This window comes from Mesorhizobium sp. M0862, assembly GCF_040319795.1.
Lineage (GTDB): Bacteria > Pseudomonadota > Alphaproteobacteria > Rhizobiales > Rhizobiaceae > Mesorhizobium.
This window is the reverse complement of sequence record NZ_JAMYOJ010000005.1, coordinates 219,477-273,426: the sequence shown is the minus strand read 5'-3', so window position 1 is coordinate 273,426 and position 53,950 is coordinate 219,477. Positions and strand designations below refer to the sequence as shown.

Here is a 53,950-nt window from a genome sequence, read left to right as displayed (position 1 = left end):
CTGCGACAACGCAGTGCCGAGCGCATCGAGCGCCGCCTGCCTGTCCTTGGCGTGGACGACCAGCTTGGCAATCATCGGATCGTAGAAGGGCGAGATCGCATCGCCGGCCCGCACGCCGGTCTCGATGCGCATGCTGGCGCCTTCGGGCGCGTTGTCGGGAAACGCCAGGTGATGCAGCGTGCCGGTCGCCGGCAGAAACCCTTTCGCCGCGTCCTCGGCATAGATGCGCGCCTCGAAGGCGTGGCCGGAAAGCGTGATTTCGCTCTGCGTCTTCGGCAGCTTTTCGCCGGCGGCTACCCGCAACTGCCACTCGACCAGGTCGGTGCCGGTGACCATTTCGGTGACGGGATGCTCGACCTGCAGGCGGGTGTTCATTTCCATGAACCAGAAGCGGTCGGCCTTCAGCCCTTGCGAGGCATCGACGATGAATTCGATGGTGCCGGCGCCGGAATAGCTGATCGCCTTGGCGGCCTTGACCGCCGCTTCCGTCATCGCCTCGCGCAGCGCCAGCGTCATGCCGGGCGCCGGCGCTTCCTCGATCACCTTTTGGTGGCGGCGCTGCGCCGAGCAGTCGCGCTCGTAGAGATGCACGGCATTGCCAAAATTGTCGCCGAATACCTGGACCTCGATGTGGCGCGGCTTGTCGACATATTTTTCGACCAGCACGCGGTCGTCGCCGAACGCGGCCTTGGCCTCGCGCCGTGCGCCCGACAGCGCCTCGGAGAAATCGTCGGGATGTTCGACCCGGCGCATGCCCTTGCCGCCACCGCCGGCGCGCGCCTTGATCAGAACGGGATAGCCGATCTCACGCGCCTTGGACGCCAGCAGCACGATCTCCTGCGCCTCGCCATGATAGCCCGGCACCACCGGCACGCCGGCCTTTTCCATCAGCCGCTTGGCCGCGTCCTTCAGCCCCATGGCGCGGATCGAGGCGGCCGACGGGCCGATGAAGGTGAGCCCTGCCGCCACCACCTGGTCGACGAAATCGGGGTTTTCCGAGAGGAAGCCATAGCCGGGGTGAATTGCTTCGGCGCCGGTCGCCAGCGCCGCCGCAACAATCCTGTCGCCGCGCAGATAGCTTTCACCGACGGGCGAAGCGCCGATATGCACCGCCTCGTCGGCCATTTCGACATGCAGAGCCTTGGCGTCCGCGTCGGAATAGACGGCAACGGTGCGCACCCCCATCTTCCTGGCCGTGCGTATCACCCGGCAGGCGATCTCGCCGCGATTGGCGATCAGGATCTTGGCGAACATGGAGCCTCCCGGGTTTGTCTCGGGCGGCGCCGGTCTGGCAGGAATGAGCCTATTTCGAAGCCGCGATTTTGCAGCCGCCGCTCGCGGTCTGAACCTTCCACTTTTTCAGGCCAACCTGACAGCTTCGCAACGCCAACTCTTCCGCGGCCTTCTGAGATGGCGCGTTCAGCCGCGCACCGCAGATGATGTAAAGATCGTCGACGCGCGAGTAGAATGTGGTCGCGTAGGCCGAGTGGCCACTCGCCGCGACATAGGCGTTGTACGACTTCGTGCAGGGCTCCTTTGGATTCAGTGACAACGGAGGCCAGAATCGGGTGTCTCCCTTGCTGCCCGCCAGCGATCCAGCCGCCCCGATACCGGGTGCCGTAAATACGAGCAGGCCGGCAAGCATCGATACAGTAATTCGTTTGATGCGTGTCGATTTCATCTTGCGCCGCCCATTTGAAAAATGCCCAAGCCGATGCTTGTCGGCCTACTTCGATGCCGCAACTTCGCAGCCAGCCCCTGTAATGACCTTGTAATGGCTGCGGGCGGACTCGCAGGATTTCATCGCCCGTTCTTCGGCAGCCTTCTGTGACGGTGCATTCAAGCCCGAGCCGCAGATGATGTACAACGAACGGATCCGGGCATAGGGCGTGGTCGCATAGGCCGAATGGCCGCCGGCGGCCACATAGGCGTTGTAAGCCATGGTGCACTGGTCTTTCGGGCTTTTCGGCAAATACGGATAGAAATGGATGTCGCCTTTGCTTCCCGCCAGCGATGCCGCGGCGCCAACGCCGGGTACCGAAAATATAAGCAAGACTGCAAGTACCGACGCAGTCGTTTTTCCCGAATATTTCGGCCTCATCTTTACCCCATCCCCGTTGCCCAATGTGGGATGAACAATAGCGTCTATTCTCCAGTGCCGCCAGCCTGCTCACCGAAAATTGCTTTTGCGTAGGTGGAGGAACCATCTTATCCATGCAGACTAGCATCCTCCAATGGCAGCAACGGCTTGTCGGTATAGTTGAGCTATTGGCTCGTCGAAGCAGCAGAAAATAACTGTTTCGGGCGTTGAGTTCTGTCCGACGAAGGTACCTGCGATGCCAACGGCAATCTGCGTCGCCTCATTTTTCGGATAACGGTAGATGCCGGTGGAGATCGCCGGAAATGCCACAGTCCGGCAATCCCTGGCGGCGGCGATTTCGAGCGACCTGATATAGCAGGAGGCGAGCAGCCCGGCTTCGCCTTTGCCGCCGCCTTGCCAGACAGGTCCGACCGTGTGGATGATGTAACGTGCCGGCAGGTGATAGCCCTTGGTAAGCTTTGCTTCGCCGACATTGCAGCCGTTCAGCATCCGGCATTCGAATTCGAGCTCCGGGCCGGCGGCGCGGTGAATGGCGCCGTCGACGCCGCCGCCGCCCAGCAGCGAGGAATTGGCGGCGTTGACGATGGCATCGACCGCAAGCCTGGTGATGTCGCCGGTGTGGACATGTATCCGTTCGCCGAACTTGCTCATCCTACATCCTGAACACGCCGAACTTCGTTTCCTCGATGTCGGCGTTGAGCGCGGCCGACAGGCTGAGCGCCAGCACCTCGCGCGTTTTCGCCGGGTCGATGATGCCGTCGTCCCACAGCCGCGCCGAGGAGTAGAGCGGGTGGCCCTCATGCTCGTATTTCATCAGGATCGGCTTCTTGAATTTCGCTTCCTCGTCCGCGCTCCACTCACCGCCCTTGCGCTCGATGCCCTCGCGCTTGACCACCGCCAGCACGGTCGCCGCCTGTTCGCCGCCCATCACCGAAATGCGCGCGTTCGGCCACATCCACAGGAACCGCGGCGAGTAGGCGCGTCCGCACATGCCGTAATTGCCGGCGCCGAACGACCCGCCGATGATCATCGTCACCTTCGGCACCTTGGCGGTGGCGACCGCCATCACCAGCTTGGCGCCGTCCTTGGCGATGCCGCCGGCCTCGTATTTTCGCCCGACCATGAAGCCGGTGATGTTCTGCAGGAACATCAGCGGGATCTTGCGCTGGCAGCACAGTTCGATGAAATGCGCGCCCTTCACAGCACTTTCGGAAAACAGCACGCCATTGTTGGCGATGATGCCGACCGGCATGCCCTGAAGATGGGCAAAGCCGGTGACCAGCGTGGTGCCGTAATTCTGCTTGAACTCGTCGAACTCGGAGCCGTCGACGACGCGCGCGATCACCTCGCGCACATCATAGGGCTGGCGCAGATCCGTCGGCACGATGCCGTAGAGTTCCTGCGCGTCATGAAGCGGCGGCATGGGTTTCTGTAAGGTCAGGCTTACAGTCTTGCGCCGGTTGAGATTTTTGACGATGCGCCGGCAGATGGCCAGCGCATGTTCGTCGTCCAGCGCATAGTGGTCGGCGACACCGGACAGCCTGGTGTGCACGTCGGCGCCGCCAAGCTCCTCGGCGCTGACATCTTCACCCGTAGCCGCCTTCACCAGAGGCGGGCCGCCGAGAAAAATGGTCGCCTGGTTGCGCACCATGATCGTCTCGTCCGACATTGCCGGCACATAGGCGCCGCCCGCAGTACATGAGCCCATGACGCAGGCGATCTGCGGAATGCCGGCCGCCGACATGTTGGCCTGGTTGTAGAAGATGCGGCCGAAATGCTCGCGATCGGGAAACACCTCGTCCTGATTAGGCAGGTTGGCGCCGCCGCTGTCGACCAGATAGACGCAAGGCAGATTGTTTTGCAGCGCGATCTCCTGTGCGCGCAAATGCTTCTTCACCGTGAGCGGATAATAGGTGCCGCCCTTCACCGTGGCGTCGTTGACCACGACCATCACCTCGGTGCCTTCGACACGGCCGACGCCGGCGATGAGGCCGGCCGAGGAAATCTCCTCGCCATACATGGACCATGCCGCGAACTGGCCGATCTCGAGGAAAGGCGAGCCGGTGTCGAGCAACTGCGCCAGCCGCTCGCGCGGCAACAGCTTGCCGCGCGAAACATGACGCTCGCGCGCCTCCTCCGAGCCACCGCGCTCGACGCTTGCCGCCTTGTCCGCAATGTCGGCAACCAGCGCCCGCATGCGCTCGGCATTGGCGCGGAAGGTCTCGGAGGAGGGCGAGATCTGGGTCTGGAGTACGGCCATTTCGAGCTCTACATCTGGGCTAGGAGTTTGCCGTTGCGGCGTTCGAAAATTTTATCGGATAGCAGATTGAAGTCATCCTCGAACGTGACGTCGATCATCTGTCTGGCCGCGCTTTGGGCCTGCGGATTGCTCGCGTCGAAGATGAACAATTGATCCCGGCGCGGCAGCGCAAATAAAACATCGCCGGGAAACTGTGCTTTGATCGACAGCCAGAACTCGTCGAGCAGCACAAGGCTCGTGGAGAGCATCGTATTGCCGTCGACGTAATAGAGATAAAATGTGCCAATCTGGCCGTCGGAGACAATTTTCGGCAGCCATTTCTTCACATTGCCTAGTGCGACATCGCGCAAATCCGAAAGCGCCCGGCCGGGGAAGTCCTTCGGAGCAACAGGTGAGACTGTATCGGGAAGGTCGGCCATGTATACGACCGCAATTTCACCAACCAGCGGTTCGCACAATAAATCCAAACCCATCGATTTGAGGTGCTCGACATACTGCTGGGTCCGTATCACCGCGATCAGACTTTCTTCACTCGCCCTAGGTCGTATTTCGGCGAGGCCTCGGACAAGCCTGCGTATGGCCGCATCGGCGTCTTCGTCGGGGTATGAGTTCAAGTGCCCGAACACGTTTGTGACGTCTGCCGTCACGTCTGCGCCATCGAGTTTTGCACCGATTTTTGCAGGATCCGATGGGTCTGCGACAGCGCTATCGACACCCGGCTGCCGTTTGAGTTCGGCAATTACGAGCTCTCTGAATTCCGCCATATTAGAAAAGCGACGCTTCTGAGCCTTCGCGCGCCCGAGAAAGCCAGCGATTGTGGAAAACAAAGCCATCGCAAATATCCCCCGCCTTGTGACTGGATGCCCCGATGACGTAACCATCTATCGCCCTACTTGTCTCTCGATACCCGCAAAACAACAGCCTGCCATCTTGGCAGGCACTAAACCCCTTCCGCCATGATCTCGCGCCCGATCAGCCAGCGGCGGATCTCGCTGGTGCCGGCGCCGATCTCGTAGAGCTTGGCGTCGCGCAACAGCCGGCCGGTCGGATACTCGTTGGTATAGCCGTTGCCGCCAAGCAGCTGGATGGCGTCGAGCGCCATCAGCGTCGCTTTTTCGGCGGCAAACAGCACGCAGCCAGCGGCATCCTTGCGTGTCGTCTGGCCGCGATCGCAGGCAGCCGCGACAGCATAAACGTAAGCGCGCGCGGCGTTCATCGTCGAATACATGTCGGCAAGTTTGCCCTGCACGAGCTGGAACTCGCCGATCGGCTGGCCGAACTGCTTGCGCTCATGCACATAGGGGATCGCCACGTCGAGACAGGCCGCCATGAGCCCGAGCGGTCCGCCGGCGAGCACGGTGCGTTCGTAGTCGAGGCCCGACATCAGGACCTCGACGCCGCGGCCCTCCTCATGCAGCACATTGTCATAGGGCACCTCGACATTGTCGAACACCAGTTCGCCGGTGTTGGAGCCGCGCATGCCGAGCTTGTCAAGCTTTGGCGATGCCGAGAAGCCGGCCATCGTCTTTTCGACGATGAAGGCGGTGATGCCGCGCGATTTCCGCTCGGGATCGGTCTTGGCGTAGACCACCAGCGTTTCGGCATCGGGGCCGTTGGTGATCCACATTTTCGAGCCGTTGAGCACATAGCGGTCGTTGCGCTTTTCGGCGCGCAGCTTGAGCGAGACGACGTCGGAGCCGGCGCCTGATTCCGACATGGCCAGCGCACCTGCCCTTTCGCCCGAGCACAATGCCGGCAGGAATTTCTCCTTCTGAGCCGGCGTCGCCCAGCGGTTGATCTGGTTGACGCAGAGGTTCGAATGGGCGCCGTAGGAGAGACCAACCGAGCCCGAGGCGCGCGAAATCTCTTCCACCGCAATGACGTGGGCAAGATAGCCCATGCCGCTGCCGCCGAAATCGGGATCGGCGGTGATGCCGAGAAGGCCGAGCGCGCCGAGCTCTTTCCACAGATGCGTGGGGAATTGATTGCTGCGGTCGATCTCGGCAGCGATCGGCGCTATTTTCTCCTGGGCAAAGCGGCGCACCAGATCGCGCAGCGCCTCGATGTCTTCGTCATGCCCGAAGCTGAGTGTGTTCGTGTACATGCCGTTCCTCCTGCCGCATGACCCCGAAAATCAACTTTGATTTCCGGAAAGGATCATGCGCGAAATCAAAATGCTACAGCGTCCTTTGCGCGTCCGAAGGGACGCGCGGCGCTGTAAGTCTTGCCGTCGATCTTCGCGCCAACCAGGCGCATTGTCATTGAAAGATATGTCGCCGTGACTTCAGCCATCGACAGCCGCTCGCCCGGCCGGAACCAGACGATGACGCCGGTCATCATCTGGACCAGGGCCATGGCAGTGAGCCCGGTGTCATCGACACTGAAGGCGCCGGCCTCCGCGCCGTCGCGCAGGATGGCGCGCAACTCCTTCTCATAGGCGGTGCGCATGCGAAGGATCTGCGTCAGCCGGTCATGCGACAGGCTGCGCAATTCCATGTTCGAGACATGGGTGGAGTGGCGGCGCTCGATGTGGAAAGCGATGTGGTTTTCGACATAGGCGGCAAGCCGCGTTGCCGGATCGGCTGCGTCGGGGCGTGCGGCGTCCCACGCTTCGATCAGCCCTTCCATATGTTCGCGCATCAGCGTGAACAGCAGGTCTTCCTTGGTCGGAAAATAGCGGTAGAGCGCGGCCGCCTGGACGCCGACCTCGGCGGCAAGCTGCCGCATCGACGTCGCCTCATAGCCGAAGCGGGCGATCAGGCTGACCGCTGCCTCGCGGACGGCCGCTTCAGTTTTTTCGCCATCGGATCCCGTTGTGCGTGCCATGATCGCCTTCCGGTATTCAGTAATAAAACGAACGTTCAATTAATTCAAGCGGCAATAAAGTGGTTCCGTCTAGACAATGATCCGAAAATCGATGGGCGCGTCGAGGAGTTCGAATTCCTCGGTCTCGACCTTCGAAACCGAAGCTCCCCGTGGCCCTTGCCGGAGCCGTTCGATCATTGTCGAAACCGCAGCATCGGCACCGGCAATCGAGGCCGTCACCGTGCCATCTCGTTCATTGCGTACCCAACCTACGAGGCCAAGCCCTATCGCTTCGCGTCGCGCCCACATCCGATAGCCGACGCCTTGCACCTTACCATGCACGCGCGCCTGCACCGCCTTTTGCCGGTCGTTATCTCCCATGCTCAAGAACTGGCGCGGGATCGGACGAAAGCAACAGCCTTGAACGGTTGGATTGTTGTTGGATCGACGGAAGCCGGGGACCCGGCTGATTCTGTCTTGGCCTTTGGCGGCATTGGCAGGCCGTGTCGCGACGGCAATCGGCCGGGCTAATTTCCCCGCGCAGCGGCGAGCGCGCCGGGCAGTTCCTCGGCAAAGATGTCGAGCTCATGATCGAGGCCGACGCTGACCCTTATGCAACGGTCGAGCCCTGGCGCCATCGGCTTGCGGATGAAAACGTCGCGCGACAAAAGATTTTGCAGCACTTTCAGCGCGAAGGCGCCGTCCTTGCCGCAATCGATGGTGACGAAATTGGTCGCCGATGGCAGCGGCTTCAGCCCGTTCGTCTCGGCAATCCCGGCTATACGTGCGCGTCCGGCAGCGACTCGCGCCACCACGCTGTGCAGCCAGTCCTGGTCGGCCAGCGCCTCGACGCCGGCGATCTGCGCCATGCGGCTGACGCCGTAATGGTTGCGGATCTTCTCGAAATCGCGGATCACCTCAGCCTCGGCCACCGCATAGCCGCAGCGAATGCCGGCCAGCCCGTATGCCTTGGAGAAGGTGCGCATGCGGATGACGTTGGGCCGCGCGACGTCGATCGGCGGCAGCGCCGAGGCCGGTCCCAATTCGCCATAGGCCTCGTCGAACACCAGCATGGTGGTTTCCGGCAGGGCTTCAATGAAGGCGATGATCTCGCTTGCATCCCACCAACTGCCCATGGGGTTGTCCGGGTTGGAGAGATAGACCAGCGGCGCCTTTTCCCGGACGACGGCCTTGAGCAGGCCGTCCAGACTTTCCTTGTCGTTCTCGTAAGGCACCGTGACCAGCCGGCCGCCGACGCCGGCAATGTGGAAATTGAACGTCGGATAGGCACCGAGCGAGGTGACCACCGCGTCGCCAGGCGCGACATACATGCGCGCCACCAGGCTAAGCAGCCCGTCTATGCCTTCGCCGACCACGACGTTTTCGGCGCCGACGCCGAGATGGCGGGCCGCAGCCTGCTTCAGATCGTAATTGTCGGGATCGCAATACATCCACTGGTCACGCGCGACGCGCTCCATACGGGCGATAACGCGCGGCGAAGGCCCGAAGCTGCTTTCATTGGCGCCGATGCGGGCGCGAAAAGCACGTCCGCGCTCGCGCTCCTGCGCTTCCGGTCCGACAAACGGCACCGTCGAGGGAAGCGCGCCGACAAGCGGCGTGAGGGCAGGGCGCTGGCGCATGGCAAAGGCTCACGAGAAGATGGGCCTTCTTGCTAGCGTGCCCAATAGGACGGCGCAAGTTCTGGCGCGGCTGGAAATAGTGGCCATCACGCCCGTGATGAAATCGGCGCGGGTGGCCACGCTCTACGACCTGACCGCCGGTAGGCGGCAACCCTTTTGAAGGCCAGCACTGCAGCCAATGGCGACGGGCGCTTCAAAAAGAAAACCCGGCGGTTGCCCGCCGGGTTCGATTTTCAGCCAGGCTGAGCGTCTTAGAACGAGCGCTGGAAGCGGAGGAGACCGCCGATGCTGCTCTTCTTGTCGGCGTTGGTGAAGTTGGAGAAATTGGCGTCGTCGAACTTGCCTGCATTGAGGTAGTCGACTTCGGCCGTGACCGTGAAGCCGGGAACAACGTCGTAGGCGATGTTGGCGGCAACACCGAGATTCTTCCATTCGTCATACGAGACCTGGGCATTGAACGAGGTCTTCTCGTTGATGGTGTAGGTGCCACCACCCCAGAAAGCCCAGTTGCCGCCCCACTGCTTGTAGAAGCCGCGGCCGCCGGCGTCGATCGCATAGCTCGAGTCCGTCAAATTGTCGTCGGTGCCGTAGCCGCCCATGATGAAGAGCGACAGGTTCTGCATCGGGGTGATGTCCAAACGAACTTTGCCGGCGACTTCTTCATAGTTGCTGTCATAAGCGACGACGCCGGTGATGGCGCCCCAGCCCTGCGTGTACTTCACGCCGCCAACGACATGCGGAACGTAGCTGTCGATGGTGCCAACGGTTCCGGAGCCTTCTTCGAGAGAGACCACGGCTGAGAAGCCGTTGCCCGCATCGAAGTAGTACTGGACGACGTTGGTATCGAAATCGCCGTAGGGAACGAGCGTATCCTGGAGGACGTTGCCGGCGTAGCCGATGAACGTGTCGAAGGCCGATTCGTCCTTACCGACGCGCAGGCCACCGAGCTGGATCCAGGCGAAGTTCAGCGAAACGTTCTTGTTGCCGGCAGGGTTGGAGTTGAACTCGTCTGCTTCGGTCGTCGGATCGTCTGCCGAGGGGTAGCCGTTGCGGTTGCCAAAGTTGAAGCGGGTCTCGGTGTAGGTCTTCAAGGTGCCGAGTTCGGTTTCCTGGCCGGTCCAGGTCTTCAGCGTGAAACGGGCGTTCTTGTAGAAGGTATCCTGCTCGTCGCCATCCTTATGGTCGAAGGACCTCGCACCATCGAACGAACCCACGTCGCCGGCACCGATGTCGTAACGGACATAGCCGCCGATGCGCAGGCAGGTTTCGGTGCCGGGAATGTAGAAGTAGCCGGCGCCGTAGACGTCGCAAATCTTGACGTATTCAGCCGGTTCCGGCTCGGCGACGACGACGGCGTCGGCGGCGCGCGCACCGGAAACTGCGATCAAGGCCGCAGCGGAGCCGAGAAGAAGGCTCTTAATGTTCATTTTCTGACCTCCAGTCAGAATCGAACAAGATAGTGAAGCCGGCGACAAGCGTTTTCGCTGTAATCAATTGTTATTGTTGAAGTTTATTGAAAAGATGGACCTTTGCGGCAGGTGATGCGGCCATCACCACAGGCGCTTGTTGGCGAAAGCATGCCCTGAACCGGATTTGAGATAGCGCTCGAATGAAGCTGCCTTGGCCTGGTTCGAAAAGGCCATATAGGTGACGATCCGCCACGGCAGAAACTTGGATGTATGGCTGGATTTCCCCGCATTGTGCTCGACAAGCCGCCGTTTCAGGTCCGTCGTTATGCCGATATAGCGTTCGCCTTCCGCAGCCGTACTTTCCAGAAGATACACATACCACATGAGCTGCTCTCCTTTGCCGGGGCTTCGGAGGGCATCCTCCTGCTTCGCGCTGAGGTGGGCTTGTCCTGCGAAGCTCGAAGAGCGAAGCAGGACTGCCAATCGAATTTTGCAAGGGTTTCTCTGGGCTTACGCTGTGCGGCACGTAGCACACCACACGGTCCGGCCCTCCTACGCCAAGGCTTCGGAGGGCATCCTCTCCGCCATCCTGCTTCGCGCTGAGGGTTGGGTTTGTCCTGCGAAGCTCGAAGAGCGAAGCAGGATGGCGGAGAGGATGGGATTCGAACCCACGAGAAGCTTTTGACCTCTACTCCCTTAGCAGGGGAGCGCCTTCGACCACTCGGCCACCTCTCCGTTGCGCCGCTGGATAGAGAAAAGCGCCGGCACAATCAACAAGCCGGCGCGATAATCGTTGAAAAATCCGCATTCCGCCGCAGCGGCGCGTTTTGCATGCGGCGATTCTACGGCAGTTCCCTGGCTGGCGAGTCGGCGACATGGCCGCAATTCCGGCCGGCCATCGCCGGATTCGGCCACATTGCGCGGCGCTGGATAAGGCTTGCAGGCCCTTCGATAGTTAATGAGAGCTTTCTGACTGAGGCCAAATCGTGTCATTTGTGCAACAACGCATGGGGATAGCGTCCGCACAGCCCTTTCGCCCGTACGATCGTGGTTGAACGCCGCCGCCTCATGGGTAATGTCGATTTCGAAGGAGCGGCGCGGTGCGCATCTTTTTCGGTAGTGGGGATGGGGCAGGGAACGCTGTCCTTCAGCAAAGAATACCCAGACCCGTTTTTTAACTTTTGACTGGAGGTCAGAAAATGAACATTAAGAGCCTTCTTCTCGGCTCCGCTGCGGCCCTGATCGCAGTTTCCGGTGCGCGCGCCGCCGACGCCGTCGTCGTCGCCGAGCCGGAACCGGCTGAATACGTCAAGATTTGCGACGTTTACGGCTCGGGCTACTTCTACATCCCCGGCACCGAAACCTGCCTGCGCATCGGCGGCTATATCCGCTACGATATCGGCGCCGGCGACGTCGGCTCGTTCGACGGTGCGACGTCTGCCGACGTTGAGGACGGTGGCAGCAACGACACCTGGTTCAAGCACGCCCGTTTCTCGCTGAAGACCTGGACCGGCCAGGAAACCGAGCTCGGCACCTTGAAGACCTACACCGAGACCCGCTTCAACTTCCAGAACAACAACCGTGATTCGGGCTTCGATCCGGACGGAGCCGGCCCCCTCTTTGGCTCGCCCAATGCTGCTGGCAACGGCGACACTGTCTCGCTGAACTTCGCCTGGATCCAGCTCGGTGGCCTGCGCGTCGGTAAGGACGAATCGGCCTTCAACACGTTCATCGGCTACGCCGGCAACGTCATTCAGGATACGCTGGTTCCCTACGGCGATTTCGACACCAACGTCATCCAGTACTATTTCGATGCGGGCAACGGCTTCTCGGCCGTGATCTCGCTCGAAGAAGGCGCGGGCGGCGGTACTCCCGGTTCCTACGGCGTGGGCACGATCGACAGCTACGTTCCGCATGTCGTCGGCGGCTTGAAGTACACGCAGGGCTGGGGCGCCATCACCGGCGTCATCGCTTACGACAGCAACTATGAAGAAGTCTCCGGCAAGGTTCGTTTGGACATCACCCCGATGCAGAACCTGTCGCTCTTCATCATGGGCGGCTACGGCACCGACGACAACCTGACGGATACGGGCTACGCGTTCCCGGCCGGCGGCCGCGGCTTCTACAAGCCGTGGGATGGCAACTGGGCAGTCTGGGGTGGTGGCACCTACACCATCAACGAGAAGACCTCGTTCAACGCTCAGGTTTCGTATGACGAAGGTGAAAACCTCGGCATCGCAGCCAACATCGCCTACGACGTCGTTCCCGGGTTCACGATCACTGCCGAAGTTGACTACGTCAATGCAGGCAAGATCGATGAGGTCGATACCCTTGGCACGAACCACAACTGGACCGGTATTACTGATGGCGACGACGCCATCGGCGGCATGCTCCGCTTCCAGCGCTCGTTCTAAGGTCTGGCTTTAGGCAAGTGAATACCAGCCCGGGCGCATAAACGCCCGGGCTGTTTTTGTTTCGTGACTGGGTCAAGACAAGCAGAAGGAACAGGGGGAATCGGCAGCTGAACAGTCCGTAGGGTGAGTTCGTGGGATCCGCTGATGGTGGATGAATTCACAACTGCGTGATTAAATCTCTTGAAAGGACGCTTCCAAGCGGGTAGGTCTGACTCTATCCACTCGGGGGTGTGGCAATTTATGACCATCGAAGCGATACAAGAGGGCGACCCCTCCGAACATTTCTCAATGTTCTCTTCTCAAAATGCGAAGATAAAATACAGCTACAACAAGATCAGAGAAGTAAAGTCGCACCGGGTCGGAGAGCTTTTTTCAGCGTACCGAGACATACTCTGGGATGATGGGCGACATAAGTACAATGTCAGCTCCTTCATCGGCGAAATAGACGAGATTCTCCTCGGAGAACGGTTCAGCGCCTTCGACCAGAGCACCCTTGACAACCTTATCGGCACCTTGCGCCAGCGCGGCAACAGCAACGCAACCATCAATCGAAAGATGGCTGCCCTCAGCAAACTGCTGCGCAAGGCTTACAAGATGGGGGATATCCACAGCCTACCCGAGTTCCGCCGCCAGAAGGAGCGGGCGGGACGGATACGTTTCCTCGAAAGGGACGAAGAAGCAAGGCTGTTCGCCGCCATCAGGACCCGCAGCGAGGATGCCTACCGTCTTTCATGCTTTCTCGTGGACACCGGATGCCGTCTCGGCGAGGCGCTCGGACTGATCTGGAACGACATCCAGGAACACCGCGTCTCGTTTTGGATCACCAAATCCGGACGCAGCCGCACCATCCCGATGACCGAGCGGGTCAAAGAGGTGATCAAACTGCCGCCCTCAGAGGGCCGCCGGCCCAAAGGTCCGTTCACCAAACTCAGCCAGGCGCAGTTTCGCGCCATCTGGAACGATGCCAAGGCCGAGGTCGGCCTCGGCGCCGACGACCAGGTGGTGCCGCACATCTTGCGTCACACCTGCGCCTCACGTCTGGTCCAGGGCGGCATCGACATCCGCCGCGTGCAGATGTGGCTCGGCCACCAGACGCTTTCGATGACCATGCGCTATGCGCATCTGGCCACCAACGATCTCGACGGCTGCGTTGTCGTGCTGGAAACGCCCCGCGGCGAGGGGTTATCCGGCGATGGAAAAAACTCCGCCTTCGCATCGCCGCTGACCACGGCCTCAGTGCCGGCACCTGCCCAAAAGAGCAAAGCGGCAGCTGCGAAGGCACCCAAGACGCCCCGGAAAAGCTCGAAAGCCAAATAGTTACCCAAGGCTTTCATATACTGCCATGGCAACCCCAGGATCATATGATCTTGGGGTTTACTTATCCTGGGCCGTATTTAGTACTCCATCCAGGAAGGCCGCGATAGCGCCCGGCAGGTTGCCTGTCTCCAGGAAGGGGGCATGGCCTTGGCCCTCGACGGTGGTCGCTTCCATGCCGGGATGACGCTTTTGCATCTCGTCGAGTGTGTCGGCCGACAAGAGTTTCGAGTTGGCGCCGCGAATGGCAAGCAAAGGTATCGCCGCCAGCGCCTCGAACTGTGGCCACAGATCCGGCAACGGCTTGCTGAGGTCGAGGCCCGCCACCGTCTCGACCAGTTGGGGGTCGAAATCCGGCAACAGGAGGCCTTCGTCCGTCTCGCGGTAGAGGGCCGACACCATCCGCTCCCAATCCGCCGCGGTCAGAGCGGGAAAATCCGCTCCGTGCGCGACGCGTTGCGCATCGATCGCCTCATGGCGGCTCTTCGGTTTCGGTGCCGGGTCGAGATAGGTTTGGATATGGGCCAGCCCCGCGGCCTCGATCACGGGTCCGATGTCGTTCAGCACTATGGCTTTCAGTATGGCTGGCCGCAGCGCGCCGAGCACGTGGATGATCAGTCCGCCACGCGATGTGCCGATGAAGGCCGCTTCCTCGACGTCCAGGGCAGCCAGCCCGGCGAGGACATCGCCGGCCTCGATGGCGATAGTGTAGTGGCCGATATCAGGGTCGTAAGCGGACTGGCCGCGGCCACGGTAGTCGAAGGCGATGACCTTGCGCGGATTGTCGGCCCGCTGTGACAAATAAAGCGCCAACTCATGAAAGTCGCGCGCGTTGCGGGTCAGGCCGGGCAGGCAGACCACCGGCCAGTTTCCCGAGTTTGTCTCACCGTAGATGCGAGCGTGAAGTCTGAGGCCGTCCGGCGCTGTGTAGAAGAAATCGGAAAAGCCGTCGGTGCTCGACATATTGAAAGGACTCCCTGGCCGGATTGTCTCCGTCTGCTACAGGCGAGGGTGGGAGCGGTTAAATCGAGGGTTGTCGGCAAGCTGACACTCTTGGAAATGTCGGAGGGACAGCGCCCCCCTCTGTCCTGCCGGACATCTCCCCCACGAGGGGGGAGATTGGCGGTTCAGGCGCTACGCCCTTCCTTCGACGTTGGAGATTGGCGAAATCGGCAACGACAGCTGATCTCCCCACTCGTGGGGGAGATGGCCGGCAGGCCAGAGGGGGGCGCGAAGGATCGCCAACGTCTGCCATGGCGACAGCTCTGCCGCCTCAACCCCGCCCGTTCACCAAATCCCCAACGATGTCGTACTTCCCCGAAATACGCATCTTGTAGACCTCGTAATTCTCCATCACGCGCTGCACGTAACTTCTTGTTTCGGTGTAGGGAATCCGCTCGATCCAGTCGACGACGGCGTCGATGCCCTTGCCGCGCGGGTCGCCGTACTTGGCTACCCATTGGCTGGCGCGGTTGGGGCCGGCATTGTAGCCGGCGAAGGTCAGCACATAGGAGCCGCCGAAGCGGTCGAGCTGCTCGCCGAGGAAGGCAGCCCCCAACGTCGCATTGTAGCCGGCATCGCTGGTCAGCCGATCCTGGGAAAAGCTCAGTCCTGCCTTCTTCGCCAATTGCTTGGCGGTGCCCGGCATCAGCTGCAGCAGGCCGCGCGCGCCGGCGCTGGAGACGGCGCCGACATTGAATTCGCTTTCCTGGCGGGCGATCGCGTAGGCCAGCGCCTTGCCCGAGCCGGAAATGTCGGCGGTGTCGGGAATGACGCCCAGCGGATGCGACAGCGCGCCGACATCGATGCCGCGCGCGCCGGCGATCTTGCCGATCTTCAGCGCCATGAAATGATTGCCCTGCTTTTCCGCCAGCAAGGCAAGCAGCGCCAGCTCGCCGGGGCTGGTCAACTGCCCGGCGAGGTCGCGGTAAAGCGTCTCGGCATAGCGGTCGTAGCCCGCCTCCTGCAGCCGCTTGATGGCGCTGACGGCTTCGCGGCCGTCAAAGCTTTGGCGGTCGACAGTGCTTGGCTCGGGATAGGCGATGTTCAGCGTGCGCAAGCCAACCCGTTCCGCCGCCAACTGCCCGTAGAAAGTGGTGCCATAGGCTGCCGCCTTGGTGAAATAATCCTTCGCATTGCCGGGACCGCCGACTTCCGCCGCGCGGCCAAGCCAGTAATAGGCGCGTGACAGCGACATCGGTCCCTGCGCGAGATCGGCGATGCGGGCAAAATGGGTCGAGGCCGTCGCAGGATCGTTGAGGCCGCGCAGCGCATACCAGCCGGCGTGGAATTCAGCCTCGGCGGCGCTGGCGGGACTTTCGGCGGCGTGCGCGGCAACGATCTTGTAGGCGGTCTTCCAGTCGCTCTGATCGACCAGCGCGCGCGACAGCACGCGGCGTTCTACCCACCAGGCATCGGGATCGACCAACGCGTCGCGGTTCGTTGGCGCTTTCATCATCACCGCGGCGGCGTCCGCAAACTTCCGCTGCTTGCGCAGATATTCGGCTTGCGCGAAGAAATAGCCGGCCGATTGCTGTGCGGCAGGCACTGCTTTCAACAGCTTGGCCGCGTTCTTGTCGCCACGCGAGGCGGCGGCCCAGGCATCGGCCAGCGGTTGCGCGCCGGCAAGTGCTGCGACCCGCAGTGCCGAATTCTCCCGGTCGGCATAAAACATCCGTTCCATGCGGAAACGATGGTCGGCAGCCGGAATGATGGCGCCAAACTCCTTGCTGACGGCCGCCTCGTCCCTGGCTTCCAGCTTCTCGGTGCGCCAGAATGGCGACAGCACGGAAAGCGCAGCCTTGGTGTTGCCAAGAGCTACATAAGAACGGGCAAGGATGACCACGCCTTGAAAGGTCAGCGGCTGGCTGCCGTCAAAGGCTTTCACCACGGTCTGCGGCGAGGGGTTTTCGCGATAAAGCGCGCGCTCGCTGTTCTTGCGCAGAGCGATGGTGCCCGGCCAATTCGGCAACATCTTTGCGGTATCGGCAATCTCGCTGCTCGGCACACGGTCGCCGCCATAGAGCGCGATCGCCCAGGCCAGGATATGGCGGTCCAGCGAACTGGCCGGCAATGTTTCGCGCACCGCTCGTGCCGCGGCGATATCGCCGGTCGCCAACGCGTCGAGACCGCTTTTCAGCACGGCGATATTGGCGGAGGGCGCATCGGTCTGCGCTCCATCTTGCATGTCAGGCATCGGGATCGATGAGGTCGTCTGCTCGTCGACGCTCTCGTTTGCCGCCGTCCCCACTATCAGCAGGGCAACGGCGCCAAGCAATATGAAGCGGAGTGGCCGACTGGCCGGCATGATCCTGATCTTTCCCTGTTGCGGCACTTTAGGTGGCAAGCCCAGGTGCCCGAGAGCCTAGACTTAGGTCGTGAAGAGCTCGTAAACAAAGGGTTATCGAGGCCGTTCGAATTGCGCTTGCTGGCACCATCGGCATGCTTGCCGCGCAACAGTGTCGAGACTATGGTGCGCGGCTTCGCTTTCGGCTAGAAGGCGCCCGATGCATGTCGCCCAAAAGCGGGAACCGGTTTTGGGACGATGATACGCATAAACAAACAAGTTCCAAGGAGTTGGACGACATGCTGAGAGGCTCGCTTACTGCGCTCGTGACACCGTTCGAAAAGAGCGGGCGTTTCGACGAGAAAGCCTTTCGCGCCTTCGTCGAATGGCAACTTGGCGAGGGCACGACGGGCCTCGTCCCGGTCGGCACCACCGGCGAGTCGCCGACGCTGTCGCATGACGAGCATCGCCATGTCGTCAAGGTCTGCATCGAGGTGGCCAAGGGGCGCGCTCCGGTCGTCGCCGGCGCCGGCTCCAACAACACCGCGGAAGCGGTCGGTCTGGTGCAATATGCCGAGCAGGCGGGCGCCGACGCCGCTCTGGTGGTCACGCCTTATTACAACAAGCCAACACAGCGCGGCTTGTACGAGCATTTCGCCGCTGTCGCCAGGGCGACCAAGCTGCCGATCATCATCTACAACATCCCGCCGCGCTCGGTGATCGACATGATGCCGGAGACGATGGGCAGGCTGGCGCACGACTTCCAGAACATCGTCGGCGTCAAGGATGCCACCGGCAAGGTCGAGCGCGTGTCCGAACAGCGCGCCACCTGCGGCAAGGATTTCATCCAGCTTTCAGGGGAGGATGCCTCGGCGCTCGGCTTCAACGCCCATGGCGGCGTCGGCTGCATCTCGGTGACGTCGAATGTCGCGCCGCGGCTGTGCGCCGAATTCCAGGAAGCCACACTGTCCGGTGACAGCGCCAAGGCGCTGGAATTGCAGGACCGTCTGTTGCCGCTGCACAAGGCGATCTTCCTTGAGCCCGGCCTGTGCGGCGTCAAATACGCGCTGTCGAAGATTGGCAAGGTCGAGAACGTGGTGCGCTCGCCGCTGGTGACCATCGAGGCGTCGACCGCCGAGAAGATCGATGCGGCGATGAAGCACGCCGGCTTGATAAACTAGGGATGAGGCGCCACCTCTCCACATCATGAACCAGGTCAGAAAAGCCGATCCAAACAACAAAACCGTTGCGGAAAACCGCAAGGCGCGGTTTTCCTATGAGGTGCTCGACACGGTCGAGGCCGGCCTGGTGCTGACCGGCACCGAGGTCAAGTCGCTGCGCCAGGGCCAGGCCAACATCCAGGACAGCTACGCCTCGGTCGAGGGTGGCGAGATCTGGCTGATCAATTCCTATCTGCCGGAATACCTGCAGGCCAACCGCTTCAACCACGAGCCCAGGCGGCGTCGCAAGCTTCTGCTCAACAAGCGCGAGATGGCAAAACTGGCGCAGAGCATCGACCGCGAAGGCATGACGCTGGTGCCGCTGAAAATCTACTTCAACGACCAGGGCCGTGCCAAGCTGCTGCTCGCCGTCGGCCGCGGCAAGAAACTGCACGACAAGCGCGAGAGCGAAAAGCAGCGCGACTGGTCGCGCGAAAAGGGCCGGCTCATGAAGGAACGCGGCTAGAACCTCGGGCAGTCCCAGAAAAGCCAGACGTCGGCTTTCAGGTTTCGAACAGCTGCAGCAGCAAAACACGATGGGGGAAGGCTTGAAGAACCGGATCATCCTCTGGGGTGCGGCCAGTCTGGTCTTTGCGGGTCTTGTCGGGGCAGGCGGCTTCTTCTATTTCCGGGCCTTCTCGCCGGATCGTGACAGCTATCCGGTCAGGGGTATCGACGTTTCCCATCATCAGGGTGAGATCGACTGGCGGCGCGTTGCCGCCGACGATGTCGCCTTCGCGGTCATCAAGGCGACCGAGGGCGGCGACCATGTCGACGATGCCTTCGCCAAGAATCTGCGCGAGGCGCGCGCGGCGGGCCTCGCCGTCGGCGCCTATCACTTCTTCACCTTCTGCCGGCCGGGCGCCGACCAGGCGAAAAATTTCATCGCGGTGGTGCCGCACGACCAGCCGCTGCTGCCACCGGTCGTCGACATCGAATTCGGCGGCAACTGCCCGCAACGCCCGTCGCCGGAGCAGCTGAGCGCGGAACTCCAGGCCTTCCTCGGACCGGTTGAAGCTGCGTTCGGCAAGCCGGCGATCATCTACCTGACCGACGAGGCCGAGGACGCCTATGCCGGGAAAATCGACGTTCGCCCGCTCTGGCGTCGCTCGTTGCTCCTGGAGCCAGGTCGCAACGACTGGATCTACTGGCAGTACCACAATATGGGCCGCGTCGACGGCATCACCGGCGATGTCGATCTGAATGTGCTGAGGGGCGGGCAGGAGAAGCTGGCTGAGTTGTTTGCCGCGCCTTGACCTGGCGTGCTCGACCGGCGCGAGATTGGAACCAAACATCGCGGCGCTGATCGGCCCTACCCAGCGTTCCGGCCAGTCTGCGCGCTAACGAAGGTCGGTTTCAGACCGAGCGCTTCCAGGACTTTCATGATTGTCGCAATTCCGGGTTCCCGTCGCCGCTCAAGGCTTTGGAGAGCGCCTGTCTCGTCATGCCCGCCTTTCGGCAAGCTTCGTCATCCGCGCCCGGGCAAGCCAAGGGCAAGATCGTGCTGGATGGTTTTGAAGGACGCTACTTCCGCAAGAAGGCGGCGATGTCGCTGAATACCTTGACGAACATCGCTTCGGTCAGCACCCCAGTGTTGGTGTTGTAGCGCGAGCAGTGATAGCTGGAAAACAGCGTGACGCCGCCGGCCGGCAACTGACCGCCGTGCTTGAACGGATAGGCAGCGACGCGCTGACCGAGCGCCCTGACGGTCGACTGGTGGGCGATCGAGCCCAGCGCCAGCACGGCGCGCAATTTCGGAAAGCGCGCGATCGTCGGCACCAGAAAGCTGCGGCAAGTGGCGATCTCGGCGCCGACCGGCTTGTTCTCCGGCGGCACGCAGCGCACCGCATTGGTGATCGCGGTGCCGATCAGTTCGAGCCCGTCATCCGGCCGCGCCTTGAACTCGCCGCGGGCAAGACCGTGAGCGATCATCGTTGAGTAGAGCAGGTCGCCGGCATAGTCGCCGGTGAACGGTCGCCCGGTGCGGTTGGCGCCGCGCAGGCCGGGCGCCAGCCCGACGATCAGCAGCTCGACGGCGTCCTCGCCATCAGGCGGCAGGAAAGTCGGCACCGGCGCATTAAACCACGACGGCTCGCGCTGCCGCCAGTCTGCGATGAAATCATGCAGGCGCGGGCAGAGGGGGCAGTCGCGGTCGGGTTCGGGAGCGGCGTCCAAGGCCGCCGCCGTCAATAGTCTTCCTCTTCGACTTCGGCCGGCTCGGGCCTGCGCACCGGCCGTTCGGAGGGATCGCGGCCGACCTCGTTCTTCAGCGAGGTCAAATCGATGAAATGGTCGGCCTGGCGGCGCAGATCGTCCGAGATCATCGGTGGTTGCGAGGCCATGGTGGAGACGATCGAGACCTTGCGGCCGCGCCGCTGCAGCGCTTCGACCAGTGTGCGGAAGTCGCCGTCGCCGGAGAAGATGACATAGTGGTCGACAACATCGGCAAGTTCGAGCGCATCGACGGTCAGTTCGATGTCCATATTGCCCTTGATCTTGCGGCGGCCGGTCGAGTCGGTGAACTCCTTGGCCGGCTTGGTCACCACCTTGAAGCCATTATAGTCGAGCCAGTCGATCAGGGGACGGATCGAAGAGTATTCCTGATCCTCGACCAGAGCGGTGTAGTAATAGGCCCGCAGCAAATAGCCGCGCTTCTGGAAGCTGGATAGCAGTTTGCGGTAGTCTATGTCGAAGCCGAGTGCGCGCGAGGTGGCGTAGAGATTGGCGCCGTCTATGAAAAGAGCGATTTTTTCACGGGGGTCGAACATGGCAATATTCCTTTTTCGAAATAGGTGGCGGACTAATCGAAATGGGTCGTTTATATCGCTCGGCTCGCAAATAAACCGGCTGACCTTTCGTCAACCGAGATAGCGCCAGTTTTACGGCAATCCAAGGGTGCCGGGGCGCACTGCAAGCAATTGTGATCGGAGCCGTGTCGTCGCCCGGTAGGCGGGCTTCGCCGGCAAGGCATTCAGCGGCGCCAGAAGCTGGCATTCGCCAGCCCATGGGGCCACAGAGCCATAATGCTTGTATTTTGGCGGCGTTCGGGTTATGGACCGCGCCTGTTTTCCATCAAATCCAGGCATGAAAGGGGCAATCAATGGCCCGCGTAACCGTTGAAGACTGCATCGACAAGGTCGACAACCGCTTCGAGCTCGTGCTGCTTGCCGGCCATCGCGCCCGCCAGATCAGCCAGGGCGCGCCGATCACCGTGCCGCGCGACAACGACAAGAACCCGGTCGTGGCGCTGCGCGAGATCGCCGACGAGACGCTGTCGCCCGACGACCTCAAGGAAGATCTGATCCACTCGCTGCAGAAGCATGTCGAAGTTGACGAGCCCGAGGCCGACGGCGAGGCGATCGCCGACCAGACCGGCAACGCAGTTGCAGCTACCGACGCCGACGACGCGGAAGAAAACGTCACCTTCGATCGCATGACCGAGGAAGACCTTTTGGCCGGCATCGAGGGCCTGGTTCCCCCGGAAAAGAGCGACGACTACTAATCGCTGCCCTGGACCTGCCGGGAATATCGTTCCGGCACTTCCGTCCCGTGTGTTTCGTGGCTATCTATGAGATGCGCCGTACATCAGTGCGGCGCATCAATCATTTCAGCACCGTGAGAACCCGCCCATGATGCGTCAGTATGAGCTTGTCGAGCGCGTTGCGCGCTACAAGCCTGACGTCAATGAGGCGCTGCTCAACAAGGCCTATGTCTACGCCATGCAGAAGCATGGCCACCAGAAGCGCGCTTCCGGCGATCCCTATTTCTCGCATCCGCTCGAAGTCGCCGCCATCCTCACCGAAATGCACATGGATGAGGCGACGATCGCTGTCGCCTTGCTGCACGACACGATCGAGGACACCACCGCGACGAGGGCCGAGATTGACGATCTGTTCGGCCCCGAAATGGGCAAGCTGGTCGAAGGCCTAACCAAGCTGAAGAAGCTCGATCTCGTCTCCAAGAAGGCCGAGCAGGCAGAAAACCTGCGCAAGCTGTTGCTGGCCATCTCGGAGGATGTCCGCGTTCTGCTGGTCAAGCTCGCCGACCGTTTGCACAACATGCGCACCCTCGACCACATGCCCGAGGCCAAGCGCCTGCGCATCGCCGAGGAGACGATGGACATCTACGCGCCGCTGGCCGGGCGCATGGGCATGCAAGGCATGCGTGAGGAGCTGGAAGAGATCGCCTTCCGCTTCATCAATCCGGAAGCCTACCGCGCCGTCACCGCGCGGCTTGCCGAGATATTCGAGCGCAACAAGGGTGTGCTGACCGACATCGAAAAGGCGCTGTCGGCGCTGTTCGAGAAGCATGCCATCAATGCCGGGGTGAAGAGCCGGCAGAAGAAGCCGTGGTCGGTGTTCCGCAAGATGGAGGCCAAGGCGCTGTCCTTCGAGCAGCTCTCGGACATCTTCGGCTTCCGCGTCGTCGTCGACAGCGTCGAAGACTGTTACCGCGCGCTCGGCGCCATTCACACCACATGGTCGATGGTACCTGGCCGCTTCAAGGATTACATTTCTACGCCCAAGCAGAACGACTACCGTTCGATCCACACCACCATTGTCGGCCCATCGCGCCAGCGCGTCGAACTGCAGATCCGCACCCGCGAGATGAACAAGATCGCCGAATATGGCGTCGCCGCCCATTCGATCTACAAGGACACCGGCGGCAAGACGAACGGTGCCGCCCATGCGATCTCGAAGGAGACCAACGCCTATGCCTGGCTGCGGCGCACCATCGAGCAACTGGCAGAAGGCGACAACCCGGAAGACTTCCTCGAAAATACCAAGCTGGAGCTGTTCCAGGACCAGGTATTCTGCTTCACGCCGAAAGGCATGCTGATTGCGCTGCCGCGCGGCGCCACGCCCATCGACTTCGCCTATGCCGTGCACACCGATGTCGGCGACACCTGCGTCGGTGCCAAGGTCAACGGCCGCATCATGCCGCTAATGACGGAACTGAAGAACGGCGACGAGGTCGAGATCATCCGCTCCAAGGCGCAAGTGCCGCCGGCGGCCTGGGAGTCGGTGGTGGTCACCGGCAAGGCGCGTTCAGCCATCCGCCGCGCCACCAAGAACGCCATTCGCAAGCAATATTCAGGTCTTGGTGCCCGCATTCTCGAGCGCGCCTTCGAACGCGCCGGCAAGACCTTCACCAAGGAAAGCCTGAAGCCGGTGCTGCACCGGCTGGCGCGCAAGGACATCGAGGATGTGCTGGCCTCGGTCGGGCGCGGCGAACTCGCCTCGACCGACGTCATGAAGGCCGTCTTCCCAGACTACAAGGACGAGCGCGTCACCGTCAGTGCCCCCAAGCAGCGCGAGGAGGGCTGGTCGAAGATCCGCAACGCCGCCGGCATGCTGTTCCAGATGCCCGGCACCCGAGCCGCGCGCAAGGACAAGGACCAGCCGCGCGATGGCGCGGTACCGATCCGCGGCGTGCGCGGCGACCTGCCGGTGCGTTTCGCGCCGGAAGGGGCCGTGCCCGGCGACCGCATCGTCGGCATCGTCCAGCCGGGCACCGGCATCACCATCTATCCCATCCAGTCGCCGGCGCTGCAGGCCTTCGACGACCAGCCGGAGCGCTGGATCGACGTGCGCTGGGACATTGACGAGCAGACCAAGGAGCGCTTTCCGGCGCGCGTCTCGGTCACCGCCATCAACGCGCCGGGCTCGCTCGCCGATATCGCCCAGGTCGTTGCCTCCAACGACGCCAACATTCATACGCTGTCTATGGTGCGCACCGCGCCCGACTTCACCGAAATGCTGATCGATCTCGAAGTCTGGGATCTGAAGCACCTCAACCGGCTGCTGTCGCAGCTCAAGGATAATTCGAGCGTCAGCGATGCGCGGCGTGTGAATGGGTGAATAGTGAATAGTGAATAGTGAATGGTGTAGTGAATAGTGAATAGTGAAAGAAGGCGCTCTCACCACCATTCACCATTCACCATTCACCATTAACCATTCACCATGGACATGGGGCGAGTTATGAATACCGACGAAGTTCTGGGCATTTTCCGCGAGGCGGGCGCTGTTCTGGAGGGGCATTTCATCCTGACGTCCGGCCTGCGCAGCCCGGTCTTCTTGCAGAAGGCGCGCGTCTTCATGCATGCCGACAAGACCGAGCGGCTTTGCAAGGCGCTGGCCGAGAAGATTCAAAAGGCGGTGCCGGGCAAGATCGACTACGTCGTCGGCCCGGCGATCGGCGGCCTGATCCCGGCCTATGAGACGTCGCGCCATCTCGGTGTGCCAGCAATCTGGGTGGAGCGCGAAGGCGGCGAGTTCAGGCTGCGCCGTTTCGAGATCGCGCCGGGATCGCGCGTCGTCATCGTCGAGGACATCGTCACCACCGGCCTGTCGATTCGCGAAACCATCGACTGCCTGCGCGCGATTGGCGCCGAGGTCGTGGCGGCGGCCTGCATCATCGACCGCTCGGCCGGCAAGACCAATGTCGGCGTGCCGCTGATCGCGCTTGCCGAATATGAGGTGCCGGCCTATCCCGCCGACCGCCTGCCGCCCGAACTTGCCGGCATCCCGGCGATCAAGCCGGGTAGCCGCAACATTTAGGGGACATCACGATGATCGCCGGCATCGATCATTTCGTGCTGACGGTCCGCTCGGTGGAGGACAGCTGCGCCTTCTACCAGCGGGTGCTTGGCCTGAAGCGTCACGACGAGCCGAACCGGCCGACGGCGTTGCTGTTCGGATCGCAGAAGATCAACCTGCATCAGGCAACGCACACTTTTGAACCGAAAGCCAAGACGCCGATGCCTGGGTCCGGCGATTTCTGCCTGGTCGCCGCAAGGCCGCTTGCCGAGATTTGCGCCAGTCTCGAAGCCAATGGCGTTGCCATCGAAGTCGGTCCGGTCGAGCGCACCGGCGCCCGCGGCACGATGATGTCGGTCTATTTCCGCGATCCGGACAGCAATTTGGTCGAAGTCAGCGAATATCGGGAATAGTCTATCCGCCTCGGCGTCGTCTTCGCGCGGACCTTGCCGTCGTCGGGGAGCTTTCATCGATATTGTCCTCAGTTTCGCCCCAATGGCGCTCTTGTTACCCGCCTGCGGCAGACCATCGCGGCGGCGTTTCATTGTTCCGCCGCAAGGCAGTCGCTATATCAAAGTCGTTGTTGCCTTTCTGCGCCCTCGAAGCGCAAGATGGAGCGACCGCGCCCGGCCAGGGTGGTTGCAATTTGGGCGTGATGAACCGGGAACTGGAACAGAGTGCTTTTTCGACGCCGAAAGCCTGATGGCATTCTGGAGCGGGTGCGTACCTATCTGTGGCCGCGCCGCTCGTTTTCGCGCTCGTTGCAATATTTCTCCAAGCGCATCCTGCGGCTGAAGGCGACACCGCATGCAGTCGCGGCCGGCGTCGCGGCCGGCGTTTTCGCCTCCTTCTTTCCGCTCGGCTTCCATTTCGCCGTCGCCGCCGTGCTCTGCTGGGTGGTCGCCGGCAATCTGGTGGCCGCCGCCCTCGGCGCGGTATTCTTCGGCAATCCGCTGACTTTCCCGCTGCTGTGGGGAGCGTCCTGGGAAGTCGGCAAGCTGATCCTGCATGAGCGCCTGCCCAAGAACGGACCGCCTGCGCATCTTGGTGAGATGCTGCACACGCTGTCGTTTGCAAAACTGTGGCATCCGGTGCTGGAGCCGATGCTGATCGGCGCTGTGCCGCTCGGCCTGATCTTCGGGCTGATCTTCTACGGCATCACCCGCTGGGGGATGACAGCCTTTCGCGAGCAGCGCAGGAAGCGCATGGCAGAGCGGGCGCATAAGGCCGGGCACCGCGGACGGGAAGTTCCGGCGGAATGATCATCGGCATCGGCAGCGACCTGATCGACATCAGACGCATCGAAAAGTCGCTGGAACGGCATGGTCAGCGCTTCATCCAGCGCATCTACACCGAGGTCGAACAGGTCCGCTCGGAAGGCCGCAAGGGCCGCGCAGCCTCCTATGCCAAGCGCTTCGCCGCCAAGGAGGCCTGCGCCAAGGCGCTTGGCACCGGCCTGGCGCATGGCGTGTTCTGGCGCGACATGGGGGTCGCCAACCTGCCCAGCGGCGCGCCGACGATGGCGCTGACCGGGGGAGCGGCGGCACGGCTGGCCAAAATCCTGCCACAGGGGCACAGAGCGGCGATCCACCTCACAATCACCGATGATTTCCCGCTTGCTCAAGCCTTTGTGATCATCGAGGCGTTGCCCGCCGAACAAGCGCCACATTGATTGCATCAGACGACCGCTATCTAACGCCGACTTGACGTTGCCCAGCGCGCGCCGAGACTCTATACCATCCAACGCACAATCGAGGACGACATGAGCGTGGCTGAAAAATCCGAGAAGAAATCCGGCGGGCTTGGCGAAATCGTCAGCGTCATCATCCAGGCTTTGCTGCTGGCCATGGTCATCCGCACCTTGCTGTTCCAGCCCTTCTCGATTCCGTCCGGCTCTATGCGGCCGACCTTGCTCGAAGGCGACTATCTGTTCGTCACCAAATGGTCCTATGGCTTCTCGCGTTATTCGCTGCCATTCGGCCCCGACATCTTTTCCGGCCGCATCTGGGGTTCCGATCCGAAGCGCGGCGACGTGGTGGTCTTCAAGTTCCCGCCGGATCCGTCGCTCGACTACATTAAGCGCGTCGTCGGCCTGCCCGGCGACAAGATCCAGATGAAGGACGGCCAATTGTTCATCAACGGCCAGGGCGTGCCTCGTGTGAAAACCGGCCAGATCCAAAATCCTGATATCACGGAAGTGCCTGAGCCGGTCGACGTCTATCGCGAGACCCTGCCCAACGGCGTCAGCTACGACACGCTCGACCTGACACCGAATTCGATCACCGACAACACCCGCGAGTTCGTCGTGCCCCCCGGCAACTATTTCATGATGGGCGACAACCGCGACAATTCCTCCGACAGCCGCCTCAGCGTCGGCTACGTGCCGGCGGAGAACCTTGTCGGCCGCGCCAACATCGTCTTCTTCTCGATCGCCGGGAAGGCGAGCCCGCTCGAGATCTGGAAATGGCCGTCGCTGGTGCGCCTGTCGCGCCTGTTCCATTTCGTGAATTGATGGCTTTGAAGCGCCCGACGGGTGAAACTCTGGCCGATTTGGTGACAGCCAAAACCGGCCATTCCTTCCGGGATGTCCGTTTGCTCGAGACCGCGCTGACCCATTCCAGTGCGGTCAAGGCAAGCAGCAACAACCAGCGCCTCGAATTCCTTGGCGACCGCGTGCTCGGCCTGATCGTTGCCGACCTGCTTTTCGAAAAGTTTCCTGAGGCGCCGGAAGGTGAAATCGCCCCGCGCTTCAATGCCCTGGTCGATGCGCGGACATGCTCCGAGATCGGCATTGAAATGCAGCTCGAAGATCTTGTTCGGGCCGACGCTGCCTTGAAGGCGCGCTCGCGCGGCTCGGGCGGAAACTATCTGGCGGATGCGGTCGAGGCGCTGATCGCGGCGGTCTATATCGATGGCGGCCTCGATGCCGCAAGGCAATTCGTCCTGCGTTACTGGGAGCCGCGCTCGCAAAAGGTGGTGGCCAAGCCGCCCAATCCGAAATCCGACCTGCAGGAATGGATCGCCAAGACCAGCGATGTCAGGCCCGAATACGCGATCGAGAAACGCGAGGGACCTGAACATCAACCGGTTTTCACGGTGTCCGTGAAGGTCGGCGGTTTTGCGCCGGCAAGCGGCACGGGCGGCTCTCGCCGCGCAGCCGAAGAAGCGGCGGCATCGGCGTTTCTTATGCGCGAAGGCATCTGGGCCAACCAAGGGAGTGCGGCATGACCGGCAGCGAAGATCTCCCTCCGGCAGCGGAGGCCACGCATTCCGGTTTCGTTGCCCTGATCGGGGCGCCCAATGCCGGCAAGTCGACGCTGGTCAACCAGCTGGTCGGCGCCAAGGTGTCGATCGTCACCCACAAGGTGCAGACCACCCGCGCCATCGTGCGCGGCATCGCCACGCATGACAACGCGCAGATCGTCTTTGTCGACACGCCCGGCATATTCAAGCCGAAGCGCCGGCTCGACACCGCGATGGTGACCACCGCCTGGGGTGGCGCCAAGGACGCCGATATCGTGCTGCTGCTGATCGATGCCGAGCGCGGCATCAGGGGCGACGCCGACGCCATCCTCGAGCGGCTGAAGGACGTCCGCCAGCCGATGGTGCTGATCCTCAACAAGGTCGACCGGGTCAAGCACGAGGCGCTGCTGGCCCTGGCCGCGGCAGCAAACGAAAAGGTGCCGTTCAAGCGCACCTTCATGGTCTCGGCGCTGACCGGCTCCGGCTGCAAGGATTTGCTCGACTATCTCGCGCAAGCGCTGCCGGTCGGCCCCTGGTACTATCCGGAAGACCAGATCTCGGACCTGCCGATGCGCCAGCTGGCGGCCGAGATCACCCGCGAGAAACTGTATCTGCGGCTGCATCAGGAGTTGCCCTATTCCTCGCATATCGAGACCGAGAAATGGGAAGAGAAACCGGATGGCTCGGTACGCATCGACCAGACCATCTATGTCGAGCGCGACAGCCAGAAGAAGATCGTGCTCGGCCACAAGGGCGAGACGATCCGTGCCATCGGCCAGTCGGCGCGCATGGAAATAGCCGGCATTCTCGAGCAGAAAGTGCACCTGTTCTTGTTTGTCAAAGTGCGTGAAAACTGGGGCGACGACCCCGAGCGCTACCGCGAGATGGGGCTTGAGTTTCCCCATTGAGCTTCATCGTCTAGAAATGCCGCCCGGCAGTTTGAGACGATGACATGCCTGATCCAAAACCGACCATCGATACCGATCTCGTGCGCCGGTTGATCGCCGCGCAATTTCCGCAATGGCGGCATCTGCCGGTGAGGCCGGTGGCGTTTGGCGGCTGGGACAACCGAACCTTCCACCTCGGCAATGATATGACTGTGCGGCTGCCGAGTGCCGCACCATATGCCTTGCAGGTCGAAAAAGAGCACCGCTGGCTGCCCAGGCTGGCGCCGCTTCTGCCGCTGCCGATCCCGGTTCCACTGGCGATGGGCGAGCCTGGGGAGGACTACCCCTGGCAATGGTCCGTCTACCGCTGGATCGACGGCGAAACAGCCAAGACCGCCGAAATCGCCGATCGCCGACAGTTCGCGGTCGATCTGGCCAAGTTCCTCATTGCGCTCCGGCGGATCGATCCGGCGGGCGGGCCGCCCGCGGGCCAGCACAATTTCTTCCGCGGCGGATCGCTGAGCGTGTATGACAACCAGACAAGGGAAGCACTCCAGGCGCTGGAGGGGCAGATCGACACCCAGGCGGCCACCGCTGTCTGGTATGCGGCCCTTGCCGCCACCTGGCAAGGGTCGCCCGTCTGGTTCCACGGAGACGTCGCCTGGGGCAACCTTCTGGTCCAAAACGGCCGCCTGAGCGCCGTCATCGACTTCGGCACCTCCGGGATCGGCGATCCCTCTTGCGACCTGGCGATCGCCTGGACGTTCTTCCAGGGCGACAGCCGGGAGGCGTTCCGTGCCGCCATCGACGTCGATGAAGCGACCTGGGCGCGCGGCCGCGGCTGGACGCTGTGGAAGGCGCTGATCACCGTTGCCGGACACGACGCCAACCAAGTCGAAGCCGAGCGATCGCGCTGCGTCATCGACGACGTCCTGGCCGATCACCGGGGAATTCGCGTGATCAGAGCCTTTCGACGATGTGCGGGGATCCAATGTCAGCACAGATCGCACGCGGCGCGCCAAAATCTTGATTTCGCCACGCAACCGGTGACAAGCTCCTGCCATGGAATGGCGCGACGAGGGAATCATACTCGGCACCCGCAAGCATGGCGAAACCAGCGCCATTCTCGAGGTAATGACGCGTGCGCATGGCCGCCATCTCGGCCTGGTGCGCGGCGGGCGCTCGCGCAAGCAGCAGCCGGTGCTGCAGCCCGGCAACCGCGTCGACCTTTTGTGGCGGGCACGCCTCGACGAGCATCTCGGCACCTTCCAGGCCGAGGCGATCGAGATGAATGCCGCCCGGTTGATGGACAGCGCAGTCGCCGTCTACGGCCTGCAGACCATGGCCGCGCATCTCAGGCTCCTGCCGGAGCGCGACGCCCATGGCGGCCTGTATGAGACGCTTGCCGTGATGATCGCCCATCTGGACGATTCGGATGCCGCCGGGGAACTGGTGGCGCGCTTCGAACTGCTCATCCTCGACGAACTCGGCTTCGGCCTCGATCTCAGCCAGTGCGCGGCGACCGGCGCCAGGCAGGATCTGGCCTATGTCTCGCCGAAATCCGGCCGTGCCGTGTCGCGAGCCGCCGGTGCGCCGTGGCGCGACAAGATGCTGGCGCTGCCGGCCTTCCTGCAGCGCAGCTCCGGCTTGCGGGCGGACCACGCGGCACTCGAGGACGCCTTCCATCTGACCGGTTTCTTTTTCACCCGCCATGTCTACGAGCCGCGCGGCATCGAACAGCCCGATGCCCGTGCCGGCTTCCTCGCCGCCTTGCGCAAGCATCATTCGGGCGGCAAGGCCGCCCTTACGGCAGACGCTGCGCCAGAAGGGGGAGGGAGACTCGGTGGGTGCTGACCTCCGCAACCGTCCAGGTTCACAGCAAAAGCTGCATGCGGCAGCATTCCCTCCCCCTTGTGGGAAGGGTTAGGGTGGGGGTACTCATAGGGCAAGAGCCTCAGCCGGCTTTGCGATGCTCCATGAAATCATCGAGGATGGCGCGCTGACCGCCGAGGATCTTGAGGCTGGCCTCGGCGAAGGAAAACCAGCCGGCCCTGTCGATTTCGGGAAATTCCCTCGTCACGCCTGACCTGGGCGGCCATTCCATCGTGAACATGTTGCTTTTAACGGCATCGGCATCGAAATCGGCTTTGACGCTCCAGGCGATGACGATCTTGCCGCCGGCTTGCCGATAGCTGCCGACAGGTTCGAAATCGCCATCGATGCTGACTCCGAGTTCTTCCCCAGCCTCGCGCCGGGCGGCGGCCAACTCATCTTCATTGTCCTCGACGAGGCCCTTGGGGATCGACCAAGCGCCTTCATCCTTCCTTGCCCAGAACGGGCCGCCGGGATGGACGAGCAGAAATTCGAGAATGCCGGCCCTTGTCCGGTGGATCAGCAGCCCTGCACTTCGTTTCGGCATTCGATTTCCTCGTAGTTCATCCGAGGATAGCATGGCTCCTGGGCAAGTGGCGGCGGCATGCCATTCCTGGCTATCTCAGATGATGGGTGAGGATAAAGACCGTAGGCCGCTGGAATTTGCCGACGAAACATGCTCGATAACTTCTTTTCGGCCACCATTGCGGTGGCGTGACTTGAATAGCCGTCTGGGGTGGCCGTGTGGCCGCCGCAATCGTCAGTGAAAACTGGCCTGGTTTGGGGGAACCGCCATGTTTGAAAGCCTGATTGGCGCCGTCGTCGTTATCGTGCTTTTTGTCCTCGTCTTGCGCCAGCAGGGCCGCGTCAGTCTGATCGAGCGCGAACTCGGAGCGCTGCGCAGCCTGGTTCTGTCCGGAGTGCATGCGACACCGCCCCTTGCCAAACCGGTCGAGCAGGCTGCAAGCGCACCGGCGGATGCCGCTCACGCTAGCGCACCAGTTGCCGACGTAGCTTCGCCAACAACAGCCGACGCGGCACATGCCCAGGCACCGGCCGCCGAAGCCGATGCGGCCACCAGCGAGGCCGTGCCAGAACTGTCAGCCGCGGCCAAGGCGGCATTCACCGGATCCGCGCCTGCCGCCACGGCGAAGGCAGCCCGCCAGTCCGAGGTCGAAACCGCGCTCGGCACCCGTTGGGCGGTCTGGGTCGGCGGCGTCGCATTGGCTTTGGGCGGCCTGTTCCTGATCCGCTACACCATCGAGGCCGGCATTTTCGGCCCCGAAGTGCGGCTGTCCCTGGCGGCGCTGCTCGGCGTGGTGCTGATCGGCGGCGGCGAGTTCATCCGCCGCACCGGCTTCAAGGTGCCGGTGCAAGGGGCTGCAGGCGCCTATATTCCGGCGATCCTGACGGCTGCCGGCGCCTTCATCCTGTTCGGTACGGTCTATGCCGCGCACGCCATTTACGGTTTCCTCGGCCCGGCCTTCGCCTTCACCGTGCTCGGCGCCATCGGCGTAGCGACCATTGTCGCCGCTCTCGTCCACGGTCAGGCCCTGGCCGGCATCGGCCTTGTCGGCTCGATGGCGACGCCGGCGCTTGTGTCCTCGCAGGCGCCCAACCCATGGGCGCTGTTCGTCTACCTGGCGATCGTGCTTGCCGCCACAGCCGTGATCGCCCGCATTCGCGACTGGAAATTCCTGATTGCGGCCGCCTTCTTCGGCACCGGCGCCTGGACCATCGCCTACATGATGAGCACGCTCGTCGCCGACCTTGCCGTCATCCTGTTCATCGACGCGGTGACGCTGGCGGTGCTTGCCTTTGTGTGGCTGGGCACACGTGACAGCGAAGCGGAGACGGCGAAGACCGGCTTCGACTGGCCCTCGATCGTGCCAGGCGTTTTCGTTGCGTTTTCAGCGCTGGGCCTGTCCGTCGACACGACGCTGGTCGCCGCCGGCGGCGCCTTGCCGGGCGCCTTCGTCCTCGTCGCCCTTGTCGCCACCGCACTCTACCGGCCGCGCGCGCTGCCGCTGCTGCATGCCGCCGGCGTGGCGAGCGTGATGATCCATCTCGGCATCATTCCGCCCACCACCATCGGCTCCGACATAACCCAGGGGAATATCGGCTTTGACGGCATGCCGGTGGCGGCCGGAAATCCGTTGACGCTGCGCATCGGCATTGCCCTCGGCCTGGTTTTCATCGGCGCCGGCTTCTGGGCCGCACGCCGCTTCGCCGCCTCAGCACGGGTCCGCGCGGCATGCTGGGCGGCATGGGGCGTCGCTGCGCCGCTGCTTATTCTGCTGACGCTGTGGCTCGCCTACGGCAATCTCGACCGCGACCTTGTCTACGCAGCGATAGCTGCCCTTCTGGTCGTCATCTTCGCCGCCGGCGGCGAATGGATTGCGCGCGCCGAACAGCCGCCGCTCAAGGGCGACGTCGCCGTCTCCTTCGCGCTTTGCGGCTCGGCTCTGGCCGGGCTCCTGATGCTGCACATGGCCTTCGGTTCCGGCTGGACCACGTTGCTTGCCGGCGTTGCCGCCATCGTGCCGGCGCTGGCGACGCGTTGGCGTTCTTATCCCGTGCTGGGCTGGATTTCGGTCGGCGCGGTCGTCGCCGTGCTCGGCCGCGTCGCCTTCGATCCAACCATCGTCGGCGCCGAGTTCCTGACGACGACGCCGGTGTTCAACTGGCTGCTGCCGGGATACGGCGTACCGGCGCTGGCCTTCGGCTTTGCCGCCTGGCAACTCGCCCGCACCACAAATGGCCGGCCGCGCCTGGCCATGGAAGCGGGTGCAGCCCTTTTCGCGCTGCTCACCGTTGCCATGCTGGTGCGCCACGCTATGCATGGTGGCGTCATCGACACCGGCCCGGTGACGCTCGCCGAACAGGCGATCTATACGCTGATCGCCATCGGCGCCGGCGCAATACTGGTGGCCATCGACATGCGCTCGCCAAGCTCTGTGCTGCGCTACGGCTCGATGGCCGCCGGCGTGCTCTCGGTCGCCTTCATCGTCCTCCAGCATTTCCTGGTGCTCAATCCGCTGTTCACCGACGAATCGACCGGCCAGATCCCGGTGTTCAACCTCTTGTTCCTGGCTTACCTGTTGCCGGCCATCGCCGCCGGCGGGCTGGCGCTCTATGCCAGGGACAAGCGGCCGCCATGGTATGCGCAGATGCTGGCGGTGGTGGCGGCATTGCTTGTCTTCGCCTACGCCACACTGTCGGTCAGGCGCGTGTTCAAGGGCGAGTTCATCGGCCTGTGGAGCGGCCTCGGCCAGCTCGAGACCTACACCTATTCGGCGCTCTGGCTGATCATCGGCGTCGTGCTGCTCACCGCCGGCGTCTGGCTGAAGTCGCAGGTGCTGCGCATTGCCTCGGCGGCGCTGATCGCGATTGCCGTGGTAAAAGTCTTCCTGTTCGACATGTCGGAACTGGAAGGCGTGCTCAGGGCGCTGTCCTTCATCGGTCTTGGCGCCGTGCTGATCGGCATCGGCCTGTTCTACCAGCGGCTGCTGACGCGGGCGGCGAGGGAGGCCAACGCTGCAACTTGAAGTGATATACGAGGTGGAATATATGAATATCCAACGGAGGATATTCGATGCCGCTCTATATCCGCGACGACGAAGTGGATGCGCTGGCCAGCAGATTGCAACGCGAGACGAACGCTCCGAGCAAAACGGAGGCGGTGCGGGTCGCGCTCGTGCACGAACTTGAGCGCAATCGGGCGAAGGTGCCGCTGCGCGATCGGATCGCCAGTCTTCAGGACAGGGCCAGGAAGCTTGGCCTGCCCAATCCCGATTTCGATATGAAGAAGTTCACCGACGAGATGTGGCAAGACTGATGTTTGTCGACGCGTCGGTGATCGTCGCCATTCTCAACCAGGAACCTGGGTGGGAGCAATTGCTGAAGCAGCTATCCGGTTTTTCCGGGCAGGTCTGGGTTTCTCCGTTGGTTCACTTCGAAGCAACACAGGCATTGGCACGGGCCGGCGCCGGCCCGCGCAGACCCAGCGCTGAAGCCCTTCTCCATGCCCGCGATCTGATCGATGAGTTCATTGTGGAGATCATGGGAGAGAGTCTGGCCATTGACGACAACATCGGCTCTCGGGCCATTGACGCGAGTGCCCGCTACGGCAAAGCCGTTGGCCACAAGGCGGATCTGAATCTCGGGGACTGTTTTGCTTACGCCTGCGCGAAAAGCCGCGATCTTCCACTGCTGTACAAAGGCCATGATTTCGCACTGACCGATTTAGGATAATTCGGCCCTTTTGTTGATTGCGGGGAATAATTTAGCCGATCAACTCGTTATCTCACTGCTTGGGTGACCGGGGCGGCAGACCGCTTCGCGCTGGCCGCTTGCGCCGCGCCGGGAAGGCGCGTTCAATCGGGTTAAACAAGGGCGACCTCAGAACCAGCGGTCATGGACGAAAAGAAGGCAGCAATCCTTGGCGAAATACCGCGCCTGCGCCGCTACGCACGCTCGCTTCTGCGCGACCGCGAATCCGCTGACGATCTCGTCCAGGATTGCCTCGAACGAGCGCTCTTGCGGCTTGAAAGCTGGCAGACGGGAGAAAGCCCCCGGAGGTGGCTGTTCACGATCATGCATCATTTGTTCATCGATCAGATGCGCAAGGTGAACCGGCGCGGTGAGGCGGCGATCCTGCCGCTTGACGCAAACGAGGCGCAGGCAGTCCCCGCCGAGCAGGCCGAGAACGCCGCCTCGCGCGAGATCATCGACGCATTGCAGGCGATCAGCCCCGACCGCCGCGCCGCTCTCGTCATGGTCGCCATCGAAGGATTCTCCTATGCCGAAGCCGCCAACATTCTCGGCGTGCCCGCCGGCACGCTGATGTCGCGCATAGCGCGCGGACGCGAGGAGCTGCGCAGCCTGCTCGATGACACGGCGCGCCGCCGCTCGATAAGGATCGTCGAGAAATGACCCGCCGCGATTTTTCCGAACGCGATATCCACATGGCTCTCGACGGCGAGCTGCCGGGCGACGAGCGCGCCGCCTACGACGCCTGGATCGACGCCAATCCCGAAATGAAGGCGAAAAGCGCCCGCTACACCGCCGACCGCGCCGCGTTGCGCGCCGCCTTTGCCGGTGTGCTCGACGAGCCCGTGCCGGTGCTGTTCAAGCAGATCGTTAGCGGTGAAGGCGCGACCAAAGCGGCGGCGCGGCAGTCGCGCTGGTGGCTTGCGGCCGCGGCGGCCGCAGTGCTCGTCATCGGCGGTCTTGGCGGCTATTTTGCCGGCATCGACGGCATCGGCAGGGAAGATGGCGCCGATGACCAACTGGCCGAAGAGGCGATCGCCGCCCATGTCATCTATGCCGCCGAACAGCGCCATGCGGTGGAAGTGCCGGCAAGCGACAAGGATCACCTGCAGACCTGGCTGTCCAACCGCGTCGGCCTGAAACTGGTCGCGCCGGATCTGGTGGCGGAAGGCTTCCAGCTGGTTGGCGGCCGGCTGCTGCCCGCCGGCCAGGGCAAGGCAGCGATGCTGCTTTACGAGGACGCCAAGGGTCAGCGCATCTCCTTGTTCGTTACCGCTGATTCCTCAGCCAAGTCCAAGGGCACCTACATGGCGGACGCCGACGGCCCCGAGGCGGTCTACTGGCTGGACAAGGGCTATGCCTGCGCCGTCGTCGGCTCGCTGCCGCGAGAGCAGCTGGCCGCGGTCGCCAAGCGCGCCTACGGTCAGCTTCTGGCCGGTATCGCCAGTTGAGCACATTCCGTTTTGGCGTCATGCGCCGAGGCGGCGCCGCACCTGGCGGTGCCGCGGTCACCGCCCGCCACTCGCGGTGGAACTGTCACAATTCGGCCCTATTCAAGGTGCGATAGCGCTTGGCTGATATCGGCGTTTCGGCTGATGTTTGCGACGTTTTTGACCGCGGCCTTTTCCTCCACCCAATCGAGGTTTTCCAAACCCGCATGCCTGCCGAGATTCGCAAGGCCCGCGCGTCCGACGTCGATGACCTCGCCGCCATCGAGAAGGCGGTCTTTTCCAGTGACCGCATTTCCCGGCGCTCCTTCCGCTTGTTGATCGAACGCGAGACAGCCGAGATGCTGGTCGCCGAAAGCGATGGTCGTGTCGCCGGCTACGCCATCGTGCTGTTTCGCAAGGGCAGCGGCGTCGCCCGGCTCTATTCGCTTGCCACCAGCCCGTTTTTCAGCGGCCGCGGCACTGGCCGCATGCTGCTTGCAGCGGCCGAAGAAGCTGCCTTCGAGCACGACCGCATGATGTTGCGTCTCGAAGTGCGCGAGGACAATCTTCGCGCCATCGGCATCTATGAGCAGAGCGGCTACCGCAAGATCGGTCGCGAGCCCCACTATTACGAGGATGGCGCCACCGCGCTGCGCTACGAAAAGACCTTGCGCGGCGATATTCCCGTCGCCACCAAAGTCCCGTTCTACCAGCAGACCTGCGAGTTCACCTGCGGTCCATGCTGCCTGATGATGGCGATGGCCAATTTCGATTCCGGCTTCGTGCCCGATCCGGTCATGGAAATCCGCCTATGGCGCGAGGCAACGACCGTGTTCATGATGTCCGGCCCGGGCGGCTGCGAGCCCTTCGGCCTTGCGGTTTCCGGCTACGAAAGCGGGCTTGCGGCGGAAATCTTCGTGTCCTTCTATGGCGCGCTGTTCTTGCAATCGGTGCGCAGCGAAGACAAGCGCCGGGTGATGGAACTTGCCCAGGTGGACTTTCGCCGCCGCGCGGAACTTTACGGCATCCCGGTGAATTACCGTCCATTCACCATCGACGATATCCGCGGCGCCCTGGCTCAGGGAAAACTGGTGCTGGTGCTGATCAGCGGCTTCCTGATGTTCGGCAAGAAGGTGCCGCATTGGGTGCTGGCTATCGGCGACGATGGCGACCACATCCTGATCCACGATCCCTGGGTCGAGGACGAAAGACAGGAGACCATCCTCGATGCCGCCAACATTCCCGTGCCGCACGGCATCTTCATGAACATGGCGCAATTCGGCCGCGACGGACTGCGTGCTGCCATCACTCTTGGGAAACGCTGATAACAATGACCTGGGTCATCCTCACCGGCCGTCAGAACGATCTCGACCCGGCGGCGACGCCGCACAAGATCATCACCAACCGTGACTATCTTGCGCATCCGGCGCTGTTTCGCGGCCAGCAGCCGAAGGTCATCAACCTGTCGAACAATTACGCCTACCAGAGCCGCGGCTATTATGCCTCTCTGCTCGCCGGTTCGCGCGGCCACAAGGTCATCCCGACGGTCGAGACGATGATCGACCTGTCCGAGCGCAAGCTCTACGAGCACGCGCTGCCGGAACTGGAGCTGGCGCTCAACAAATGCCGCAAGGATCTCGGAGGCGTTTTCCCGCAAAAAATCTGCATCTTCTTCGGCATCGGACCGTCGAAGGTCTGGGACCGCTTCGCCAAGCTTTTGTTCGACTGGTTCCGCGCTCCGGCGCTTGAGGTTCACATCAAGGACAGCGCCGAATGGGCTTCGATCCGCAAGATCGGCTTCCTGCCGCTGGCCAGGATGGCCGAGGAGGAAGAAGCCTTATTCGTGCAGGCGCTCGAGACGTACACCAACCGCGAGTGGCGCGACACCAAGGGCCGCACCCCGGCACGCTACACCTTCGCCACGCTGGTCGATCCGCATGAGGAACTGCCGCCGTCGGAGATTTCCTCGCTGCGTTACTGGGCCAAGATCGCCGAAAAGATGGGCGTCGAAATCGAGCCGATCACCAGGAAGGACTTGGCCAAGCTCGCCAATTACGACGCGCTGTTCATCCGCGAGACCACCTCGATCTCAAACCACACCTACCGCTTCGCGCGCCGCGCCCAGCAGGAAGGCATGCCGGTGATCGACGACCCGCTGTCGATGATCCGCTGCACCAACAAGGTCTATCTCAACGAACTGATGGCCTACAACAAGGTGCCGGTGCCGCCGACGGTGATGATAGCCGGCACCTCGGACCTCGAACTGGCGGCGCAGACGCTGGGCTTTCCGCTGGTGCTGAAGATCCCGGATTCATCGTTCTCGCGCGGCGTCAAGAAATGCGGCAACTTCGAAGAACTGAAGACGCTCGCCACCGAGTGGCTGGAGGATTCCGATCTTCTGATCGCGCAGAAATTCATCCCGACCGAATATGACTGGCGCGTCGGCGTGCTCGGCGGGCAGCCGCTGTTTGCCGTGCATTATTTGATGGCGAAAAAACACTGGCAGATCGTCAACCACAAGGCCAGCGGCAAGCCCGACCAGGGCGGCATCAAGACCTTCACGCTGAAAGAGACGCCGCCGCATGTCGTCGACACCGCGGTGAAGGCGGCGCGCTGCATCGGCGACGGGCTTTACGGCGTCGATCTCAAGGAAACCAAGGATGGCGTCTTCGTCATCGAGGTCAACGACAACCCGAACCTCGACCATGGCTGGGAGGATTCCGGCGAAAAGGACGAAGTCTGGGTGCGGCTGACGCAATGGTTCCTGGAGCGGCTGGACCGTCCCGGGCGTTAGTTTGCCGTCCCGGGCGGTAATTCAACCGAGGGGGAAAAATGCAGTTCATCGTCATCGAGGATTTCACCGGCTGCGACCGCAAGGAGATCTACCGCCGTTTCGGCGAGCGCGGCCGATTGAAGCCGGACGCGCTTGTCGTGCACCACTCCTGGATCGCGGCTGATATGAGCCGCTGCTTCCTTTTGGTCGAAGCCGATGACGTCACGCTGCTGCAGCGCTGGGTTATCGAATGGGCTGACCTGGTGGAGTTCGAGATCATTCCCGTGGCGACGAAAAAGGACATGGTCGCCGCACTGGCCGGCCATCTCTGAGCAGCTCGGGCCATCAGCCGAGCACCGGCGAACCCACCGACCGCCGGCATTCCTCAATCAGCCAATTGCGAAACGCCGCCACCAGGTCGCGCCTTGCACTGCGTTCCGGGATCGTCAGGCAATAGGGCTGACGCAGCGCGATCGATAGGGCATTAGCCCGGACCAAACGGCCCAATTCCAGCGCCCCGGCGCAATAAATGCCTTGCGCCAGCGCCACGCCCAGCCCTGAAATGGCAAGGTCGAGCGCTGCCCGCGACGAGTTCGCCGACAGGCCGCGCTGCACTGTGCGGCCGGGCTCTATGCCCGCCGCCTCGAACCATGTGCGCCAAGACGGAAACGACGCGCCGGTCGGTCCCCAGTCGGTGTGAATCAGTGGCAGACCGGCGAGGCTGTCGGTTTTGGCGGTGAGTTCTGGCGCGCAGACGGGGTAGACGGCGTCCCTGACGATCTCCTCGCTCGGGTGTTCACGATAGTGCGGGCCGAAGGACAGCCGGATGTCGATCAGTTCGCGGTCGAACGGCACCGGATCGTCATCGCCGCGCAGGGATATGTCGACGGCGCCGTGGCTGGCGACAAAGCCGGCGAGGCGTTCGGAAAGCCAGCCCATCGCCATGGACGGCGGCACCGATACGACAAGCCGCGGGCGGAAGGCATCGCTGCCACGCGCGATGCTGCCGATCTCCCGAAAAGCCAGGGTCAGCCGGGGCAGCATCTCGACGCCGGCTTCCGTCAGCACCACGCGGCGGTTGACGCGATGGAACACTTTTCGACCCATCTGCTCCTCGACGGTGCGAATGAGCTGGCTGACCGCAGCCGCCGAGATCGAGAGCTCATCCGCCGCTGCGGCGAAACTCCCCGAGCGCGCCGCCCCGAAGGCTTGAAGTCCTCTCAGGGAAGGAAGCGCGGTCATTGGGTGATCCGATAGGTAAGGTCAGCTTATCTGTGTCGCAGAAATCCTCGTCTTTCGAAAGCTTTCTTATTCGAGTAGCTTGGCGCCATGACCGTATCGGCCCAGTTTGAACCCAGAGACCATCGCGACGTCATCGCGTTCCTGACCAATGAGCAGCGCAGCCGCCTGACCGGCAAGTCGGACGGGCCGGGTCTGGTCCAACTCGCCTTCCATCTCGGCGCGATTGTGGCTATCGGCGGGCTGATTGCGGCCAAGGTGTCGTACTGGCCGCTGTTGATGTTGCCGCAAGGCATTCTTATCGTCTTCCTGTTCACGCTGCTGCATGAGACGGTGCACAGGACGGCGTTCGAGACGCAGTGGCTCAACGATGCCGCCGCAAGGGTCTGCAGCCTGGCGATCGCGCTGCCCGCCGACTGGTTTCGCTATTTCCACTTCGCCCATCACCGTTTCACCCAGGATCCCGAGAACGATCCGGAACTCGCCTTCCCGAAACCGGAGACGATGCGGCAATACATCGTCCACGTCTCGGGCCTGCCGGTGTGGTGGGGGCATTTGCAGACACTCTACACCAACGCGATTGGCGGCTGCCACGACAGCTACGTGCCGCCGAAAGGCCTGCCCAAGGTGCGCACTGAAGCCCGCGCCATGATCGCTTTCTATGTCGTGGTCGCCGCGCTAGCCCTGTGGTTCGAGGCAAGTGTACTGCTCTATGTCTGGATCGTGCCGGCGCTGCTCGGCCAGCCCTTCCTCAGGCTCTATCTGCTGGCCGAGCATGGCCGCTGCCCGCTTGTCGCCAACATGCTGGAAAACACCCGCACCACGCTGACCAACTGGCTGGTGCGCAAAGTCGCCTGGAACATGCCGTATCACGCCGAGCACCACGCCAATCCCGGCGTGCCCTTCCATCAGCTGCCGGCCTTCCACCAGCTGATCGAGCGCCATCTCAAAGTCGTCCAACCCGGCTATGTCAGCTTCCACGAGAAATACGTCGAGACTTTGCGCTGAGGCGCTCGGCCGTCAGCGTAGCGTCTGCTCAACGAGCGTGACGAAATAGCGGAGCACGGTGGGGACGATGGCGTCGTTGAAGACATAGCGATCGCCGTGCAGCCCTTCGCCCAGTCTGACCGCTCCTGCGCCGACCCAGGCATAGCAGCCGCCGGCTTCGCGGACCATGTAGGCAAAATCCTCGCAGCCGAGGCTTGGGTTGAATGCGGTCTCGACCTGCTCGCGGCCGATAACCGCGGTTGCCGCCTGGACGGCCCGGTCAGTGGCAGCCGACGTGTTGACCAGCGGCGGGTAGCCTTTCTTGTAGGCGAGCTTGGCGGTGAGTGCATGCGCCGAGGCAATGCCTTGCGCGATGTCGCCGATCAGCCTTTCGCAATGGTCCGACAAAGTGGGCTCGAAGAAGCGGCAGGTTCCCTGCAGCCAGACCTTGCCCGGCACGATGTTGCCGACATTGCCGCCATGGATCTGGGTGATCGAAACGACCAGCGCCATTTGCGGGTCGACCGAACGGCTGACGATGCGCTGCACGGCTTGAACGAAGGCGCCGGCCGCGAGCACGGGATCGTCGCCTAGCTGCGGCATGGCGGCATGCGCGCCGGTCCCCTCAAAGTTCAGTTCGAAAGTGTCGACGGCCGCCATCATCGACCCGGCACGGGCCGCGATCTTTCCGAGCGGCAGCCCCGGCCAGTTGTGGACGGCGTAGACGGCTTCCACGGGGAAGCGCTCGAACAGTCCGTCCTCGATCATCCGCATGGCGCCGCCTTCATTTTCTTCCGCCGGCTGGAAGATGAAACAGACGGTGCCGTCGAAGGCTCTGTTGTCGGCGAGCAGCTTGGCGGCGCCGAGCAGCATCGCGATGTGCCCGTCGTGGCCGCAGGCATGCATCACGCCGTCTTTCTTCGACGCATATGGCAATCCTGTCTTCTCCAGCACGGGCAAGGCATCGAGTTCGGCGCGAAGCCCGATGGCGCGCACGCCTGGTCGTCCTCTGAGGACGCCAACCACGCCGGTGCCGCCTTTGCCTTCATGAACCTCGTCGAGCCCGAAGGTGCGCAGCTTGTCGGCGACGAAGCGCGCGGTCTCATACTCTTGGAAACCGAGTTCGGGGTTGGCGTGGATGTGATGCCGCCATTCCACCACCTGCGGGGTGAGGGCGGCGATGGGGTCGTTGTGCAGCATTGCGCTCTCCTTGCCGGCTATCGTAAATTCGGCCTTGTCGATGCCAGCACGTAAAGGATTTGCGCCGGCAGCGTCTTGAACAGGATTGACCGTGTCTGGAATTCAACAGCCTCAGGAGACGACGCAGTTCTGGCGTCATCCGCGCTTTCGCGATCTTGGCATGCTCAAGGCGCGCTTCACGCGGCATCGCTACCAGCTGCACACGCACCCGGCCTATGTCGTCGCCCTGATCACGCAAGGGTGCGAGCGGGTCCGCATCGGCAACGAGACTGTCCTCGCGCCGTCGGGCACGGTTCTGCTCGTCAATCCGGAGATATGGCATGACGGCGAGGCGGGTGCCGACCAGGGTTGGGCTTACCGCACCTTCTATCCGTCGGCCTCGCTCATGGGTGCGATCGCGGACGAACTCGGGCAGGATCGCCCGCCGTTGTTTTCGCAAGCGATCGTCGATGATGCCGATCTCGTCCAGGCAGTAGGCGTCGCGCACTTGGCTTCGACATCGGGTGATGCCACGAGCGCCGAAACATCCATGCTGATCGCCTTGCGCAAGCTCATCCTGCGCCATGGCGATTGGGGCGGCAGGCGGCGCGAGGCGGTCGAAAGCTTCGGATCGAAAAGCCGGCTCCGGGTCTATGAACAGGTCATCGAAGACCATCTGAACTCGGACCTCGATTTGCAGCGGCTCGCTGAAGCCGCAGGCGTGACGCGCTTTCAAGTTATCCGCGATTTCAGGAAAGTGCTGGGTCTCACCCCTGCTGCCTTCATCCGTGACCGCAAGCTGCGCCGTGCCGATCTGCTGATCCGGCAAGGTTCAGATCTCGCCGGTGCCGCCTTTGCGGCCGGCTTCTCCGACCAAAGCCATCTCTCGCGCACCTTCCGCGCCGCGCATGGAATGACGCCGGGGATGTTCAGGCGCGCCGGGACGCTGCCCTCGTCTTGAGAAGTCGAGCCATGTCGGCGGCCTTTGACGGCATGCCGATCAGAAAGCCCTGCACCTCGACGCAGCCAGCCTTGCGCAATATGTCGAGCTGCGCTTCGGTCTCGACGCCTTCGGCGGTGACGGTGATGCCAAGTTCGGCACCAAGCCCGATGATCGTGCGCACGATCGCCGCCGTGTCCTTGTTGTCGATATCGTGGATGAAGGAGCGGTCGATCTTGATCTTGTCGACGGGAAAACGCCTGAGATAGCCGAGCGACGAATAGCCGGTGCCGAAATCGTCGAGCGCGATGCGGATACCGAGTTCGCGCAGCTGCCTCAGCGTCTTCAGCACCGTCTCGCTCTCATCCATCAGCACGGTCTCGGTGATTTCCAGTTCGAGCCGGCTGGCCGGCACGCCGGAAACGGCCAGCGCCGAAATCACGCTGCGGGCAAAGTCGGCGCTTCTGATCTGCACTGCCGAGACATTGACGGCGATGCGCATTCCAGGCGGCCAGCCGGCGGCCACGCTGCAGGCCTGTTTCAGCGCCCATTCGCCCAGCGGAACGATCAGCCCGCTGTCTTCGGCGGCTGCGATGAAATCGTCGGGCGCCACCAGGCCGCGCGTCGGTGAATTCCACCGCATCAACGCTTCGGCGCCGACGATCTTGCCCGACGCGATGTTGGTGATCGGCTGGAACTCCAGCATGAACTCCCGCCGCTTCAGTGCCGTCTCGAGATCGGTTTCGAGCGCCAGGCGCGCCCGCACCAAGGCATCCATGCCGGGCTCGAAAAAGCGGTAAACGTTGCGGCCTTCGCTCTTGCCGCTGTAAAGCGCCATGTCGGCGTTCTTCAAAAGCGTGTCGGCGTCCTTGCCGTCACCGGGATACAGCGCGATGCCAAGGCTGATGCCGACATGCATCTCGCGGCCCTTGTCGCGAAACGGCTGGCTGACGACAGCGACGATGCGTTTTGCCAGTTGTTCCGCATCGGTGGAGCCTTTGGGATTGAACTGCAGGATGGCGAACTCGTCGCCACCGAGGCGGGCGACCATATCGGTGTCGCTGCGCAGGCTGTGCCGCAACCGCTCAGCCACGCATTTCAGCAGCCAGTCGCCGGCAGGGTGTCCCCAGGTGTCGTTGACGGCCTTGAAACGATCGAGGTCGAGCGAGAAGATCGCCAGCGGTGTATCGCCGGCCATCGCCTGGTCGAGCCGTTCGCGAAACATCGAGCGGTTGGGCAGGTCGGTCAGCGTGTCGTAATGTGCAAGGTGGCTCATGCGCTCTTCGGCGCGCCGGCGCTCGGTGATGTCTTCGAAGGTCGCCACCCAGCCGCCACCGGCAAGCGGCCGGCGCGCAACCAGCAGCGTTCGGCCATCGGCAAGGCTGCGGTCTGTCGAACGCTCCTCACCGGCCTGCAGGCTGGCTCTGGTGTTGGCGATCTCGCCGTCAATGTCCATCGACGGATAGATGCGCAGTCGCACCATCTGTTCGAGCAGGGAGCGCTGGCTCATGCCGAGCGGGAAGTCGTCAGGCGTGACCTTGTAGAGGTCGAGGAAGCGCTGGTTGCGCACGATCAGCGTGCCTTCGGCGTCGTACATCAACAGGCCTTGCGACATGTTGGCGAGCGCCGCATCGAAGCGGCGGTGCTGCTCCTTCAGTTCCTGCTCGGCCCGCCTTTGCTCCGTAATGTCCTCATAGATCGACACCCAGCCGCCTGAGGCCAGCGGCCGGTGCGTGATGGAAACGATACGTCCGTCCGACAGTATTTCCTCGTAGGTCGAGGCTTGCGCGCGCTCGATATAGGGCTTGCGGATGGCATACAGGTCTTCGGCGCTCTGTGAGGCGACACCGATGTCGACGCTGTGCTTTAGAATGTCCAGGAACGCGATGCCGGGCCGCACGATCTTCGCGTCGAGGGAGAAGATGCTGATATAGTTGCCGTTGCAGATGATCATCCGCTCGTCGGCGTCGAACATGCACAGCCCATGCGACATATTCTCGACGGCCGCCGAAAAGCGCTCGTTCTGGTGGCGCAGTTCGTCGGCGATCTGCCGTGGCGCGGCGACGCCTCCGGCTCCCCGTCTGCGGACGGGCGAACCACCCTTGACGTGCGCAACGGACATGAGGCGTGCCTGCTGACCGTGATCGAAACCCGGTACTGTGGTTACCGCTGGTTAATTTAGCGTATGTTCACTGCGCCGAATGCACGGCAACCGTTGCCTGGCGTTGCTTTTCAAGCGTTGCGTAGCGTTTGAGGAAGGCAGCTTGCGCCGAGGTCACCGAGTGCGGCTTAAAGTCGAAGCGGTCGGCATTGAACCCGCGCGGCCGGCCGAAGAACTCGGTTGCTTCTGCGGTCGAGAAACCGGCAAGCAGCGTCGCCTCGTAATAGGCGGCGATCTGGTCGGCGCGCTTGATCTCCTTGCGCAAGCCGACGCCGAGTTCGGGCGGCAGCGAAAAGCGCTGATGGATGGCGCGCTGGAGACGCAGCTCACACTCCTTGTAGGAGCCGCCCATTACCGATTTGAACGGCGAGATCATGTCGCCGATGACATATTCCGGCGCGTCATGCAGCAGTGCTGCCAACTGAGCGTTGGCCGAGGCGTCCGGCTGCAACTCGCTGAACAGCGCCTCGACCAGCAGCGAATGCTGGGCAACCGAAAAGGCGTGATCGCCGCGGGTCTGGCCGTTCCAGCGGGCGACGCGGGCAAGCCCGTGGGCGATGTCGGAGATTTCGATGTCGAGCGGCGAGGGGTCGAGCAGGTCGAGCCGCCGTCCCGACAGCATGCGCTGCCACGCGCGGAGTGGCGCTCCGACGCGATCGGCAGCCATCAGGCATCCTCCGCGCCGATGGCTTCCCTGGGAAAGCTGAACTGCGCCCAGGCCGGGATGGCGAGCGAGACGGTGACATCACCGGCCAGTACCGGCTGGCCAGCGTCGAGCGCCGCCTTGACCCGGTCGATGCGGGCAATGGCGAGGCCGGCCATGCCCGCGGTCGAGCCGAGCGTGCCGACCGGCTGCCCCGCAACCGTCAGCTCCGAGCCCGGCGCGGGCAAGGCGCGGTCGGCCGAAACGATCAGCACGCGGCGCCTGGCGGTGCCGCGATGCTGCATGCGCGAGACCACTTCCTGGCCGACATAGCAGCCTTTCTTGAAGCCGACGCCGCCGGTCTCGTCGAGCAGCACGTCGTGAGGGAAGGCTTCGCCGAGCTGATAATCGGAACCGCTTTCGGCAATGCCGTTGGCGATGCGGAGCGCCTGCCACGCAGCCGGGTCGCCACCTACGAATGCGCCGCCATAGGAGCGGCTCACAGCCACCTCGCGGAAGCGGGCATCGGCAAGTACCGTTGAATCAGACTGTGAAGCGCTTGAATCATCGCCCCACGCAACCGTCACAAGCACTTGATCCTGCCTGGCAATCTCGGCCTTGGCGCGCAGCTTGTAAAGCATCAGCCGGCGCAGGAAATCGTCTGCGATGTCGGCACGGCAATCCAGCCGGAATGCGTTCTCGCCGCTACGCGAGATCAGGAAATCGAACAGGATCTTGCCTTGCGGCGAAAGCAGCGCACCTGGCTTTGCCGCATCGACGGCCAGCGTGTCGAGGTCGGTGGTGAGGATATTCTGCAAAAAATGCTCGGCATCCGGGCCTGACACGGAAATGAGGGCGCGGTCTTTGAACAGGGCAAAAGGCATGGGCGGCAAAGAACCTGATCTTGCAAAACAGTCGGCCTTTACGTAAGCCGACGATACTCCCCCCGCAAGAGACCGAACGCCCATGGCCACCACCTACGACCTCATCCTGACAGGCGGCACTGTGGTCAACCATGATGGCGAAGCCGCGCGCGATGTCGGCGTCAAGGGTGGTCGTATCGTCGCAATAGGCGATCTTCGCCAAGCTTCGGCCGGCGAAGCGATCGACTGTCGCGGGCTGCACGTCCTGCCAGGCGTCGTCGACAGTCAGGTGCATTTTCGCGAGCCGGGGCTGGAGCACAAGGAAGATCTGGAGACGGGCTCGCGCGCGGCTGTGCTGGGCGGGGTCACCGCCGTCTTCGAAATGCCCAACACCAATCCGCTGACCACCAGCGAGGCGGCGCTTGCCGACAAGGTGCGCCGCGCCACCAGCCGGATGCATTGCGACTTCGCCTTCTGGGTTGGCGGCACGCGCGAGAATGCCGATGATGTCGGTGAGCTCGAGCGGCTGCCGGGTGCTGCCGGGATAAAGGTGTTCATGGGCTCGTCCACCGGCGACCTGCTGGTCGAGGACGACGAGGGTGTCGCATCGATCCTGCGCAACACCCGCCGCCGTGCCGCCTTTCACTCGGAGGACGAGTTCCGGCTGCGCGAGCGCCTGGGCCTGCGCGTCGAGGGCGACCCGTCATCGCATCCCGTCTGGCGCGACGAGATCGCGGCGCTTCGCTGTACCGAGCGGCTGGTGCGCATCGCGCGAAACACCCGCGCCCGCATCCATGTGCTGCATATCTCCACTGCCGAGGAAATCATCTTCCTCCAACAGCACAAGGATGTCGCCACCTGCGAGGCGACGCCGCACCATTTGACACTCGCCGCCGACGACTATGCGCGGCTGGGCACGCTGATCCAGATGAATCCCCCGGTTCGCGCGGCCCGCCATCGCGACGGCGTCTGGCACGGCATTGCGCAAGGCATCATTGACGTGCTCGGCTCCGATCACGCCCCGCACACGCCGGCCGAGAAGGCAAAGCCCTATCCGGCCTCGCCGTCTGGCATGACCGGGGTGCAGACGCTGGTGCCGATCATGCTCGACCATGTCAATTCAGGCCTGCTGACCCTGCAGCGCTTCGTCGACCTCTCCAGCCACGGCCCGCAGCGCATCTTCGGCATGGCCAGGAAAGGCCGCATCGCCGCCGGCTACGATGCCGATTTCACCATTGTCGACCTCCAGCGGCGCGAGACCATCACCAATGCGCAAGCCGGCTCCAGGGCCGGCTGGACGCCCTATGACGGCAAGGAAGTCACCGGCTGGCCGATCGGCACCATCGTGCGCGGCCGTCGCGTGATGTGGGAAGGCGAGATCGTCACGCCCGGGCAGGGCAGGCCGGTAGAGTTTTCCGAGGCGCTGCCGGCTTAGCGGTTTCTTGCTGCGTTGGATTTTTTAAGCGCTATCCACTACGTTAAGGGCATTATGAACGCAGATATCGCGCCCATGATTGTCCCTGCGGAGTTTCCGGAGCTCCAGGCGCTCGCCTGGAACCGCGATGCGGCACGCCCGATTCCGGCCGAAGAGGCATTTGCGCTGTATGAGCGTAATTGGCGGTTTGTCGATCAAAAGCGTCTTACTGTGCGTGAGAAGATGCTTATCCAAAGTTTGGCAGACAAATTCGGTCACGGCGTGCTCTTGACCGCCGGCTGATTTCCCTCACCTGGTCGTTCCTCGCAGCCGGAATATCAACAGGACACACCGCGAGCGTCATGATGGAATTCAAGAGGCCCGAGCACCAGATCATTGCCGAAGCGCTCGGGTTGATGGATCGCCATTTCCTGACCGCAAACCAGTGCTGGTTCGGCGGTGGCACTGCGATCGTTATGAAATTCGGGGAATATCGCCGCTCACTGGATGTGGACTTCCTGTGTGCCGACAGTGATGGCTATCGCGAATTGCGGACCTCCGCAGCCGAACGTGGCGTCAGAGCATTCTTTCCTGAGCCGGTCGAGGCTGTTCGGGACTTCCAGATCGATCAATATGGCTTGCGGACGATCGTGCGGTTGAAAGGCCAAACGATCAAGTTTGAAGTCATCCGCGAAGGCCGCATAAAACTGCGAGGCCATTTCGACGACGATCTGAATGTATCCGCCCTGGTCCCGGCGGATATGTTTGCCGAGAAGTTGCTGGCGAACGCGGATCGATGTCAGGACCGTGCAATTGCATATCGCGATGCCATCGATCTTGGAGTGCTGGTTGGCATCTATAAGGAAATCCCGAGCGACGCTGTTGGCAAGGCGAAGGCGGCCTATGGCGTGGATATCGAGCGCAAGGTGGCTTGGGTGGTAAACAGGCTGCGGGACAAGGAAGAATTGCGGCATGCCGCCGAGGTGCTGCAAATGGATCCCAACGCGGCGGTCGAAGCGATTTCGGCCCTTCGAAATGAAGGTATCCGCTTATGGCCTGACACAGGCCTCGAGCTTTCTAGCCCTAGCCAGTAGCCATCCCAGGGGAATCGCCGTTCAATCCCCGGCGACGAAGAATGTCCACTGCCCGGCCGGCGTGATGCCGACGCGGTAGAAGATGTAGGCGCCGAACTGCTTCATGTCGTCATAGTCGCCGGCGGTGACGATCTTGAACAGTTCGACCCGCTGTCTGGCGTTGAGCTTGTCCAGCGGCAGGGCGAAGAAATACGGCCAGACATAGAGTTCCTGCGGTGTGCCGACGTCTACATGGACATAGCCGGCATTGAGCACCTCTTCCAGGATAGCGAGGATTTCCTGACCTTCCTTGTCGCCCGATAGCCCTTTCAGGAACGCGATCGGGTCGCCCTCGATTTCGCCCAGCGACAATTGGGTCATGGTGTCGCCCTTGCCGATCAGCGGCCGCAGCTTCTCGATGTCGCCGCTGACGCAGGCCTCGACCATCAGATCGCGCATGCGCCTGACGGGCTCCGGCAATTTGGAAAGGTCGTAGACGACTTCAGGCACCGGCCCTTCGGGATCGGCACTTGGGTTGGCCACGCCGCCATCGTTGGCGGGGGCTTCCGGCTGGCTTTGTCCGGGCTCTGACGGCGATTTCGGCCGGCTGGCCGCCGGCGGCGTCCTGCCGGGCAGGTCGGGCATTGGCACTGAATTTTCAGACGGCGCCGTCTCACCATTGGCGGGTGGCCCGGCAGGAGCTGGAAGCTCCTCGCGCTTGATCTCGCTCAGCGCGCAGGCAGGGTTGCTGGTCAGGACAAGCGCCAGCGGAACCGCGGCGCAGGAAGCGGCAAGCCAGATGCTGAGGACCACGCCGCGAGGCCGGCCTGACATCGAAAAATTCACCGCTTGCCTCTCCTCGGGCCTAGGCTCTTCAGGCATGATGCCCAAACGACTCGCCGTCGTCAAAGAACCGGTAAGCTGGCAGTGCACCCTCTGAGACGCGCGACGCCTAGTGCCGAAACCGCTCCGGCTCGAAGGCGCCGGCGATCACCTTTTCACGCATGCGATCGAGCAGGGCAAGGGCCGAGGTTTCGCCATTGGCTCGCAGCATCTCGCCGAACGCGGTTTCAAGCGCTGCCTCGGCGATGATTTCAGGTTCTATGCCGGCCGACAGACCTTCCGCCCAGGCCTCGCTATGGCTTTCCACCGCGGTCAGGCGCTTTTCTTCCCTGACCAGCGCGTCGATGTCGTTGACGCCATGTTCCATTTGCGATGTCCACCTTTTCAAGCGGCGGTCCGACGGGTCGGATCCGGCTTGGCTGCCCTTATCTCACGCAGGCTAGGTAAGTGTCCGTAAATACGACATTTTTTTGATCGTCTTTGCAAACTTCGTCGCCTGCGTTCGGTCCGATTCAAACTTAGCCGATTAGACCGGTGAGCGGGATGAAAACCTTCAGTTTGAGTTAATTCGGCATTCGCGCACTAACGTTTCGTTAATACTGTTGCGCAAGTGCAACACCAAGATTGCATCAACGATGCCGTGGATACAAGGCGGGTGCTCGAAAAGGCGTGGCTAAACGCCGTCTGGCGCTCGTCAGTTGCCGTAACGCGAGGCGATGTCGCGCGACAGCGTCTCGCCTTCCTTCATGTAGCGGCTGATGGCTTCGGTCGCTGACGGCGTGCATTGGGTATAGGTGCCGCCGAAGGAACGGTAGCCGCGGTTGAAGCTGGCGATGAAGCGGGCGCGCCGCTCGGGATCGGGATTTTCTGAATCGATCAGCTTTTCCATCTCGGAGCGCCACTGGTCGCCCTTTTCGCCGCACAGATTGCGCAGGAAATGCAGCGACCCCAGCACCTCGGCCAGTCGCATCAGCCCGGGCTCGAACGGCGACTCGGCGGCCAGCGCCGGCTGCACGCCAACAGCCGTGGCGGTGGCGATGCATGCGGCAAGGAACAGCGAGGTGCGGGTCATAAGTCTATCTGACGAAACATTTTGTCGCCTGCAAGGCGATTCTCGGAGCGGCAGATATGGGCCTGCTTCAGGCCAAAAGCTCTTCAGCCACCTCCATGACGTCACCCGCGAGCGGCAGCGTCGCCATTTCATCAAGACTATAGAAGGCAGCGGTCTCGGCATCGTCGCTGGCCGTCGCTTCGCCGCCGGCATAAACGGCGCCGAACACGGTCAGCAGATAGTCGACCGGGTGATTCTCGCCGCTGCCGTCGATGCGGATGTCGCGAAGCGGACGATAGTCCTGCGCACGCAGCCCGGTTTCCTCCAGCAATTCGCGCGACGCTGCTTCTTGCAGCGTCTCGCCGGGCTCGACCTTGCCGCCGGGAAAGGCATAAAGCCCCTGCGACGGCGGCCGCGCCCGCTTGACCAGCAGCACCGTCCTGCCGCGCACGACGGCGACCGAGACTGCGGGAAGTGTCTTGCGCTGCTCGTTCATCGATATCGATTCGCTTATGTGAGGCCACACCCTGTGGACCGGCTGGCAGCGAGCAGCTTTAGCGGTTGCGCAGCGCCGGTTCCATCGCCACGTTCGCGATCGGATCAATTCATCGAGCTTGCCAATGTGCGGACGCTTTGCCCTGACGGCCACGCCGGACCAGACCGCCGCCTTGCTCGGCGTGGCGGAGCTGGACGATTTTCCGGCCCGCTACAACATCGCGCCGACGCAGCCGGTGCTGATGGCGCTGTCGGGGCCGCCGCGCATGCCGGGCTCGAATTTCCCGGATCGCCAGGCGATGCTGGTGCGCTGGGGGCTGGTCCCCACCTGGGTCAAGGACACCAGGAAATTTCCGCTGCTCATCAACGCGCGTTCGGAAGGCGCTATTGAAAAAGCCTCGTTCAAAGCCGCCATGCGCCATCGCCGTGCCTTGGTGCCGGCCTCCGGCTTCTATGAGTGGCAGCAATCCGGCAGCGGCAAGAAGGGCCAGCCCTACTGGATACGGCCGAGGCGTGGCGGGTTGATCGCCTTTGCCGGGCTGATTGAAACCTATTCCGAGCCGGGCGGTTCGGAAATGGACACCGGCGCCATTCTTACCGTCAACGCCAATGCCAGCATCGCCCATATCCATGACCGGATGCCGGTGGTGATCGCGCCTGAAGATTTTGACCGCTGGCTGGACTGCCGCACGCTCGAACCGCGCGACGTGGCCGACCTGCTCAAACCCGCGCTGCCCGATTTCTTCGAGGCAATTCCGGTCTCCGACCTCGTCAGCAAGGTCGCCAACACCGGGCCGGAGATACAGGACATGGGCATCGTCGAGCCCGACAAGGTCAGGCGCCAGAAGCCCGGCGCGGACGGCAGTCAGATGACGCTGTTTTAGAGCGCGTTCCCAAGAAGCCAGTCCGGCCTTCGGGAAGAACCTGCTCAATAGGAAGAGCTGTTGTTTCAGGCGCGCTATGGGGCCTCAGCCTTCCGTTCCGGCGCACGCCTTGTCGGCGGCGGCACGATGCCTGTTCAGGCAGCGCGGGGCGAAGTGATTTTCGGCGCCGGCTTTTTATTCTTCGCGGTATGGAGAAGGGCGGCGACGATCGCGGCCGGGCCGATCGCACGGTAGTGGTTGGCGAGCGCCGGTTGCTTGGCGCGGCTCGATTCCTGCTTGGTTCGTGACATCGATCTCTTCCCTGGTAACATTTCCGTGTCTGCGTTTGCCGGCCGAATCTGACCGAATCGTGACCTATGGTGGACTAGCCGGCGAATGTTTCATGACTGTGCCGACATGTTTAATAAAATGTTTCAGCGGCTCCTGACCTATGATCCAGCGACGCTTTTGCTGGAAGTTGCGACTTGACGGCAACACCGCCCAAGGCGATAAAGCCGCCGATGAAAACGTTTTTCGCCATTTGTGGCATTTGCATTATTGGCTAGCTTCGCGCTGGTCCGGACGTTTTCGCCTCATTTTTCCCCAGAGTGGACAAACGCCCCGGCCAGCAGGCTGGAGCCCGATTTGTGCCTTGGCACAGGTAAGGCTCTCTCCAGAACTTAACGGACCGGAAGGGCACGCATGTCTGACGCATCGAAGGGTCTCAGCCTCTA

Annotated in this window: 58 protein-coding genes, 1 tRNA gene and 1 pseudogene (2 of these 60 only partly in view); 32 read left to right on the top strand and 28 right to left on the bottom strand. The window is 62.6% G+C overall.

Features of this window, described 5'->3' with window-relative positions; all coding sequences use genetic code 11:
• From NKI15_RS10380 to NKI15_RS10335, 10 genes are all read right to left on the bottom strand, one after another.
• On the bottom strand, positions 1–1,254 hold the 5' portion of the coding sequence (locus NKI15_RS10380) for an acetyl/propionyl/methylcrotonyl-CoA carboxylase subunit alpha (RefSeq protein WP_352514209.1). The gene continues 708 nt to the left of window position 1, outside the view; only the first 1,254 of its 1,962 coding nucleotides appear in the window; it begins with the start codon at positions 1,252–1,254; its stop codon lies off the left edge, out of view.
• Between the two features lie 49 nt (positions 1,255–1,303).
• The gene (locus tag NKI15_RS10375) at positions 1,304–1,681 is read right to left on the bottom strand and encodes a hypothetical protein (RefSeq protein WP_023684512.1); all 378 of its coding nucleotides are present in this window, start codon (positions 1,679–1,681) and stop codon (positions 1,304–1,306) included.
• Between the two features lie 45 nt (positions 1,682–1,726).
• Positions 1,727–2,101 (bottom strand): hypothetical protein, encoded by a 375-nt coding sequence (locus NKI15_RS10370; RefSeq protein WP_352514210.1) that lies wholly within the window; start codon positions 2,099–2,101, stop codon positions 1,727–1,729.
• A gap of 120 nt (positions 2,102–2,221) precedes the next feature.
• A complete protein-coding gene (locus NKI15_RS10365; RefSeq protein ID WP_023747477.1) occupies positions 2,222–2,752 on the bottom strand; it encodes an O-acetyl-ADP-ribose deacetylase in 531 nt (176 codons plus the stop codon).
• A 1-nt stretch (position 2,753) separates the two neighbouring features.
• A complete protein-coding gene (locus tag NKI15_RS10360; RefSeq protein WP_023747476.1) occupies positions 2,754–4,361 on the bottom strand; it encodes a carboxyl transferase domain-containing protein in 1,608 nt (535 codons plus the stop codon).
• A gap of 8 nt (positions 4,362–4,369) precedes the next feature.
• Positions 4,370–5,194 (bottom strand): DUF1444 family protein, encoded by an 825-nt coding sequence (locus NKI15_RS10355; protein ID WP_023747475.1) that lies wholly within the window; start codon positions 5,192–5,194, stop codon positions 4,370–4,372.
• A 107-nt stretch (positions 5,195–5,301) separates the two neighbouring features.
• Entirely contained in the window at positions 5,302–6,465 is a 1,164-nt protein-coding gene (locus NKI15_RS10350; protein ID WP_023692831.1) for an isovaleryl-CoA dehydrogenase, read from the bottom strand.
• Between the two features lie 65 nt (positions 6,466–6,530).
• Complete coding sequence (locus NKI15_RS10345) at positions 6,531–7,187, bottom strand: TetR/AcrR family transcriptional regulator (RefSeq protein ID WP_023747474.1); 657 nt, start codon at positions 7,185–7,187, stop codon at positions 6,531–6,533.
• A gap of 69 nt (positions 7,188–7,256) precedes the next feature.
• Positions 7,257–7,547: an acylphosphatase gene (locus tag NKI15_RS10340; protein ID WP_023747473.1), complete on the bottom strand. Its 291-nt coding sequence runs from the start codon at positions 7,545–7,547 to the stop codon at positions 7,257–7,259.
• Positions 7,548–7,693: 146 nt separating this feature from the next.
• Positions 7,694–8,806 carry a pyridoxal phosphate-dependent aminotransferase gene (locus NKI15_RS10335; protein WP_023747472.1) on the bottom strand — a complete coding sequence of 371 codons (1,113 nt, stop codon included), beginning with the start codon at positions 8,804–8,806 and terminating at the stop codon, positions 7,694–7,696.
• Between NKI15_RS10335 and NKI15_RS10330 the strand changes: the two genes are divergently transcribed.
• Positions 8,805–8,966, top strand: a complete 162-nt coding sequence (locus NKI15_RS10330) for a hypothetical protein (protein ID WP_023687272.1) — start codon at positions 8,805–8,807, stop codon at positions 8,964–8,966. The two genes, NKI15_RS10335 and NKI15_RS10330, sit on opposite strands and share 2 nt — an antisense overlap.
• Positions 8,967–9,057: 91 nt before the next feature.
• On the opposite strand, the gene NKI15_RS10325 is transcribed toward NKI15_RS10330, so the two are convergent.
• The 3 genes from NKI15_RS10325 to NKI15_RS10315 form a co-directional block, all read right to left on the bottom strand.
• On the bottom strand, positions 9,058–10,233 hold the full coding sequence (locus NKI15_RS10325) for a porin (protein WP_023743754.1): 1,176 nt from the start codon (positions 10,231–10,233) through the stop codon (positions 9,058–9,060).
• Positions 10,234–10,356: 123 nt separating this feature from the next.
• Entirely contained in the window at positions 10,357–10,599 is a 243-nt protein-coding gene (locus tag NKI15_RS10320) for a GIY-YIG nuclease family protein (RefSeq protein WP_023670218.1), read from the bottom strand.
• A 260-nt stretch (positions 10,600–10,859) separates the two neighbouring features.
• Positions 10,860–10,950 (bottom strand) — tRNA-Ser (locus NKI15_RS10315).
• Positions 10,951–11,414: 464 nt separating this feature from the next.
• Between NKI15_RS10315 and NKI15_RS10310 the strand changes: the two genes are divergently transcribed.
• Positions 11,415–12,629, top strand: coding sequence for a porin (locus tag NKI15_RS10310; RefSeq protein ID WP_023731410.1), 1,215 nt, complete (start codon positions 11,415–11,417; stop codon positions 12,627–12,629).
• 240 nt (positions 12,630–12,869) lie between these two features.
• A complete protein-coding gene (locus tag NKI15_RS10305) occupies positions 12,870–13,946 on the top strand; it encodes a tyrosine-type recombinase/integrase (protein ID WP_352514212.1) in 1,077 nt (358 codons plus the stop codon).
• A 57-nt stretch (positions 13,947–14,003) separates the two neighbouring features.
• Here the strand turns inward: NKI15_RS10305 and NKI15_RS10300 are convergent, their stop codons facing one another.
• Together NKI15_RS10300 and NKI15_RS10295 are read right to left on the bottom strand one after the other, a co-directional pair.
• Positions 14,004–14,906: an alpha/beta fold hydrolase gene (locus tag NKI15_RS10300; protein WP_352514213.1), complete on the bottom strand. Its 903-nt coding sequence runs from the start codon at positions 14,904–14,906 to the stop codon at positions 14,004–14,006.
• Positions 14,907–15,216: 310 nt separating this feature from the next.
• Positions 15,217–17,250, bottom strand: coding sequence for a lytic transglycosylase domain-containing protein (locus tag NKI15_RS10295; protein ID WP_023732001.1), 2,034 nt, complete (start codon positions 17,248–17,250; stop codon positions 15,217–15,219).
• Positions 17,251–17,528: 278 nt separating this feature from the next.
• Here NKI15_RS10295 and dapA point away from each other — a divergent pair, with 278 nt between their 5' ends.
• From dapA to NKI15_RS10280, 3 genes are all read left to right on the top strand, one after another.
• Positions 17,529–18,410: a 4-hydroxy-tetrahydrodipicolinate synthase gene (gene dapA, locus NKI15_RS10290; RefSeq protein ID WP_023732000.1), complete on the top strand. Its 882-nt coding sequence runs from the start codon at positions 17,529–17,531 to the stop codon at positions 18,408–18,410.
• 25 nt (positions 18,411–18,435) lie between these two features.
• The gene (smpB, locus tag NKI15_RS10285) at positions 18,436–18,915 is read left to right on the top strand and encodes an SsrA-binding protein SmpB (RefSeq protein ID WP_023687280.1); all 480 of its coding nucleotides are present in this window, start codon (positions 18,436–18,438) and stop codon (positions 18,913–18,915) included.
• 70 nt (positions 18,916–18,985) lie between these two features.
• Positions 18,986–19,705 carry a glycoside hydrolase family 25 protein gene (locus NKI15_RS10280; protein ID WP_031246407.1) on the top strand — a complete coding sequence of 240 codons (720 nt, stop codon included), beginning with the start codon at positions 18,986–18,988 and terminating at the stop codon, positions 19,703–19,705.
• Between the two features lie 268 nt (positions 19,706–19,973).
• On the opposite strand, the gene NKI15_RS10275 is transcribed toward NKI15_RS10280, so the two are convergent.
• Complete coding sequence (locus tag NKI15_RS10275; RefSeq protein ID WP_023738564.1) at positions 19,974–20,639, bottom strand: uracil-DNA glycosylase; 666 nt, start codon at positions 20,637–20,639, stop codon at positions 19,974–19,976.
• Positions 20,636–21,217 (bottom strand): LabA-like NYN domain-containing protein, encoded by a 582-nt coding sequence (locus NKI15_RS10270; RefSeq protein WP_023670234.1) that lies wholly within the window; start codon positions 21,215–21,217, stop codon positions 20,636–20,638. Before NKI15_RS10270 ends, NKI15_RS10275 begins: the two co-directional genes overlap by 4 nt.
• 332 nt (positions 21,218–21,549) lie before the next feature.
• Between NKI15_RS10270 and rpoZ the strand changes: the two genes are divergently transcribed.
• The 11 genes and pseudogenes from rpoZ (at position 21,550) to recO (ending at position 30,972) form a co-directional block, all read left to right on the top strand.
• Positions 21,550–21,951: a DNA-directed RNA polymerase subunit omega gene (gene rpoZ, locus NKI15_RS10265; RefSeq protein WP_023670235.1), complete on the top strand. Its 402-nt coding sequence runs from the start codon at positions 21,550–21,552 to the stop codon at positions 21,949–21,951.
• Between the two features lie 127 nt (positions 21,952–22,078).
• The gene (locus tag NKI15_RS10260) at positions 22,079–24,310 is read left to right on the top strand and encodes a RelA/SpoT family protein (protein WP_023670236.1); all 2,232 of its coding nucleotides are present in this window, start codon (positions 22,079–22,081) and stop codon (positions 24,308–24,310) included.
• 120 nt (positions 24,311–24,430) lie between these two features.
• The gene (gene pyrE / locus NKI15_RS10255) at positions 24,431–25,009 is read left to right on the top strand and encodes an orotate phosphoribosyltransferase (protein ID WP_023742632.1); all 579 of its coding nucleotides are present in this window, start codon (positions 24,431–24,433) and stop codon (positions 25,007–25,009) included.
• An 11-nt stretch (positions 25,010–25,020) separates the two neighbouring features.
• Entirely contained in the window at positions 25,021–25,401 is a 381-nt protein-coding gene (locus NKI15_RS10250; RefSeq protein WP_023742631.1) for a VOC family protein, read from the top strand.
• Between the two features lie 264 nt (positions 25,402–25,665).
• Positions 25,666–26,250, top strand: coding sequence for a DUF2062 domain-containing protein (locus NKI15_RS10245; protein WP_352886069.1), 585 nt, complete (start codon positions 25,666–25,668; stop codon positions 26,248–26,250).
• Entirely contained in the window at positions 26,247–26,660 is a 414-nt protein-coding gene (acpS, locus tag NKI15_RS10240; protein ID WP_023742630.1) for a holo-ACP synthase, read from the top strand. The genes NKI15_RS10245 and acpS overlap by 4 nt, the downstream gene beginning before the upstream one ends.
• A 90-nt stretch (positions 26,661–26,750) precedes the next feature.
• Complete coding sequence (gene lepB, locus NKI15_RS10235; RefSeq protein WP_023670241.1) at positions 26,751–27,500, top strand: signal peptidase I; 750 nt, start codon at positions 26,751–26,753, stop codon at positions 27,498–27,500.
• Entirely contained in the window at positions 27,500–28,216 is a 717-nt protein-coding gene (rnc, locus tag NKI15_RS10230) for a ribonuclease III (RefSeq protein WP_023692856.1), read from the top strand. Before lepB ends, rnc begins: the two co-directional genes overlap by 1 nt.
• Complete coding sequence (era, locus tag NKI15_RS10225) at positions 28,213–29,139, top strand: GTPase Era (RefSeq protein ID WP_023670243.1); 927 nt, start codon at positions 28,213–28,215, stop codon at positions 29,137–29,139. The genes rnc and era overlap by 4 nt, the downstream gene beginning before the upstream one ends.
• Before the next feature lie 44 nt (positions 29,140–29,183).
• Positions 29,184–30,065 (top strand): annotated as a pseudogene (locus NKI15_RS10220) (aminoglycoside phosphotransferase family protein); the annotation flags it as partial.
• Between the two features lie 115 nt (positions 30,066–30,180).
• Positions 30,181–30,972 (top strand): DNA repair protein RecO, encoded by a 792-nt coding sequence (gene recO / locus NKI15_RS10215; protein WP_023705395.1) that lies wholly within the window; start codon positions 30,181–30,183, stop codon positions 30,970–30,972.
• 100 nt (positions 30,973–31,072) lie between these two features.
• Here recO and NKI15_RS10210 read toward each other — a convergent pair whose 3' ends face one another.
• Positions 31,073–31,537 (bottom strand): NUDIX hydrolase, encoded by a 465-nt coding sequence (locus tag NKI15_RS10210; protein ID WP_023705394.1) that lies wholly within the window; start codon positions 31,535–31,537, stop codon positions 31,073–31,075.
• Positions 31,538–31,784: 247 nt separating this feature from the next.
• On the opposite strand from NKI15_RS10210, the gene NKI15_RS10205 reads away from it, so the two are divergent.
• The 8 genes from NKI15_RS10205 to NKI15_RS10170 all read left to right on the top strand — a co-directional run bounded on the left by NKI15_RS10205 (position 31,785) and on the right by NKI15_RS10170 (position 39,797).
• Positions 31,785–34,538 (top strand): DUF2339 domain-containing protein, encoded by a 2,754-nt coding sequence (locus NKI15_RS10205; RefSeq protein ID WP_023708432.1) that lies wholly within the window; start codon positions 31,785–31,787, stop codon positions 34,536–34,538.
• Between the two features lie 47 nt (positions 34,539–34,585).
• On the top strand, positions 34,586–34,828 hold the full coding sequence (locus NKI15_RS10200; RefSeq protein WP_023705392.1) for a type II toxin-antitoxin system VapB family antitoxin: 243 nt from the start codon (positions 34,586–34,588) through the stop codon (positions 34,826–34,828).
• Complete coding sequence (locus tag NKI15_RS10195) at positions 34,828–35,244, top strand: type II toxin-antitoxin system VapC family toxin (protein ID WP_023708433.1); 417 nt, start codon at positions 34,828–34,830, stop codon at positions 35,242–35,244. Before NKI15_RS10200 ends, NKI15_RS10195 begins: the two co-directional genes overlap by 1 nt.
• Before the next feature lie 162 nt (positions 35,245–35,406).
• The gene (locus tag NKI15_RS10190) at positions 35,407–35,925 is read left to right on the top strand and encodes an RNA polymerase sigma factor (RefSeq protein WP_023670250.1); all 519 of its coding nucleotides are present in this window, start codon (positions 35,407–35,409) and stop codon (positions 35,923–35,925) included.
• Positions 35,922–36,713, top strand: a complete 792-nt coding sequence (locus NKI15_RS10185) for an anti-sigma factor family protein (RefSeq protein WP_023687291.1) — start codon at positions 35,922–35,924, stop codon at positions 36,711–36,713. The genes NKI15_RS10190 and NKI15_RS10185 overlap by 4 nt, the downstream gene beginning before the upstream one ends.
• Before the next feature lie 206 nt (positions 36,714–36,919).
• On the top strand, positions 36,920–38,017 hold the full coding sequence (locus NKI15_RS10180; RefSeq protein WP_023705389.1) for a peptidase C39 family protein: 1,098 nt from the start codon (positions 36,920–36,922) through the stop codon (positions 38,015–38,017).
• A gap of 5 nt (positions 38,018–38,022) precedes the next feature.
• Positions 38,023–39,486, top strand: a complete 1,464-nt coding sequence (locus tag NKI15_RS10175; RefSeq protein WP_023692866.1) for a RimK family ATP-grasp domain-containing protein — start codon at positions 38,023–38,025, stop codon at positions 39,484–39,486.
• A 38-nt stretch (positions 39,487–39,524) separates the two neighbouring features.
• Positions 39,525–39,797: a DUF3303 domain-containing protein gene (locus NKI15_RS10170; protein ID WP_352514215.1), complete on the top strand. Its 273-nt coding sequence runs from the start codon at positions 39,525–39,527 to the stop codon at positions 39,795–39,797.
• A 13-nt stretch (positions 39,798–39,810) separates the two neighbouring features.
• On the opposite strand, the gene NKI15_RS10165 is transcribed toward NKI15_RS10170, so the two are convergent.
• Positions 39,811–40,707 (bottom strand): LysR substrate-binding domain-containing protein, encoded by an 897-nt coding sequence (locus tag NKI15_RS10165; RefSeq protein ID WP_352514216.1) that lies wholly within the window; start codon positions 40,705–40,707, stop codon positions 39,811–39,813.
• Between the two features lie 87 nt (positions 40,708–40,794).
• On the opposite strand from NKI15_RS10165, the gene NKI15_RS10160 reads away from it, so the two are divergent.
• Positions 40,795–41,712, top strand: a complete 918-nt coding sequence (locus NKI15_RS10160) for a fatty acid desaturase family protein (protein WP_352514217.1) — start codon at positions 40,795–40,797, stop codon at positions 41,710–41,712.
• 12 nt (positions 41,713–41,724) lie between these two features.
• Here the strand turns inward: NKI15_RS10160 and NKI15_RS10155 are convergent, their stop codons facing one another.
• The gene (locus NKI15_RS10155) at positions 41,725–42,891 is read right to left on the bottom strand and encodes an amidohydrolase (RefSeq protein WP_352514218.1); all 1,167 of its coding nucleotides are present in this window, start codon (positions 42,889–42,891) and stop codon (positions 41,725–41,727) included.
• 91 nt (positions 42,892–42,982) lie between these two features.
• On the opposite strand from NKI15_RS10155, the gene NKI15_RS10150 reads away from it, so the two are divergent.
• Entirely contained in the window at positions 42,983–43,831 is an 849-nt protein-coding gene (locus NKI15_RS10150) for an AraC family transcriptional regulator (RefSeq protein ID WP_352514219.1), read from the top strand.
• Here NKI15_RS10150 and NKI15_RS10145 read toward each other — a convergent pair.
• The 3 genes from NKI15_RS10145 to ygfZ all read right to left on the bottom strand — a co-directional run bounded on the left by NKI15_RS10145 (position 43,800) and on the right by ygfZ (position 47,498).
• Complete coding sequence (locus NKI15_RS10145) at positions 43,800–45,932, bottom strand: putative bifunctional diguanylate cyclase/phosphodiesterase (RefSeq protein WP_352514220.1); 2,133 nt, start codon at positions 45,930–45,932, stop codon at positions 43,800–43,802. The genes NKI15_RS10150 and NKI15_RS10145 overlap by 32 nt on opposite strands.
• Positions 45,933–45,999: 67 nt before the next feature.
• On the bottom strand, positions 46,000–46,638 hold the full coding sequence (locus NKI15_RS10140) for an HD domain-containing protein (protein WP_352514221.1): 639 nt from the start codon (positions 46,636–46,638) through the stop codon (positions 46,000–46,002).
• Entirely contained in the window at positions 46,638–47,498 is an 861-nt protein-coding gene (gene ygfZ / locus NKI15_RS10135) for a CAF17-like 4Fe-4S cluster assembly/insertion protein YgfZ (protein WP_352514222.1), read from the bottom strand. Before ygfZ ends, NKI15_RS10140 begins: the two co-directional genes overlap by 1 nt.
• Positions 47,499–47,580: 82 nt before the next feature.
• On the opposite strand from ygfZ, the gene NKI15_RS10130 reads away from it, so the two are divergent.
• The 3 genes from NKI15_RS10130 to NKI15_RS10120 all read left to right on the top strand — a co-directional run bounded on the left by NKI15_RS10130 (position 47,581) and on the right by NKI15_RS10120 (position 49,985).
• Positions 47,581–48,912, top strand: a complete 1,332-nt coding sequence (locus tag NKI15_RS10130; RefSeq protein ID WP_352514223.1) for a dihydroorotase — start codon at positions 47,581–47,583, stop codon at positions 48,910–48,912.
• Between the two features lie 54 nt (positions 48,913–48,966).
• Positions 48,967–49,194, top strand: a complete 228-nt coding sequence (locus NKI15_RS10125) for a hypothetical protein (RefSeq protein WP_027049982.1) — start codon at positions 48,967–48,969, stop codon at positions 49,192–49,194.
• A gap of 62 nt (positions 49,195–49,256) precedes the next feature.
• Positions 49,257–49,985 (top strand): nucleotidyl transferase AbiEii/AbiGii toxin family protein, encoded by a 729-nt coding sequence (locus tag NKI15_RS10120; protein ID WP_352514275.1) that lies wholly within the window; start codon positions 49,257–49,259, stop codon positions 49,983–49,985.
• A 21-nt stretch (positions 49,986–50,006) separates the two neighbouring features.
• On the opposite strand, the gene NKI15_RS10115 is transcribed toward NKI15_RS10120, so the two are convergent.
• The 4 genes from NKI15_RS10115 to NKI15_RS10100 all read right to left on the bottom strand — a co-directional run bounded on the left by NKI15_RS10115 (position 50,007) and on the right by NKI15_RS10100 (position 52,354).
• A complete protein-coding gene (locus NKI15_RS10115; RefSeq protein ID WP_352514224.1) occupies positions 50,007–50,810 on the bottom strand; it encodes a hypothetical protein in 804 nt (267 codons plus the stop codon).
• Positions 50,811–50,916: 106 nt separating this feature from the next.
• Complete coding sequence (locus NKI15_RS10110) at positions 50,917–51,174, bottom strand: hypothetical protein (RefSeq protein WP_023673564.1); 258 nt, start codon at positions 51,172–51,174, stop codon at positions 50,917–50,919.
• A gap of 327 nt (positions 51,175–51,501) precedes the next feature.
• Positions 51,502–51,879 carry a TIGR02301 family protein gene (locus tag NKI15_RS10105; protein ID WP_352514225.1) on the bottom strand — a complete coding sequence of 126 codons (378 nt, stop codon included), beginning with the start codon at positions 51,877–51,879 and terminating at the stop codon, positions 51,502–51,504.
• A gap of 67 nt (positions 51,880–51,946) precedes the next feature.
• Positions 51,947–52,354, bottom strand: a complete 408-nt coding sequence (locus NKI15_RS10100) for an NUDIX hydrolase (protein WP_023827490.1) — start codon at positions 52,352–52,354, stop codon at positions 51,947–51,949.
• A gap of 124 nt (positions 52,355–52,478) precedes the next feature.
• On the opposite strand from NKI15_RS10100, the gene NKI15_RS10095 reads away from it, so the two are divergent.
• Positions 52,479–53,237, top strand: coding sequence for an SOS response-associated peptidase (locus tag NKI15_RS10095; protein ID WP_023754766.1), 759 nt, complete (start codon positions 52,479–52,481; stop codon positions 53,235–53,237).
• A 134-nt stretch (positions 53,238–53,371) separates the two neighbouring features.
• Here the strand turns inward: NKI15_RS10095 and NKI15_RS10090 are convergent, their stop codons facing one another.
• Positions 53,372–53,527, bottom strand: a complete 156-nt coding sequence (locus NKI15_RS10090; protein WP_023673568.1) for a hypothetical protein — start codon at positions 53,525–53,527, stop codon at positions 53,372–53,374.
• 391 nt (positions 53,528–53,918) lie between these two features.
• Here NKI15_RS10090 and cysS point away from each other — a divergent pair, with 391 nt between their 5' ends.
• Positions 53,919–53,950 carry the 5' portion of a cysteine--tRNA ligase gene (gene cysS / locus NKI15_RS10085; protein ID WP_023805687.1) on the top strand. It continues 1,402 nt past the right edge of the window, so 32 of the gene's 1,434 nt are visible here — the first part of the coding sequence; it begins with the start codon at positions 53,919–53,921; the stop codon falls past the right edge of the window.

What these genes read in the sequence shown, in the direction of transcription:
- NKI15_RS10375 (WP_023684512.1), bottom strand. Translation starts at nt 1,681, where the DNA reads ATGAAATCGACACGCATCAAACGAATTACTGTATCGATGCTTGCCGGC.
- NKI15_RS10370 (WP_352514210.1), bottom strand. Translation starts at nt 2,101, where the DNA reads ATGAGGCCGAAATATTCGGGAAAAACGACTGCGTCGGTACTTGCAGTC.
- NKI15_RS10365 (WP_023747477.1), bottom strand. Translation starts at nt 2,752, where the DNA reads ATGAGCAAGTTCGGCGAACGGATACATGTCCACACCGGCGACATCACC.
- NKI15_RS10360 (WP_023747476.1), bottom strand. Translation starts at nt 4,361, where the DNA reads ATGGCCGTACTCCAGACCCAGATCTCGCCCTCCTCCGAGACCTTCCGC.
- NKI15_RS10355 (WP_023747475.1), bottom strand. Translation starts at nt 5,194, where the DNA reads ATGGCTTTGTTTTCCACAATCGCTGGCTTTCTCGGGCGCGCGAAGGCT.
- NKI15_RS10350 (WP_023692831.1), bottom strand. Translation starts at nt 6,465, where the DNA reads ATGTACACGAACACACTCAGCTTCGGGCATGACGAAGACATCGAGGCG.
- NKI15_RS10345 (WP_023747474.1), bottom strand. Translation starts at nt 7,187, where the DNA reads ATGGCACGCACAACGGGATCCGATGGCGAAAAAACTGAAGCGGCCGTC.
- NKI15_RS10340 (WP_023747473.1), bottom strand. Translation starts at nt 7,547, where the DNA reads ATGGGAGATAACGACCGGCAAAAGGCGGTGCAGGCGCGCGTGCATGGT.
- NKI15_RS10330 (WP_023687272.1), top strand. Translation starts at nt 8,805, where the DNA reads ATGGCAAAGGCTCACGAGAAGATGGGCCTTCTTGCTAGCGTGCCCAAT.
- NKI15_RS10335 (WP_023747472.1), bottom strand. Translation starts at nt 8,806, where the DNA reads ATGCGCCAGCGCCCTGCCCTCACGCCGCTTGTCGGCGCGCTTCCCTCG.
- NKI15_RS10325 (WP_023743754.1), bottom strand. Translation starts at nt 10,233, where the DNA reads ATGAACATTAAGAGCCTTCTTCTCGGCTCCGCTGCGGCCTTGATCGCA.
- NKI15_RS10320 (WP_023670218.1), bottom strand. Translation starts at nt 10,599, where the DNA reads ATGTGGTATGTGTATCTTCTGGAAAGTACGGCTGCGGAAGGCGAACGC.
- NKI15_RS10310 (WP_023731410.1), top strand. Translation starts at nt 11,415, where the DNA reads ATGAACATTAAGAGCCTTCTTCTCGGCTCCGCTGCGGCCCTGATCGCA.
- NKI15_RS10305 (WP_352514212.1), top strand. Translation starts at nt 12,870, where the DNA reads ATGACCATCGAAGCGATACAAGAGGGCGACCCCTCCGAACATTTCTCA.
- NKI15_RS10300 (WP_352514213.1), bottom strand. Translation starts at nt 14,906, where the DNA reads ATGTCGAGCACCGACGGCTTTTCCGATTTCTTCTACACAGCGCCGGAC.
- NKI15_RS10295 (WP_023732001.1), bottom strand. Translation starts at nt 17,250, where the DNA reads ATGCCGGCCAGTCGGCCACTCCGCTTCATATTGCTTGGCGCCGTTGCC.
- dapA (WP_023732000.1), top strand. Translation starts at nt 17,529, where the DNA reads ATGCTGAGAGGCTCGCTTACTGCGCTCGTGACACCGTTCGAAAAGAGC.
- smpB (WP_023687280.1), top strand. Translation starts at nt 18,436, where the DNA reads ATGAACCAGGTCAGAAAAGCCGATCCAAACAACAAAACCGTTGCGGAA.
- NKI15_RS10280 (WP_031246407.1), top strand. Translation starts at nt 18,986, where the DNA reads ATGGGGGAAGGCTTGAAGAACCGGATCATCCTCTGGGGTGCGGCCAGT.
- NKI15_RS10270 (WP_023670234.1), bottom strand. Translation starts at nt 21,217, where the DNA reads ATGTTCGACCCCCGTGAAAAAATCGCTCTTTTCATAGACGGCGCCAAT.
- rpoZ (WP_023670235.1), top strand. Translation starts at nt 21,550, where the DNA reads ATGGCCCGCGTAACCGTTGAAGACTGCATCGACAAGGTCGACAACCGC.
- NKI15_RS10260 (WP_023670236.1), top strand. Translation starts at nt 22,079, where the DNA reads ATGATGCGTCAGTATGAGCTTGTCGAGCGCGTTGCGCGCTACAAGCCT.
- pyrE (WP_023742632.1), top strand. Translation starts at nt 24,431, where the DNA reads ATGAATACCGACGAAGTTCTGGGCATTTTCCGCGAGGCGGGCGCTGTT.
- NKI15_RS10250 (WP_023742631.1), top strand. Translation starts at nt 25,021, where the DNA reads ATGATCGCCGGCATCGATCATTTCGTGCTGACGGTCCGCTCGGTGGAG.
- acpS (WP_023742630.1), top strand. Translation starts at nt 26,247, where the DNA reads ATGATCATCGGCATCGGCAGCGACCTGATCGACATCAGACGCATCGAA.
- lepB (WP_023670241.1), top strand. Translation starts at nt 26,751, where the DNA reads ATGAGCGTGGCTGAAAAATCCGAGAAGAAATCCGGCGGGCTTGGCGAA.
- rnc (WP_023692856.1), top strand. Translation starts at nt 27,500, where the DNA reads ATGGCTTTGAAGCGCCCGACGGGTGAAACTCTGGCCGATTTGGTGACA.
- era (WP_023670243.1), top strand. Translation starts at nt 28,213, where the DNA reads ATGACCGGCAGCGAAGATCTCCCTCCGGCAGCGGAGGCCACGCATTCC.
- recO (WP_023705395.1), top strand. Translation starts at nt 30,181, where the DNA reads ATGGAATGGCGCGACGAGGGAATCATACTCGGCACCCGCAAGCATGGC.
- NKI15_RS10210 (WP_023705394.1), bottom strand. Translation starts at nt 31,537, where the DNA reads ATGCCGAAACGAAGTGCAGGGCTGCTGATCCACCGGACAAGGGCCGGC.
- NKI15_RS10205 (WP_023708432.1), top strand. Translation starts at nt 31,785, where the DNA reads ATGTTTGAAAGCCTGATTGGCGCCGTCGTCGTTATCGTGCTTTTTGTC.
- NKI15_RS10200 (WP_023705392.1), top strand. Translation starts at nt 34,586, where the DNA reads ATGCCGCTCTATATCCGCGACGACGAAGTGGATGCGCTGGCCAGCAGA.
- NKI15_RS10195 (WP_023708433.1), top strand. Translation starts at nt 34,828, where the DNA reads ATGTTTGTCGACGCGTCGGTGATCGTCGCCATTCTCAACCAGGAACCT.
- NKI15_RS10190 (WP_023670250.1), top strand. Translation starts at nt 35,407, where the DNA reads ATGGACGAAAAGAAGGCAGCAATCCTTGGCGAAATACCGCGCCTGCGC.
- NKI15_RS10185 (WP_023687291.1), top strand. Translation starts at nt 35,922, where the DNA reads ATGACCCGCCGCGATTTTTCCGAACGCGATATCCACATGGCTCTCGAC.
- NKI15_RS10180 (WP_023705389.1), top strand. Translation starts at nt 36,920, where the DNA reads ATGCCTGCCGAGATTCGCAAGGCCCGCGCGTCCGACGTCGATGACCTC.
- NKI15_RS10175 (WP_023692866.1), top strand. Translation starts at nt 38,023, where the DNA reads ATGACCTGGGTCATCCTCACCGGCCGTCAGAACGATCTCGACCCGGCG.
- NKI15_RS10170 (WP_352514215.1), top strand. Translation starts at nt 39,525, where the DNA reads ATGCAGTTCATCGTCATCGAGGATTTCACCGGCTGCGACCGCAAGGAG.
- NKI15_RS10165 (WP_352514216.1), bottom strand. Translation starts at nt 40,707, where the DNA reads ATGACCGCGCTTCCTTCCCTGAGAGGACTTCAAGCCTTCGGGGCGGCG.
- NKI15_RS10160 (WP_352514217.1), top strand. Translation starts at nt 40,795, where the DNA reads ATGACCGTATCGGCCCAGTTTGAACCCAGAGACCATCGCGACGTCATC.
- NKI15_RS10155 (WP_352514218.1), bottom strand. Translation starts at nt 42,891, where the DNA reads ATGCTGCACAACGACCCCATCGCCGCCCTCACCCCGCAGGTGGTGGAA.
- NKI15_RS10145 (WP_352514220.1), bottom strand. Translation starts at nt 45,932, where the DNA reads ATGTCCGTTGCGCACGTCAAGGGTGGTTCGCCCGTCCGCAGACGGGGA.
- NKI15_RS10140 (WP_352514221.1), bottom strand. Translation starts at nt 46,638, where the DNA reads ATGGCTGCCGATCGCGTCGGAGCGCCACTCCGCGCGTGGCAGCGCATG.
- ygfZ (WP_352514222.1), bottom strand. Translation starts at nt 47,498, where the DNA reads ATGCCTTTTGCCCTGTTCAAAGACCGCGCCCTCATTTCCGTGTCAGGC.
- NKI15_RS10130 (WP_352514223.1), top strand. Translation starts at nt 47,581, where the DNA reads ATGGCCACCACCTACGACCTCATCCTGACAGGCGGCACTGTGGTCAAC.
- NKI15_RS10125 (WP_027049982.1), top strand. Translation starts at nt 48,967, where the DNA reads ATGAACGCAGATATCGCGCCCATGATTGTCCCTGCGGAGTTTCCGGAG.
- NKI15_RS10120 (WP_352514275.1), top strand. Translation starts at nt 49,257, where the DNA reads ATGGAATTCAAGAGGCCCGAGCACCAGATCATTGCCGAAGCGCTCGGG.
- NKI15_RS10110 (WP_023673564.1), bottom strand. Translation starts at nt 51,174, where the DNA reads ATGGAACATGGCGTCAACGACATCGACGCGCTGGTCAGGGAAGAAAAG.
- NKI15_RS10105 (WP_352514225.1), bottom strand. Translation starts at nt 51,879, where the DNA reads ATGACCCGCACCTCGCTGTTCCTTGCCGCATGCATCGCCACCGCCACG.
- NKI15_RS10100 (WP_023827490.1), bottom strand. Translation starts at nt 52,354, where the DNA reads ATGAACGAGCAGCGCAAGACACTTCCCGCAGTCTCGGTCGCCGTCGTG.
- NKI15_RS10095 (WP_023754766.1), top strand. Translation starts at nt 52,479, where the DNA reads ATGTGCGGACGCTTTGCCCTGACGGCCACGCCGGACCAGACCGCCGCC.
- NKI15_RS10090 (WP_023673568.1), bottom strand. Translation starts at nt 53,527, where the DNA reads ATGTCACGAACCAAGCAGGAATCGAGCCGCGCCAAGCAACCGGCGCTC.